Origin of the sequence: Klebsiella sp. K5-45, from assembly GCF_030128605.1 — a bacterium.
GTDB lineage: Bacteria > Pseudomonadota > Gammaproteobacteria > Enterobacterales > Enterobacteriaceae > Klebsiella > Klebsiella quasipneumoniae.
The window spans coordinates 1-57,384 of the sequence record NZ_JAKUZW010000001.1; the positions used below are offsets into that span (position 1 = coordinate 1).

51 protein-coding genes, 1 tRNA gene and 3 rRNA genes (1 of these 55 only partly in view) are annotated in these 57,384 nt (G+C 56.4%); 32 read left to right on the forward strand and 23 right to left on the reverse strand.

The features are described from left to right. From MKS11_RS00005 to rrf (MKS11_RS00020), 4 genes are all read left to right on the forward strand, one after another. A 23S ribosomal RNA gene (locus tag MKS11_RS00005) occupies positions 1-693 on the forward strand; the annotation flags it as partial. Between the two features lie 95 nt (positions 694-788). Next, positions 789-904 (forward strand): 5S ribosomal RNA (rrf, locus tag MKS11_RS00010). Between the two features lie 14 nt (positions 905-918). Continuing rightward, positions 919-994 (forward strand) — tRNA-Thr (locus MKS11_RS00015). 38 nt (positions 995-1,032) lie between these two features. Next, positions 1,033-1,148 (forward strand): 5S ribosomal RNA (gene rrf, locus MKS11_RS00020). Between the two features lie 227 nt (positions 1,149-1,375). Here rrf (MKS11_RS00020) and MKS11_RS00025 read toward each other — a convergent pair. The 3 genes from MKS11_RS00025 to MKS11_RS00035 form a co-directional block, all read right to left on the reverse strand. Further along, positions 1,376-1,597: a membrane protein gene (locus MKS11_RS00025; protein WP_004206262.1), complete on the reverse strand. Its 222-nt coding sequence runs from the start codon at positions 1,595-1,597 to the stop codon at positions 1,376-1,378. Positions 1,598-1,890: 293 nt separating this feature from the next. After that, complete coding sequence (locus MKS11_RS00030; protein ID WP_004206260.1) at positions 1,891-5,001, reverse strand: efflux RND transporter permease subunit; 3,111 nt, start codon at positions 4,999-5,001, stop codon at positions 1,891-1,893. A 12-nt stretch (positions 5,002-5,013) separates the two neighbouring features. Then, a complete protein-coding gene (locus MKS11_RS00035) occupies positions 5,014-6,153 on the reverse strand; it encodes an efflux RND transporter periplasmic adaptor subunit (protein ID WP_049093701.1) in 1,140 nt (379 codons plus the stop codon). A 375-nt stretch (positions 6,154-6,528) separates the two neighbouring features. Here MKS11_RS00035 and envR point away from each other — a divergent pair, with 375 nt between their 5' ends. Continuing rightward, positions 6,529-7,182, forward strand: coding sequence for an acrEF/envCD operon transcriptional regulator (gene envR, locus MKS11_RS00040; RefSeq protein ID WP_064188075.1), 654 nt, complete (start codon positions 6,529-6,531; stop codon positions 7,180-7,182). Positions 7,183-7,266: 84 nt separating this feature from the next. On the opposite strand, the gene fis is transcribed toward envR, so the two are convergent. The 10 genes from fis to msrP form a co-directional block, all read right to left on the reverse strand. Then, on the reverse strand, positions 7,267-7,563 hold the full coding sequence (gene fis / locus MKS11_RS00045; protein WP_000462905.1) for a DNA-binding transcriptional regulator Fis: 297 nt from the start codon (positions 7,561-7,563) through the stop codon (positions 7,267-7,269). 24 nt (positions 7,564-7,587) lie between these two features. Next, a complete protein-coding gene (gene dusB / locus MKS11_RS00050) occupies positions 7,588-8,553 on the reverse strand; it encodes a tRNA dihydrouridine synthase DusB (RefSeq protein WP_004144972.1) in 966 nt (321 codons plus the stop codon). Positions 8,554-8,910: 357 nt separating this feature from the next. Then, entirely contained in the window at positions 8,911-9,792 is an 882-nt protein-coding gene (gene prmA / locus MKS11_RS00055) for a 50S ribosomal protein L11 methyltransferase (RefSeq protein WP_023319226.1), read from the reverse strand. Positions 9,793-9,803: 11 nt separating this feature from the next. Further along, on the reverse strand, positions 9,804-11,255 hold the full coding sequence (panF, locus tag MKS11_RS00060) for a sodium/pantothenate symporter (protein WP_004206255.1): 1,452 nt from the start codon (positions 11,253-11,255) through the stop codon (positions 9,804-9,806). Further along, on the reverse strand, positions 11,245-11,487 hold the full coding sequence (locus MKS11_RS00065; protein WP_004206253.1) for a DUF997 family protein: 243 nt from the start codon (positions 11,485-11,487) through the stop codon (positions 11,245-11,247). Before MKS11_RS00065 ends, panF begins: the two co-directional genes overlap by 11 nt. Positions 11,488-11,597: 110 nt before the next feature. Beyond that, positions 11,598-12,947 carry an acetyl-CoA carboxylase biotin carboxylase subunit gene (accC, locus tag MKS11_RS00070; protein WP_004174096.1) on the reverse strand — a complete coding sequence of 450 codons (1,350 nt, stop codon included), beginning with the start codon at positions 12,945-12,947 and terminating at the stop codon, positions 11,598-11,600. Positions 12,948-12,957: 10 nt separating this feature from the next. Beyond that, entirely contained in the window at positions 12,958-13,425 is a 468-nt protein-coding gene (gene accB / locus MKS11_RS00075; RefSeq protein ID WP_004206250.1) for an acetyl-CoA carboxylase biotin carboxyl carrier protein, read from the reverse strand. Between the two features lie 22 nt (positions 13,426-13,447). Then, positions 13,448-13,900 (reverse strand): type II 3-dehydroquinate dehydratase, encoded by a 453-nt coding sequence (gene aroQ / locus MKS11_RS00080; protein WP_004206246.1) that lies wholly within the window; start codon positions 13,898-13,900, stop codon positions 13,448-13,450. A gap of 233 nt (positions 13,901-14,133) precedes the next feature. Continuing rightward, the gene (gene msrQ / locus MKS11_RS00085) at positions 14,134-14,733 is read right to left on the reverse strand and encodes a protein-methionine-sulfoxide reductase heme-binding subunit MsrQ (protein ID WP_004206245.1); all 600 of its coding nucleotides are present in this window, start codon (positions 14,731-14,733) and stop codon (positions 14,134-14,136) included. Then, on the reverse strand, positions 14,733-15,734 hold the full coding sequence (gene msrP, locus MKS11_RS00090; protein ID WP_017899937.1) for a protein-methionine-sulfoxide reductase catalytic subunit MsrP: 1,002 nt from the start codon (positions 15,732-15,734) through the stop codon (positions 14,733-14,735). Before msrP ends, msrQ begins: the two co-directional genes overlap by 1 nt. Positions 15,735-15,965: 231 nt before the next feature. Between msrP and MKS11_RS00095 the strand changes: the two genes are divergently transcribed. The 9 genes from MKS11_RS00095 (at position 15,966) to tldD (ending at position 28,507) form a co-directional block, all read left to right on the forward strand. Further along, on the forward strand, positions 15,966-16,157 hold the full coding sequence (locus MKS11_RS00095; RefSeq protein WP_017899936.1) for a hypothetical protein: 192 nt from the start codon (positions 15,966-15,968) through the stop codon (positions 16,155-16,157). A 79-nt stretch (positions 16,158-16,236) separates the two neighbouring features. Then, positions 16,237-18,177: an RNase E specificity factor CsrD gene (gene csrD, locus MKS11_RS00100; RefSeq protein ID WP_004206243.1), complete on the forward strand. Its 1,941-nt coding sequence runs from the start codon at positions 16,237-16,239 to the stop codon at positions 18,175-18,177. 305 nt (positions 18,178-18,482) lie between these two features. Beyond that, a complete protein-coding gene (gene mreB, locus MKS11_RS00105; protein ID WP_002918653.1) occupies positions 18,483-19,526 on the forward strand; it encodes a rod shape-determining protein MreB in 1,044 nt (347 codons plus the stop codon). Between the two features lie 70 nt (positions 19,527-19,596). After that, positions 19,597-20,589, forward strand: coding sequence for a rod shape-determining protein MreC (mreC, locus tag MKS11_RS00110; protein ID WP_004206242.1), 993 nt, complete (start codon positions 19,597-19,599; stop codon positions 20,587-20,589). Next, positions 20,589-21,077: a rod shape-determining protein MreD gene (mreD, locus tag MKS11_RS00115; protein WP_002918648.1), complete on the forward strand. Its 489-nt coding sequence runs from the start codon at positions 20,589-20,591 to the stop codon at positions 21,075-21,077. Before mreC ends, mreD begins: the two co-directional genes overlap by 1 nt. A 7-nt stretch (positions 21,078-21,084) precedes the next feature. After that, complete coding sequence (locus MKS11_RS00120; protein WP_049003413.1) at positions 21,085-21,666, forward strand: nucleoside triphosphate pyrophosphatase; 582 nt, start codon at positions 21,085-21,087, stop codon at positions 21,664-21,666. 2 nt (positions 21,667-21,668) lie between these two features. Next, positions 21,669-23,138: a ribonuclease G gene (gene rng, locus MKS11_RS00125; protein ID WP_004206239.1), complete on the forward strand. Its 1,470-nt coding sequence runs from the start codon at positions 21,669-21,671 to the stop codon at positions 23,136-23,138. A gap of 37 nt (positions 23,139-23,175) precedes the next feature. Then, positions 23,176-26,973 (forward strand): AsmA2 domain-containing protein YhdP, encoded by a 3,798-nt coding sequence (gene yhdP, locus MKS11_RS00130; protein ID WP_284109341.1) that lies wholly within the window; start codon positions 23,176-23,178, stop codon positions 26,971-26,973. A gap of 88 nt (positions 26,974-27,061) precedes the next feature. Continuing rightward, positions 27,062-28,507 (forward strand): metalloprotease TldD, encoded by a 1,446-nt coding sequence (tldD, locus tag MKS11_RS00135; protein WP_004206236.1) that lies wholly within the window; start codon positions 27,062-27,064, stop codon positions 28,505-28,507. Between the two features lie 35 nt (positions 28,508-28,542). On the opposite strand, the gene aaeR is transcribed toward tldD, so the two are convergent. Then, on the reverse strand, positions 28,543-29,472 hold the full coding sequence (aaeR, locus tag MKS11_RS00140; RefSeq protein WP_004206235.1) for an HTH-type transcriptional activator AaeR: 930 nt from the start codon (positions 29,470-29,472) through the stop codon (positions 28,543-28,545). A gap of 131 nt (positions 29,473-29,603) precedes the next feature. On the opposite strand from aaeR, the gene aaeX reads away from it, so the two are divergent. From aaeX to MKS11_RS00160, 4 genes are all read left to right on the forward strand, one after another. Continuing rightward, a complete protein-coding gene (aaeX, locus tag MKS11_RS00145; protein ID WP_002918640.1) occupies positions 29,604-29,807 on the forward strand; it encodes a p-hydroxybenzoic acid efflux pump operon protein AaeX in 204 nt (67 codons plus the stop codon). A 7-nt stretch (positions 29,808-29,814) separates the two neighbouring features. Beyond that, entirely contained in the window at positions 29,815-30,747 is a 933-nt protein-coding gene (gene aaeA / locus MKS11_RS00150) for a p-hydroxybenzoic acid efflux pump subunit AaeA (protein WP_004206234.1), read from the forward strand. A gap of 5 nt (positions 30,748-30,752) precedes the next feature. Continuing rightward, complete coding sequence (aaeB, locus tag MKS11_RS00155; RefSeq protein ID WP_004206233.1) at positions 30,753-32,720, forward strand: p-hydroxybenzoic acid efflux pump subunit AaeB; 1,968 nt, start codon at positions 30,753-30,755, stop codon at positions 32,718-32,720. 79 nt (positions 32,721-32,799) lie between these two features. Continuing rightward, a complete protein-coding gene (locus tag MKS11_RS00160) occupies positions 32,800-33,075 on the forward strand; it encodes a barstar family protein (RefSeq protein ID WP_004206232.1) in 276 nt (91 codons plus the stop codon). 50 nt (positions 33,076-33,125) lie between these two features. Here the strand turns inward: MKS11_RS00160 and yhcN-B are convergent, their stop codons facing one another. From yhcN-B to argR, 3 genes are all read right to left on the reverse strand, one after another. Then, a complete protein-coding gene (gene yhcN-B / locus MKS11_RS00165; RefSeq protein WP_002918627.1) occupies positions 33,126-33,392 on the reverse strand; it encodes a DUF1471 family stress response protein YhcN-B in 267 nt (88 codons plus the stop codon). A gap of 97 nt (positions 33,393-33,489) precedes the next feature. Then, positions 33,490-33,753, reverse strand: coding sequence for a peroxide/acid stress response protein YhcN (gene yhcN, locus MKS11_RS00170; protein ID WP_017899932.1), 264 nt, complete (start codon positions 33,751-33,753; stop codon positions 33,490-33,492). 374 nt (positions 33,754-34,127) lie between these two features. Then, on the reverse strand, positions 34,128-34,598 hold the full coding sequence (gene argR / locus MKS11_RS00175) for a transcriptional regulator ArgR (protein WP_002918625.1): 471 nt from the start codon (positions 34,596-34,598) through the stop codon (positions 34,128-34,130). Positions 34,599-35,012: 414 nt separating this feature from the next. On the opposite strand from argR, the gene mdh reads away from it, so the two are divergent. Continuing rightward, positions 35,013-35,951 carry a malate dehydrogenase gene (gene mdh, locus MKS11_RS00180; RefSeq protein ID WP_004206230.1) on the forward strand — a complete coding sequence of 313 codons (939 nt, stop codon included), beginning with the start codon at positions 35,013-35,015 and terminating at the stop codon, positions 35,949-35,951. A gap of 134 nt (positions 35,952-36,085) precedes the next feature. Here mdh and degS read toward each other — a convergent pair whose 3' ends face one another. The 3 genes from degS to zapG form a co-directional block, all read right to left on the reverse strand. Then, positions 36,086-37,144: an outer membrane-stress sensor serine endopeptidase DegS gene (degS, locus tag MKS11_RS00185; RefSeq protein WP_002918568.1), complete on the reverse strand. Its 1,059-nt coding sequence runs from the start codon at positions 37,142-37,144 to the stop codon at positions 36,086-36,088. Positions 37,145-37,231: 87 nt separating this feature from the next. Then, complete coding sequence (gene degQ / locus MKS11_RS00190) at positions 37,232-38,599, reverse strand: serine endoprotease DegQ (protein ID WP_017899931.1); 1,368 nt, start codon at positions 38,597-38,599, stop codon at positions 37,232-37,234. Positions 38,600-38,773: 174 nt separating this feature from the next. Beyond that, complete coding sequence (zapG, locus tag MKS11_RS00195) at positions 38,774-39,172, reverse strand: Z-ring associated protein ZapG (RefSeq protein WP_004206227.1); 399 nt, start codon at positions 39,170-39,172, stop codon at positions 38,774-38,776. 190 nt (positions 39,173-39,362) lie between these two features. Here zapG and zapE point away from each other — a divergent pair, with 190 nt between their 5' ends. From zapE to nanQ, 12 genes are all read left to right on the forward strand, one after another. Further along, positions 39,363-40,490, forward strand: a complete 1,128-nt coding sequence (zapE, locus tag MKS11_RS00200; RefSeq protein WP_004206226.1) for a cell division protein ZapE — start codon at positions 39,363-39,365, stop codon at positions 40,488-40,490. 265 nt (positions 40,491-40,755) lie between these two features. Next, entirely contained in the window at positions 40,756-41,184 is a 429-nt protein-coding gene (gene rplM / locus MKS11_RS00205; RefSeq protein ID WP_002918559.1) for a 50S ribosomal protein L13, read from the forward strand. A 15-nt stretch (positions 41,185-41,199) separates the two neighbouring features. Then, positions 41,200-41,592: a 30S ribosomal protein S9 gene (gene rpsI / locus MKS11_RS00210; RefSeq protein ID WP_000829818.1), complete on the forward strand. Its 393-nt coding sequence runs from the start codon at positions 41,200-41,202 to the stop codon at positions 41,590-41,592. Positions 41,593-41,649: 57 nt separating this feature from the next. After that, positions 41,650-41,934, forward strand: a complete 285-nt coding sequence (locus MKS11_RS00215) for a hypothetical protein (RefSeq protein ID WP_136023330.1) — start codon at positions 41,650-41,652, stop codon at positions 41,932-41,934. Further along, positions 41,904-42,542: a stringent starvation protein SspA gene (gene sspA, locus MKS11_RS00220; RefSeq protein WP_002918467.1), complete on the forward strand. Its 639-nt coding sequence runs from the start codon at positions 41,904-41,906 to the stop codon at positions 42,540-42,542. The genes MKS11_RS00215 and sspA overlap by 31 nt, the downstream gene beginning before the upstream one ends. Positions 42,543-42,545: 3 nt before the next feature. After that, positions 42,546-43,040 (forward strand): ClpXP protease specificity-enhancing factor, encoded by a 495-nt coding sequence (gene sspB, locus MKS11_RS00225; protein ID WP_255091522.1) that lies wholly within the window; start codon positions 42,546-42,548, stop codon positions 43,038-43,040. 93 nt (positions 43,041-43,133) lie between these two features. Then, positions 43,134-43,913, forward strand: coding sequence for a transcriptional regulator NanR (gene nanR / locus MKS11_RS00230; RefSeq protein ID WP_004206225.1), 780 nt, complete (start codon positions 43,134-43,136; stop codon positions 43,911-43,913). A gap of 148 nt (positions 43,914-44,061) precedes the next feature. After that, on the forward strand, positions 44,062-44,955 hold the full coding sequence (nanA, locus tag MKS11_RS00235; protein ID WP_004206223.1) for an N-acetylneuraminate lyase: 894 nt from the start codon (positions 44,062-44,064) through the stop codon (positions 44,953-44,955). Between the two features lie 104 nt (positions 44,956-45,059). After that, positions 45,060-46,547, forward strand: a complete 1,488-nt coding sequence (locus MKS11_RS00240) for an MFS transporter (RefSeq protein WP_087770966.1) — start codon at positions 45,060-45,062, stop codon at positions 46,545-46,547. Between the two features lie 49 nt (positions 46,548-46,596). After that, the gene (locus MKS11_RS00245) at positions 46,597-47,286 is read left to right on the forward strand and encodes an N-acetylmannosamine-6-phosphate 2-epimerase (RefSeq protein WP_004206221.1); all 690 of its coding nucleotides are present in this window, start codon (positions 46,597-46,599) and stop codon (positions 47,284-47,286) included. Beyond that, a complete protein-coding gene (gene nanK, locus MKS11_RS00250; protein WP_004206220.1) occupies positions 47,283-48,167 on the forward strand; it encodes an N-acetylmannosamine kinase in 885 nt (294 codons plus the stop codon). Before MKS11_RS00245 ends, nanK begins: the two co-directional genes overlap by 4 nt. Continuing rightward, positions 48,154-48,621 (forward strand): N-acetylneuraminate anomerase, encoded by a 468-nt coding sequence (gene nanQ / locus MKS11_RS00255; protein WP_049093510.1) that lies wholly within the window; start codon positions 48,154-48,156, stop codon positions 48,619-48,621. The genes nanK and nanQ overlap by 14 nt, the downstream gene beginning before the upstream one ends. A gap of 71 nt (positions 48,622-48,692) precedes the next feature. Here nanQ and gltD read toward each other — a convergent pair whose 3' ends face one another. Then, positions 48,693-50,111 (reverse strand): glutamate synthase subunit GltD, encoded by a 1,419-nt coding sequence (gene gltD / locus MKS11_RS00260; RefSeq protein WP_004206218.1) that lies wholly within the window; start codon positions 50,109-50,111, stop codon positions 48,693-48,695. A 9-nt stretch (positions 50,112-50,120) separates the two neighbouring features. Then, positions 50,121-54,581, reverse strand: a complete 4,461-nt coding sequence (gltB, locus tag MKS11_RS00265) for a glutamate synthase large subunit (protein ID WP_017899925.1) — start codon at positions 54,579-54,581, stop codon at positions 50,121-50,123. Between the two features lie 673 nt (positions 54,582-55,254). Between gltB and MKS11_RS00270 the strand changes: the two genes are divergently transcribed. Continuing rightward, positions 55,255-56,190 carry a TIGR01212 family radical SAM protein gene (locus MKS11_RS00270; RefSeq protein WP_004206216.1) on the forward strand — a complete coding sequence of 312 codons (936 nt, stop codon included), beginning with the start codon at positions 55,255-55,257 and terminating at the stop codon, positions 56,188-56,190. Between the two features lie 52 nt (positions 56,191-56,242). Here MKS11_RS00270 and MKS11_RS00275 read toward each other — a convergent pair whose 3' ends face one another. Next, positions 56,243-57,384, reverse strand: partial view of an MFS transporter gene (locus tag MKS11_RS00275; RefSeq protein WP_004206215.1) — the 3' portion only. The gene runs 142 nt beyond the window's last position; 1,142 of the gene's 1,284 nt are visible here — the last part of the coding sequence; its start codon lies beyond the right edge, outside the window; the stop codon is at positions 56,243-56,245.

Here is a 57,384-nt window from a genome sequence, read left to right on the forward strand (position 1 = left end):
ATCGGGGTTGCGGACAGTGTCTGGTGGGTAGTTTGACTGGGGCGGTCTCCTCCCAAAGCGTAACGGAGGAGCACGAAGGTTAGCTAATCCTGGTCGGACATCAGGAGGTTAGTGCAATGGCATAAGCTAGCTTGACTGCGAGCGTGACGGCGCGAGCAGGTGCGAAAGCAGGTCATAGTGATCCGGTGGTTCTGAATGGAAGGGCCATCGCTCAACGGATAAAAGGTACTCCGGGGATAACAGGCTGATACCGCCCAAGAGTTCATATCGACGGCGGTGTTTGGCACCTCGATGTCGGCTCATCACATCCTGGGGCTGAAGTAGGTCCCAAGGGTATGGCTGTTCGCCATTTAAAGTGGTACGCGAGCTGGGTTTAGAACGTCGTGAGACAGTTCGGTCCCTATCTGCCGTGGGCGCTGGAGAATTGAGGGGGGCTGCTCCTAGTACGAGAGGACCGGAGTGGACGCATCACTGGTGTTCGGGTTGTCATGCCAATGGCACTGCCCGGTAGCTAAATGCGGAAGAGATAAGTGCTGAAAGCATCTAAGCACGAAACTTGCCCCGAGATGAGTTCTCCCTGAGACTTTAAGTCTCCTGAAGGAACGTTAAAGACGATGACGTTGATAGGCCGGGTGTGTAAGCGCAGCGATGCGTTGAGCTAACCGGTACTAATGAACCGTGAGGCTTAACCTTACAACGCCGAAGATGTTTTGGCGGATTTGAGAAGATTTTCAGCTGATACAGATTAGTCGATGCGTCCGCAGGACGTGTTGATAAAACAGAATTTGCCTGGCGGCACTAGCGCGGTGGTCCCACCTGACCCCATGCCGAACTCAGAAGTGAAACGCCGTAGCGCCGATGGTAGTGTGGGGTCTCCCCATGTGAGAGTAGGGAACTGCCAGGCATCAAATTTAGCGTGCTGATATGGCTCAGTTGGTAGAGCGCACCCTTGGTAAGGGTGAGGTCCCCAGTTCGACTCTGGGTATCAGCACCACTTTTTAGGTTAAAGTTCGGCACGTTGTAAAGAATTTGCCTGGCGACAATAGCGCGGCGGTCCCACCTGACCCCATGCCGAACTCAGAAGTGAAACGTCGTAGCGCCGATGGTAGTGTGGGGTCTCCCCATGTGAGAGTAGGGAATCGCCAGGCATCAAATAAAGCAGAAGGCCCAGTCGAAAGACTGGGCCTTCTGCTTTTGTGTTATCTGTTATCTGTTGATAAACAGTCCTGCCACCAGGGGGAAACCCGTCAAAGTCGATTTGCTCGTAATGCAGCAAGGGACAGAGAGTTTATTTGCCCGGTTGTCATGTGGATGATGCGCAGAAGAGCAGATACAGGTTCGACGCTAGCCCCAGTATCTGCTGGTCGGGGGTGAATTAGCGGGTCAGCGCGACGATCCCTAACGTGAGGCCGGCTACCGCGGCGGCTCCCCCGGCGATCGCGCCTGCCGTGTCCCAGTTGTCTTCTGTTGTGCCCTTCATACAGGTATTGGTGTGGACTAAGCGGCCTTGCGAGTCATAAACCGGCACGCAGGGAGAGTCATGGGCACAGCCTGCCAGCAGAGAGGCCAGCAGCGCCACGATTAAATACTTTTTCATGATATTACCTCTGGATAATCCGCAGGGTTGTACTGAGAGCCAGTGCAGAACGGAATGGCTTATTTTATCACCGCGGATTGTCCGGCCCGGATGCCGAAATCATCTCAATATATGAGCCACGTAAATATCGTGAAGATAAGCAGGGGAATATGCAGAAAAGATGGAGAGAAAGATCGTCTCCCCGCGCTGCCGCACGCGATAGAGGTTGTCAGATAGCGGGAAGCTGAGCGGGTTGCTAATATGCCTGGCGAAAAATAAGCGCCCGCAGGGGGCGCCTTTAAAACCAGGCCGGGTTATTCAGCGTGCCGGGTAAAACGTCGTCTGACGACCACAAAGAAGACCGGAACAAAGAAGATCGCCAGCAGTGTCGCGGTTAGCATCCCGCCCATGACGCCGGTACCTACCGCATTCTGCGCCCCGCTGCCGGCACCATGGCTAATCACCAGCGGCATGACTCCGAGAATAAAAGCCAGAGAGGTCATCAGAATGGGTCGCAGGCGCATCCGCGATGCCTCCAGGGTTGCTTCAATGATCCCTTTCCCCTCTTTCTCCATCAGATCCTTGGCGAATTCGACGATCAGGATCGCGTTCTTCGCCGACAAACCGATCGTGGTCAGAAGGCCTACCTGAAAGTACACGTCATTATTCAGCCCACGCAGCGTGGCGGCTAACAGCGCGCCGATCACCCCCAGCGGAACCACTAACATGACTGAGAATGGAATCGACCAGCTCTCATACAGCGCCGCCAGGCACAGGAAGACGACAATCAGCGAGATGGCATAAAGCGCGGGAGCCTGGTTGCCGGAAAGGCGTTCCTGGTAAGACATCCCGGTCCAGTCGTAACCAATGCCGCTCGGCAGCTTACTGGCCAGCGCTTCCATCAGCGCCATGGCTTCCCCGGTACTTTTACCCGGCGAGGCTTCACCGAGGATTTCCATGGAGGGTAAACCGTTGTAGCGTTCCAGACGCGGCGAGCCATAAATCCAGCGCGAAGTGACGAAGGCGGAGAACGGGACCATTTCGCCATTGGCGCTACGAACATACATATTGTTAATGTCGCTCGGCAGCATACGGAAATGGGCATCAGCCTGGACGTACACTTTCTTGACGCGACCACGGTCAATAAAGTCATTGACGTAGTACCCGCCCAGCGCGGCTGATATCGTTTCATTGATATCGGAGAGCGATACGCCCAGCGCCTGCGCTTTTTCCTGGTCGACATCCAGTTTGAACTGCGGCGTATCTTCCAGCCCATTAGGCCGTACCCGCACCAGCTGATCCGGATGCTGTTTCACCATGCCCAGCAGTTGATTGCGCGCCTGCGTCAGGGCGGTATGACCTAGCCCGCCCTGGTCGATCAGCTCAAAGTCGAAGCCGGTGGCGGTACCCAGCTCAATAATGGCAGGCATGTTGAACGGGAAAACCATGGCGTCCTTGATCTGGCTGAAGGCCACGGTGGCTCGCTTGATGATGGACTCCACGCTGTTTTCATCACCGCTGCGCGCTTCCCAGGGTTTCAGGCTGACAAACGCCATGCCGGAGTTTTGCCCCTGGCCGCTGAAGCTGAAGCCGTTCACGGTAAAGACGCTGTCGACGTTAGCCTTCTCGTTATGCAGATAGTAGTCGGTCACGGTATCCAGCACTTTCTGTGTCCGCTCCTGGGTGGCGCCGGAGGGCAGCTGGATCATGGTCAGGAAGACCCCCTGGTCTTCATCGGGTAGAAAGGATGTCGGGAGACGCATAAACAGCACGGCCATTCCCACGACGATCAGCAGATAGATCACCAGGTAACGGCCGGTTCCACGCAAAATACCGCTGACGCTGTTGGTGTAGTGGTTAACGCTCTGGTCAAAGCGGGCGTTAAACCAGCCGAAGAAGCCTTTTTTCTCATGGTGTTCGACCGAGGACGGCTTTAACAACGTGGCGCAGAGCGCTGGCGTCAGGACCAGGGCAACCAGCACGGAGAGCGCCATGGCGGAAACGATGGTGATCGAAAACTGGCGATAAATCGCGCCGGTGGAACCGCCGAAGAAGGCCATCGGCACGAATACCGCAGAGAGCACCATGGCGATACCCACCAGCGCCCCCTGGATCTGCGACATCGACTTTTCCGTCGCTTCTTTTGGCGAGAGTTTTTCCTCAACCATCACGCGCTCAACGTTTTCCACTACGACGATAGCGTCATCGACCAGCAGACCTATCGCCAGCACCATGCCAAACATCGTCAGGGTGTTGATGGAGTAGCCAAACATCGACAGTACGGCGAAGGTGCCCAACAGCACGACGGGCACGGCAATGGTCGGAATGAGCGTTGCGCGCATGTTCTGCAGGAACAGATACATGACAAGGAAGACGAGAATAATCGCTTCAAATAGCGTTTTGACCACTTCGTGAATAGAGATTTTAACGAAAGGGGTCGTATCGTACGGATAGACCACCTTCATTCCCTGGGGGAAGTAAGGCTGCAGTTCGGCTAGCTTCGCTTTAATCGCCGTGGCGGTATCCAGCGCGTTGGCGCCGGTCGCAAGCTTAATACCCAGACCAGAGGCGGGCTTACCGTTAATTCTGGCGACGACGTTGTAGTTCTCTCCGCCCAGCTCAATGCGGGCGACATCTTTCAGATGGACGACAGAGCCATCGGCATTGACCCGCAGCGTGACCTTGCCAAACTCCTGCGGATCTTTAAGCCGCGTCTGGGCAATGATCGACGCATTGAGCTGCTGGCCTTTTAGCGCTGGCGTACCGCCCAGCTGGCCGGCGGCGATCTGATCGTTCTGAACCTGCAGCGCATTAATGACATCCACTGGCGTCAGGTTGTATTTGTTCAACAGGTTGCCATCCAGCCAGATGCGCATGGCGTACTGTGCGCCAAACAGCTGGACATCGCCCACACCGTTGAGGCGGCTGATGGGATCTTTAACATTAGAGGCGACATAGTCGGAAATATCGTCCTGGGTAGTGACCGGGTTATCAGAGATAAAGCCGGCCACCAGCAGGAAGCTGCTGCTGGACTTTTCTACGCTAATTCCCTGCTGCTGGACTTCCTGAGGCAGCAGCGGGGTGGCCAGCTGCAGTTTGTTTTGCACCTGCACCTGGGCGATATCCGGATCGGTGCCGGACTTAAAGGTAAGCGTGATGGTTACTGAGCCGGCGGAATCGCTGGTCGACGACATATACATCAGGTTGTCGATACCGTTCATGTTCTGCTCAATAACCTGAGTGACCGTGTCCTGCACGGTCTGGGCATCCGCACCGGGATAGGTAGCGGAGATCGCCACCGCAGGGGGCGCTATCGTCGGATACTGCGCTATCGGCAACTGCAGAATGGCCAGACCTCCGGCAATCATCATGATGATGGCCAGCACCCAGGCAAAGACTGGTCGATGGATAAAAAACTTAGACATGGCTGGGTATCCTTATTGTGCGACCGGTGCCGCATGCTCCGCTTCTGCTTTCACGGTGACGCCTGGACGGACTTTCTGTAAGCCGCTGATAATCACCTTATCGCCCGGCTTCAGCCCGCTGGTGATAAGCCACTTATCGCCCACGGCCTGGGAAGCTACCACCTGACGGGTTTCAACCTGGTTTTTGTCATTCACCAGCATGACGGAGGCATCGCCCCGCGGCGTACGGGTCACCCCCTGCTGCGGCACCAGGATGGCCTGCGGATCGGTGCCTTCATCGATGCGGGCGCGAACGAACATTCCCGGCAGCAGGACATGCTGTGGGTTAGGGAAGATAGCGCGCAGGGTAATTGAACCTGTACTTTCATCGACAGTCACGTCGGAGAACTGCAGCGAACCCTTAAGCGGATAGGCCTGACCGTTCTCCATCACCAGCTCAACGCTTTTGGTGTCGCCGCCGCGTTGCAGGCTTTCCTGCTTAAGGCGCATGAAGTCATTGCTGGATTCCGTCACGTCGACGTAGATCGGATCGAGCTGCTGGACGGTAGCCAGGGCATCCGACTGACCGTTGGTGACCAACGCTCCCTCGGTGACGCTCGATTTACCGATGCGTCCGCTAATGGGAGAGGTCACTTTGGTGTAGGCCAGGTTGATGCGGGCGCTTTCCACGGAGGCTTTGGTGGCGATGACGTCAGCGTCGGCCTGGCGGGCGGTGGCCACCGCCTGATCGTATTCCTGCTGACTGATATACTTGGTGCCCAGCAGCGGAACGTAGCGTTTCACCGTTAAGTGGGCGATGGCGGCTGCGGCTTCGGCTTTAGCCTCATCGCCCTTGGCGCTGTTCCACGCCGCCTGGTAGGTTGCCGGATCGATCTGATAGAGCGACTGGCCTGCTTCGACATCGCTTCCTTCAACAAAGTTACGCTTCAGGATGATTCCGCTTACCTGAGGGCGGACTTCCGCCACGCGAAAAGCTGAAGTTCGGCCTGGCAGTTCGGTGGTGACCGACAGCGGCGCGCTGTTCACGACATGGACCGTCACCTGCGGCGCCTGGGCATGGGGTTGCGGGTTGTCCGAATTATCGCAGCCGGTAAGCAATAAGGCCGAGATAATTAAACCGGATAAAAGTGTCACTCTGGCGTGAGTTGTCATGGCGGTTCCTTATAGATTGCGTGCCAAATTCGGCGGCGAATCTGTGAAAGAAAGAGGGAATTAAAAAGCAGTTTGCCATCCTACAAATAAACGCCGCTGGATGTAAGGGATACTTATTTTTGAGCAATCAGCAAGGCACGCAAAAACAAAAAAGCGCGCAGGATTTTTTTGCTATTTACCTCAATTGTAAAACTTAATAAATAGACATCAATTCAGTGAATGGGTTATTTATTAATATTATTTTGGGTAATTTATTTGGCGACAGCTTCAGAATTAACTTGTCTGCATTTTTGCTAAAAAATATTCCATGACAAATGTTAGGTTAAGCGATCTTCAGAAAATCCTGAATAACCTGTCTGACGGGAAGGGGCTTGTATGGCTAGAAAAACGAAAGAAGAGGCGCTACGCACGCGGCAGCTCCTGATTGAGTCCGCGATCCAGCAGTTCGCCCTGCGGGGGGTGACCAACACAACCCTGACGGATATTGCTGATGCGGCGGGAGTGACCCGCGGCGCCGTATACTGGCATTTTGCCAGTAAGACTGAGCTGTTTAATGAAATGTGGCAGCAGCAGCCACCGCTCAGGGATTTGATTCAGCATAGCCTCGTAACAGAGAATGAACAGGAGCCGTTAAATGCATTGCGCGAGCGGTTTATTACCGGGCTCCGCTATATTGCTGCGAATCCTCGCCAGCGCGCGCTGATGCAAATTCTTTATCAGCGCTGCGAGTTTGCCAATGATATGCTTTCGGAAAACGAAATTCGCCAGCGCATTGGTTTTAATTATTCGCTCATTGGCGGCATGCTTCAGCGCTGTGTGCGTAACAATATATTGCCAGCCGAAACAAATATTGAAGTGATATTAATTGTTTTACACAGCGCCTTTTCCGGGCTGATTAAAAACTGGCTGCTCGATCCGCAACGTTTCGATCTTTATCAGCAGGCGCCTGCGCTGGTGGATAATATTATGGCGGTAATCCGCGCTGCCCGTGTATCAGAGGCGCCGGTACTGCGGGCGGTAAATCAGTAATGTGTCCCGCTGTCGCAGGTAATAAAAAAGGCGCTTCCCCATGCCGAAGAGCGCCTTTTATATCAAGCAAGCAACTGACTAGTATCAGTTCATGCCGTATTTTTTCAGTTTTTTACGCAGCGTACCGCGGTTGATGCCCATCATCAGGGCAGCGCGGGTCTGGTTACCACGGGTGTATTGCATCACCATGTCCAACAGGGGCTGTTCAACTTCAGCCAGTACCAGCTCATACAGGTCATTCACATCCTGACCGTTCAGTTGAGCAAAATAGTTCTTCAGTGCCTGTTTAACCGAGTCACGCAGGGGCTTTTGAGTTACCTGATCCTGAGAGTTAACGGTAGAAACGGTCAGTACGTCAGAATTTACGCGTTGTTCGAACATAGTTCTGTCAGCTCTTTATTTCTATTACGCAAAATTTTCGAAGTATGCCTCCAACGCCTCCAGCTGTTCGCTGGCATCCTCAATGGCGTTGAATGTGCGCCGAAACTGGTCATCTGGAGCATGTTCCTGAAGATACCAGGAGACGTGTTTACGCGCGATTCGGTACCCTTTTGCCTGACCATAAAAGTCATGCAATTCCCGAACGTGCGCACAAAGCAAGCGCTTGACCTCTGCCAGCGGCAGCGGGGGCAGCAGCTCTCCAGTGTCCAGATAATGCTGGATTTCCCGAAAGATCCAGGGTCTTCCCTGAGCTGCACGGCCTATCATCAGGGCATCAGCCCCTGTATAGTCGAGCACAGCTCTGGCTTTAAGCGGGTCAGTAATGTCGCCATTCGCGATAATCGGAATGGAAACTTTCTGCTTAACTGCCCGAATACTGTCGTACTCAGCGTCTCCGTTAAACAAGCAGGCGCGGGTGCGTCCGTGAATAGTCAGAGCCTGAATGCCACACTCTTCGGCCAGTTGGGCAATCTCTACGCAGTTACGGTGTTCCGGTTCCCAACCGGTGCGAATCTTGAGAGTCACAGGAACGTCCACCGCATTCACGACCGCCGTCAGGATCGACTTCACCTGGTCGGGGTACTGCAAGAGGGCTGAACCTGCAAGCTTGCGATTCACCTTTTTCGCCGGGCATCCCATATTGATATCAATAATCTGGGCGCCGCTTTCCACGTTAATCCGCGCGGCGGCAGCCATCTCTTCCGGCACGCTACCGGCGATTTGCACGGTACGAATACCGGGCTCATCAATATGCACCATCCGTAAACGGGACTTGTCGCTCTCCCACACCTGTGGGTTAGAGGACATCATCTCGGAAACGGTTAAACCCGCTCCCATCTCGTAGCACAGCGTCCGGAATGGTCTGTCAGTAATGCCAGCCATGGGCGCTGCGATCAGGCGATTTCTGAGCTGGTGGTGTCCGATGCGCATGAGTTAAGAAATGACCATACTGTGACTGCAAGGCGGCGTATATTACGCATTTTTTGCACGAGATGAAAGGCCAAACTTTGAGCAATCCTCTGTTGCAGATCAATGAATCCGGGACTAACGTAAAAGGGATGAATAAATACTTATATTAATCATTGATTTAATGGCTGATGGATAATTTGTGTCCATTTATAAAATCATAAAACTTCTTGATTTTTCTTAGACAAACTCGCTACCAGGCGATATAAAACGCTGTTTTTATAGTCAAAAAAGTGCTCTGTAGTGCGATCTGCCTCTCATTTCCTGGCATTATTTGGTGGCTACTGGAAACAAAAATGCGGCCCACAGGCCGCATTGCACTTAGTTTTTCTGGCCGGTGATCCGGCACCACTCCTCTTTCTCGACCACCGGGTCAAGGGTGAAGAGATCGGCGTAGGCTTCACAGACGCTCTCCGCCTGGCTGGCAAGGATGCCGGAAAGCCCCAGCAAACCGCCTGAAACAGGCAGGACGCTGATTAACGGCGCCAGCTCACGTAACGGGCCAGCCAGGATATTGGCGACCACGACGTCGGCTTTCATCGACTCGGGCTGGTCCTGAGGAAGATAGAGCTCCAGACGCTCAGAGACGCCGTTACGCTGTGCGTTATCGCGGCTGGCCTGAATAGCCTGCGGGTCGATATCAATGCCGATCGCTTTTGCGGCTCCCAGCTTCAGCGCGGCAATCGCCAGGATGCCGGAACCGCAGCCGAAATCAATGACCGTTTTTCCGTTGAGGTCGAGTCCATCGAGCCACTGCAGGCACAGGGATGTCGTCGGGTGCGTGCCGGTACCGAAGGCCAGACCCGGATCGAGCATCACGTTGACGGCATTTTCATCCGGAACGTCGCGCCAGCTCGGGCAGATCCACAGCCGCTCACCGAAGCGCATCGGATGGAAGTTATCCATCCATTCCCGCTCCCAGTCTTTATCTTCCAGCTGCTCGATCTTATGCGCGAATCCGGCGCCCAGCAGCGGGTGCTGCTCCAGTTGGGCAACGACCGCTTTCATATCGGTTTCGGCATCGAACAGGCCGATCACGTCGGTGTCGCCCCACAGCCGGGTTTCCCCGGGTAACGGCTCAAATACCGGCGTATCGTGCGTATCCTGGAAGGTGATCGAGACCGATCCGGCCTCCATCAGCGCATCGCTAAGATCTTCAGCGTTCGCGCCGGTGGTATTTAGTTTCAGTTGGATCCATGGCATAGCAAAACTCTTTATTTATCAGTAGTCAAAATAGGTGGCTGTGGTGCGGGACGGCCGAAACGATTCCCTGCCACAAACGCCAGTAAACTCAGCAGCAGCGCGGGAACGATCGGATGGAAGCCGAGAAACTGCACTTTCAGCGTGGCAAGTACGGCATACAGTACACCACCCACGATCATCGCGCTCAGCGCGCCAGCCGCGTTGGCACGTTCCCAATACAGGCCCAGCACCAGCGGCCACAGAAAGACGGCTTCCAGGCCGCCGAAGGCCAGCAGGTTCAGCCAGATAATCATCTCTGGCGGTCGCCAGGCCGCGAGCAGCAGCAGGACACCCAACAGGAGCGTAATGCCGGCGGACATGCGTTTTAGCCGCTTTTCGTTAGTCGCCTGATCCGGACGCCAATTCAGATACAGATCCTTGATGATCGTAGCGGAACTTTGCAGAAGTTGGGCATTGATCGTCGACATAATCGCCGCCATCGGCGCGGCCAGAAAGATCCCTGCCGCAAAGGGCGGGAGCACTTTGACCATCAGCGTCGGGATCACCAGATCCGGTACGGTGAGGTCAGGGATCACCGCCCGACCTAACGCGCCGGCCAGGTGCATGCCAAACATCAGGATCGCCACCACGATGGTGCCGATAATGATGCCGCGATGCACGGCTTTGCTGTCTTTGTAGGAGATACAGCGCACGGCGGTATGCGGGAGGCCTATCACGCCGAAGCAGACCAGCACCCAAAACGAGGCCATAAAGGTTGGCGAGAGGATATCTTCCGCCCCCTGAGGGGACACCAGCTTGACATCGATCGACTGCAGGGTCTCTACCGCATGGCCAATCCCGCCGGCGGCGTGGATCACCCCCACCAGCAGCACGATCGTGCCGATCAGCATCACCATGCCCTGCATGGTGTCGTTGAGCACGCTGGCGCGAAAGCCGCCATAAGCGGTATACAGCGCGATGCTGATGCCGAAGATCAGCAGACCGGTATCGTAGGGAATACCCGCAGCCGTCTCCAGCAGGCGGGCACCGCCGATAAACTGGACGGTCATGGCGCCAACGAAGGCTACCAGCAGACTCAGGCTGGCCAGCCAGACCAGCAGACGACTCTGGTAGCGCGCAAACAGCATGTCATTGAGGGTGACGGCGTTGTAACGGCGCGCAAGAATGGCGAATTTTTTTCCCAGTACGCCCAGCGACAGCCAGATGGCGGGAAGCTGGATCATTGCCAGCAGCACCCAGCCCAGGCCGTATTTATAGGCGGCGCCGGGTCCGCCGATAAATGAGCTGGCGCTGATATAGGTGGCGGTTAGCGTCATGGCCAGCACGAAGCCGCCCATCGAGCGGCTGCCGAGAAAGTACTCATTCAGAAAGCTTCCTGAGGCTCGTTTTCGCATGGCGTAAAGGGATAAGCCGAACACCACCACCAGATAGGCGATCAGGGGAATAATGACCTCAAACTGCATCATCGTCCTCCAGAGGAATGTCGCGAAAAACCAGTTTGACCATCGCCCAGCACAGCAGAATAAACAGCAGCGGAACCAGCAGGCAGGCCATTTCAAACCAGTGGGGCAGGCCGGTAAAACCGATAGCCACCCCCGGCAGATAGGCGGCGGCCAGCCAGGCTGCAAGATAGAGAAGGGTCAGCCACAGCGCCCAGCGCGCTTCTTTGTGGGCCTGAACAAAGCGTTTGTCCATTTTTTGTCCCTTGAGGATGAAGAAAGCGGGGATTGTACCGCATGGTATAGATGAGGAGAGAGAAAAAGAAAAAAGGCCGGAAAATCCGGCCTTTTGCTGAGAATGCAGAATTATTTTTCCTGCAAGCCGAGTTTTTTCTCCAGATAGTGGATGTTGGTGCCACCATGCTGGAAGTTCTCGTCGCTCATAATGCGCATCTGCAGATCGACGTTGGTCTTGATGCCATCGATGATCAGCTCCTGCAGCGCATTCTTCATGCGGGCAATCGCCACGTCACGGCTTTCGCCGTAGCAGATCAGTTTGCCGATCATGGAGTCATAGTACGGCGGTACGGTGTAACCGGCGTAAATATGGGACTCCCAGCGCACGCCAAAGCCGCCCGGCGCGTGGAAACGGGTAATTTTACCCGGGCTCGGCAGGAAGGTGTTCGGGTCTTCGGCGTTGATACGGCATTCCACCGCATGGCCGCGAACCACCACTTCATCCTGCTTGATGGACAGCGGCTGACCGGCTGCGATACGCAGCTGCTCTTTGATCAGGTCAACGCCGGTGATCATTTCAGTTACCGGATGCTCTACCTGGATACGGGTGTTCATTTCAATGAAGTAGAACTCGCCGTTTTCGAACAGGAACTCAAAGGTACCCGCCCCGCGGTAGCCGATATCGACACAGGCTTTCGCGCAACGCTCGCCGATGTAGCGACGCAGTTCCGGGGTGATGCCCGGCGCCGGCGCTTCTTCGACCACTTTCTGGTGACGGCGCTGCATGGAGCAGTCACGTTCAGCCAGATAGATAGCGTTACCCTGACCGTCCGCCAGCACCTGAATTTCGATGTGACGCGGGTTTTCCAGGTATTTCTCCATGTAGACCATGTCGTTGTTGAAAGCCGCTTTGGCTTCCGCTTTGGTCATGGAGATGGACTGGGCCAGTTCAGCATCGCTGCGCACAACGCGCATACCGCGACCGCCGCCGCCGCCGGAGGCCTTGATGATCACCGGATAGCCGATGCGTTTGGCATGGGCGCGGTTAGCGTCCATGTCGTCGGTCAGCGGGCCGTCAGAACCGGGTACGGTCGGGACGCCGGCTTTTTTCATGGCGGTGATCGCGGACACTTTGTCGCCCATCAGGCGGATAGTGTCGGCTTTCGGGCCGATGAAGATAAAGCCGGAGCGCTCAACCTGCTCAGCAAAGTTGGCGTTCTCAGAGAGGAAGCCATACCCCGGGTGAATTGCTACCGCGCCGGTGATCTCAGCGGCGCTGATGATAGCCGGGATGTTCAGATAGCTTTTTACGGACGGAGCCGGACCGATGCAGACCGTCTCATCCGCTAACAATACGTGTTTTAGATCGCGATCCGCGGTGGAATGCACAGCAACGGTCTTGATGCCCAGTTCTTTACAGGCACGCAGGATGCGCAGTGCGATCTCGCCACGGTTAGCGATGACAATTTTATCCAGCATGTTCGCCTCGTTACTCGATAACTACCAGCGGCTCGTCGAATTCTACCGGTTGGCCGCTTTCGATCAGAATGGCTTTCACCACGCCGGCTTTGTCGGCTTCGATCTGGTTCATCATTTTCATCGCTTCGACGATGCACAGGGTGTCGCCCACGTTAACTTTCTGGCCAACTTCCACAAACGCTTTCGCGTCCGGGCTTGGCGTACGATAGAAAGTACCAACCATCGGGGAACGTACGATGTGACCACTGATTTCCGCTTTTGCCGGCGCTTCTGCTGCTGCAGCTGGCGCGGCAGCCGCGGCGGCAGGTGCCTGAGGCTGCATCATCGGCGCAGCATAAGCCTGCTGCATAACCGGATAGCTTGCGGCCGGTGCAGAGCGGCTGATGCGAACAGACTCTTCGCCTTCAGAAATTTCCAGTTCGGAGATACCTGATTCTTCAACCAGCTCGATCAGTTTTTTAATCTTACGAATATCCATGAGTGGGTTCCGTACTCTTTGTTTAGTGTGATTGTGACAGGCGTTTTACCGCCGTCTGTAAAGCGTATGAATAGCCGTCCGCCCCCAGTCCGCAGATAACGCCAGCGGCGATATCTGACAGATACGAATGCTGGCGGAAGGGTTCGCGTGCATGCACATTGCTCAGGTGAATCTCGATAAACGGGATGTTCACGGCAAGCAACGCGTCACGGATTGCTACGCTGGTATGCGTGAACGCGGCCGGATTAATCAGGATATAGTCCACGTTGTCTTTAGCCTGATGAATTCGGTCGATTAACGCATGCTCCGCGTTGGACTGCAGGTGATCCAGGCTCACATTCAGCGCCGCTGCTTCAGATGTTAAATGGTTAACAATCTCAGCCAGCGTGAGAGATCCATACTTCTCTGGCTCGCGGGTACCGAGCATGTTAATGTTTGGACCATTCAAAAGCAAAATGTGAAACTTGTCTGCCATCGTGTGGCCATCTCCTGCCATTTTCGGGTAAAAAAACAACATATACCTTCAATGCGCCCTTGTCACCTTTTCAGGGTCAGAAAACCCTGTCAGGAAAGCCAAAGTCGCACATTATAACGATTTCGTAGCAATTGGCAGCTAAATACTGGTCTTATCAGGGAAGATTATCAACCGCTATCTTAAAAAGAGTCGCGGTTGATAAAGGATCTGCGGGAAACTGCACATTACCGGATTCAGCGCCACCACTGGCGAAACTTCTTGTAACGCCATGCCAGGAGCGCGACTGCCAGCAGGGCATAAATGATGGGCTGCGGTGAGAGGATCTTCACTGACCACAGGTAGTGAATCGGCGCGAGGATCGCCACCAGATAGACGAAGTTGTGTAAAAGTTGCCAACGGCGGCCCAGTTTTCGCTGCATCGCCTGCGTCGACGTCGCCGCCAGCGCCAGCAGGATCGCCCAACTGACCATGCCTAACGTCAGATAGGGGCGGTTGATAATCTCCGAGCCCAGTAGCGCCAGATTGTTAATGCCCAGCTCCAGCAGGGTATAGCTGGTCAGGTGCAGGGTCGCCCAGGCGAAACACCATAAACCTAACAGGCGGCGAACGCGAATCAATAATGGCTGTTTCGCGTAGCGCGCCAGCGGGGAGACCAGCAGCGTCGCCAGCAGAAACTTCAGCGCCATCCTGCCGGTAAAATGCTGGATATCCTTGGCCGGATCGGCGCTAAAGTAGCCCTGGTGCCCGGCCCAGAATAACCAGACCAGCGGCAAAAACCCCGCCAGATGAAGTAAAACCTTCAACCAGGCGATCTGTTTGACGGTGAAACGCACTAGAAGTTCTCCCGCAGATTCATGCCGCGATACAGCGACGCCACCTCGTCGGCATAGCCGTTAAACAGCAGCGTCGGTTGACGTTTCACATCGAGCACGCCGCCGGCACCGATAAACCGCTCGCTAGCCTGTGACCAGCGGGGGTGATCGACGTGCGGATTGACGTTGGCGAAGAAGCCGTATTCGTCCGGCGCCGCGAGGTTCCAGGTGGTCGGTGGCCGCTCGCGGGTCAGTTCAATGCTGACGATGGATTTAATGCCTTTGAAACCGTACTTCCACGGCACGGTAAGGCGGACCGGCGCGCCGTTTTGCGGCGGCAGCGCTTTGCCATACACCCCGACGGTGAGCAGCGTCAGCGGGTGCAGCGCTTCATCCAGCCGCAACCCCTCCACGTAAGGGTAAGCGAGCCCGCCGCCGATAAACCGATCTTTCTGCCCGGGCATTTGATCCGGGGCATAGAGGGTTTTGAAGGCCACATAGCGCGCGTTGCTGGTGGGCTCCACCAGCGCCAACAGCTTATGCAGCGGGAAGCCGACCCAGGGGACCACCATCGACCAGGCTTCCACGCAGCGCATACGGTAAATACGCTCTTCCAGCGGGAAGCGTTTGGTCAGATCGTCATGGTCAAGGGTCAGCGGCTTCGCCACCTCACCGCCGATGGTCAACGTCCAGGGATCGGTGCGCAGGCTACCCGCGTTCGCCGCCGGATCGGCTTTATCGAGGCCGAATTCATAAAAGTTATTGTAGCCGGAGACTTTATCTTCCGGAGTAAGCGTCAGGTTAGCCTGCCATTCAGCGGGTTTAGCAAAGTCCAGGGCCTTGCCCGCCGGGGCTGGCGGACGGTCGTGGCCTTTAAACCAGTCCAGCAGGTCGGCCTGTGCGGCGGCGGGAAGCGAAAGGGCGGTCGCGCTGATGCCCAGCATTTTCAGCACCTGGCGCCGCTGGAGCATAAAAACGGATTCGGCCGTGACGTCGGCTTCCGTCAGTTTTTTTCTTTTCATGGTGTCCTCCGTCATGCGTTTCCCTAAGCATGACGGAGGCGGCGATGAATCGCGAATATGTCACGAAAAATTGCACATTAGGCGCATTCGCCACCGCCGAAGCTGGGGCGCGGTCGTCCAGGAATCATCGGAAAGTGGCGCAAGACGTTTCCTTTAACGCGCCTGACCCGGCATCTTTAGCAGGGGAAAAAAGCGGGCGGGAGGCTGGCAGGATGGAAAATTAGCAATAATGTGCGCCGCTGGCGCGGGTTTGCCATCCAGCGTCTAAAATTAAAGCGCTTCTGGCGCAGGCCGCAGGCGGGCGGCGTTTGGCAAATTTTTTCTGCCGACTATACTCGCTATCGGCATACTTTCGCCGATAATACGCATTCCATTGCCAGACTCGCCATCTTTGATAGTATGCGTCGCGCTTTAAAAGGTTAATGCTAGCGTCAAGGCGCGCGCCGGCACGGGAGCCTGATGGTTCATCGGGCAGTCATTCACTCGCGGAGTTAACACAGGGATGCGATTAACGACGAAGTTCTCAGCCTTTATCACGCTGCTAACTAGCCTGACCATCTTTGTCACGCTGATTGGCGCTTCGCTGAGTTTTTACAACGGCATTGAGAACAAGGTCGAAAACCGGGTTCAGGCGGTGGCGACCATGCTGGATAACCGGCTCATCACCACCTCTTTTGATAAGCTTGAGCCGCAGCTGGATGAGCTGATGACGCCGATAGAGATCGTGCATATCGATTTCATGCTTAACGGTAAACCGCTCTACAGCCACTCCCGAACCGACAGCTACCGCCCGCTGGGCAGTCATGAGCAATTCCGTGAGATCACGGTCCCGTCGTTGAAACATCCCGGTATCACCCTGCATCTGGTCTACGTTGACCCGATGGTGAACTATTTCCGTTCGCTGTCAATCACCGCCCCGCTGTCGATCTCCATCGGCTTCATGGTGGTGATTATTTTCTTCGCCGTCCGCTGGATACGCCGCCAGCTGGCAGGTCAGGAACTGCTTGAGCTTCGTTCCACGCGCATCCTGAGCGGCGAGCGCGGGCCGCAGGTGCGCGGGTCAGTCTATGAATGGCCTGCCAGCACCAGTAGCGCGCTGGATATGCTGCTGTCGGAGCTGCAATTCGCCAGCGATCAGCGCAGCCGGATGGATACGCTGATTCGCTCCTATGCGGCACAGGATTCCAAAACCGGGCTGAACAATCGCCTGTTTTTTGACAATCAGTTGGCCACGCTGCTGGAAGATCAGGAGAAGGTGGGGGCGTACGGCATCGTGATGATGATCCGTCTGCCGGAGTTTGATCTGCTGCGGGACAACTGGGGACGAGCGGCGGCCGAAGAACATTACTTCACGCTAATCAACCTGCTCTCTACCTTTATTATGCGTTACCCTGGCGCGCTGCTGGCCCGCTATCACCGTAGCGACTTCGCCGTGCTGCTGCCGCACCGCACGTTAAAAGAGGCGGATAGCATCGCCGGACTGTTGCTGAAGGCCATGGACGCGCTGCCTCCGACGCGCATTCTCGATCGTGACGATATGATGCATATCGGCATCTGTTCTTTCCGCAGTGGACAATCGGCGGCGCAAGTGATGGAACATGCTGAAGCAGCAACGCGCAACGCGGTGCTGCAGGGCAGCAACAGCTGGTCGGTCTATGACGATACCCTTCCGGAGAAAGGCCGCGGCAACGTTCGCTGGCGGACGCTGATCGAACAGATGCTGAGCCGCGGCGGGCCGCGGTTGTATCAGAAACCCGCCGTCACTCGCGATGGCCGGGTGCATCACCGTGAACTGATGTCGCGGATGTACGACGGTAAGGAAGAGGTGATCGCCGCCGAGTATATGCCGATGGTGCTGCAGTTTGGCCTGGCGGAGGAGTATGACCGCCTGCAGGTGACGCGCCTGCTGCCATTTTTAGGCTTCTGGCCCGAGGAGAATCTGGCGCTCCAGCTGTCGGTGGAGTCGCTGATCCGTCCGCGATTCCAGCGCTGGCTGCGTGATGCTCTGATGCAGTGTGAAAAATCGCAGCGTCAGCGGATTATTTTTGAACTTGCTGAGGCAGATGTTTGTCAATATATCGGCCGTCTGCAGCCGGTTATGCGGTTGGTTAACGCGCTTGGCGTTCGGGTGGCGGTGGTTCAGGCAGGGTTAACCCTGGTGGGAACTAGCTGGATCAAGCAGCTGGATGCGGAGCTGATCAAACTGCATCCGGGGCTGGCGCGCAATATCGAAAAGCGCAGCGAGAACCAGCTGCTGGTGCAAAGCCTGGTGGAAGCCTGTAAAGGCATGCCTATGCAAGTTTTTGCGACGGGCGTACGCAGCCGCAGCGAGTGGCTGGTACTGTCCCAATGCGGTGTCACGGGCGGGCAGGGGGAATTTTTTGCCGCCTCACAGCCACTTGACACAAATGTGAAAAAATATTCGCAAAGATACTCGGTTTGATCTGCCGTTTAGCGTGATTTCACGTAGAATAACGCGCGCCATCGTGAAGGGGGTGTGCTTGTCTACCTGCCGGATCATCGCAATGTAAATGCCAGTGACCCTCCTTTGACAGGTTACAAATTCAGGCGTGGAGCGCTGCTGAAGATTTCAGCAATGAACGGAGTCGGAAAAATTTGTAACAAAGGAAATGAACTGCACTAATTTTCACCGCAGCAGGTGATTTTTGCGCCTTGTCGCTGCTGCGTGTGGTTGGTAAAGTAAGCGGATTTTGTTTTCCGCCCCAGCTTTCAGGATTATCCCTTAGTATGTTAAAAAAATTTCGTGGCATGTTTTCCAATGACCTGTCCATTGACCTGGGTACCGCGAATACCCTTATTTACGTAAAAGGACAAGGCATCGTATTGAATGAGCCTTCCGTGGTGGCCATTCGTCAGGATCGTGCCGGATCGCCGAAAAGCGTCGCCGCCGTGGGTCATGAAGCGAAGCAGATGCTCGGCCGTACCCCGGGTAATATCGCGGCGATTCGCCCGATGAAGGACGGCGTTATCGCTGACTTCTTCGTGACGGAAAAGATGCTGCAGCACTTTATCAAACAAGTGCACAGCAACAGCTTTATGCGCCCGAGCCCGCGCGTACTGGTCTGCGTGCCGGTTGGCGCCACCCAGGTTGAGCGTCGTGCTATCCGTGAATCCGCGCAGGGCGCAGGCGCTCGCGAAGTGTTCCTGATTGAAGAACCGATGGCGGCCGCGATCGGCGCTGGCCTGCCGGTTTCTGAAGCGACCGGTTCCATGGTGGTGGATATCGGCGGCGGTACCACCGAGGTGGCGGTTATCTCCCTGAACGGCGTGGTTTACTCTTCTTCCGTGCGTATCGGCGGCGACCGTTTCGACGAAGCCGTCATCAATTACGTGCGTCGTAACTACGGCTCCCTGATCGGTGAAGCGACCGCTGAGCGTATCAAACATGAAATCGGTTCGGCTTACCCGGGCGATGAAGTGCGTGAAATTGAAGTGCGCGGCCGTAACCTGGCGGAAGGCGTGCCACGTGGTTTCACCCTGAACTCAAACGAAATTCTTGAAGCGCTGCAGGAGCCGCTGACCGGCATCGTGAGCGCGGTCATGGTTGCCCTTGAGCAGTGCCCGCCGGAACTGGCGTCTGATATCTCCGAGCGCGGGATGGTTCTCACCGGCGGTGGTGCGCTGCTGCGCAACCTGGACCGTCTGTTAATGGAAGAAACCGGTATTCCAGTCGTGGTTGCTGAAGATCCGCTGACCTGCGTAGCGCGTGGCGGCGGCAAGGCGCTGGAAATGATCGACATGCACGGCGGCGACCTGTTTAGCGAAGAGTAGTCAGCCTGAAGGTCCGGGGTGGCTTACCCGCTGCCCCAGGTCTTTACTGACACGAGAATACGCATAGCCTATGAAGCCAATTTTTAGCCGTGGCCCCTCGCTACAGATTCGCCTTATTCTGGCGGTGCTGGTGGCGCTTGGCGTGATTATCGCCGACAGCCGCCTGGGTACGTTCAGTCAAATCAGAACGTACATGGATACAGCCGTCAGCCCTTTCTACTTTGTCTCTAATGGTCCCCGGGAACTGCTCGACAGCGTATCGCAGACGCTGGCTACCCGTGACCAGCTCGAACTGGAAAACCGCGCGCTGCGTCAGGAGCTGTTGTTGAAAAACAGCGATCTGCTGATGCTGGGCCAGTACAAGCAGGAGAACGCGCGCCTGCGTGAACTGCTTGGCTCGCCGCTGCGCCAGGACGAGCAAAAAATGGTGACCCAGGTCATCTCAACGGTCAACGACCCCTACAGCGATCAGGTGGTTATCGATAAGGGCAGCGTCAACGGCGTCTACGAAGGCCAGCCGGTTATCAGCGATAAAGGCGTGGTGGGGCAGGTCGTGGCGGTAGCGAAAATGACCAGCCGGGTACTGCTGATCTGTGATGCCACCCATGCGTTGCCGATCCAGGTCCTGCGTAACGACATTCGCGTCATTGCCGCCGGTAACGGCTGCACCGACGACCTCCAGCTTGAGCATCTGCCGGCCAATACCGATATTCGCGTCGGCGATGTGCTGGTGACCTCCGGTCTTGGCGGCCGTTTCCCGGAAGGGTACCCGGTTGGGGTTGTCTCTTCAGTGAAACTGGACACCCAGCGCGCCTACACGGTGATCCAGGCGCGTCCGACGGCCGGTCTGCAGCGTTTGCGCTATCTGCTGCTGCTGTGGGGCGCCGATCGCAATGGCGCTAACCCGATGACTCCGGAAGAGGTTCATCGCGTGGCTAACGAACGCCTGATGCAGATGATGCCGCAGGTGTTGCCTGCGCCGGATGCGATGGGGCCGCAGATGCCGGCGCCCGCCACCGGGCTGACGCCGTCTCAGCCGTCGCAGCCTGCAGGGGGGCAATAGTGGCAAGTTACCGTAGCCAGGGACGCTGGGTTATCTGGCTCTCGTTTCTTATCGCGCTATTGCTGCAAATTATGCCCTGGCCGGCGGACATCAGCGTTTTCCGGCCCAACTGGGTATTATTGATCCTGCTGTACTGGATCCTCGCGCTGCCGCACCGGGTGAACGTGGGGACGGGCTTCGTGATGGGGGCTATTCTTGATCTCATCAGCGGCTCGACGCTGGGCGTTCGCGCGCTGTCCTTAAGCATCGTCGCCTATCTGGTGGCGCTGAAGTATCAGCTGTTCCGTAACCTGGCGCTGTGGCAACAGGCGCTGGTGGTCATGCTGTTATCCCTCGCCGTGGATATCATTGTTTTCTGGGCAGAGTTTTTAGTGATCAACGTCTCTTTCCGTCCGGAAGTATTCTGGAGTAGTGTAGTAAACGGTATCCTCTGGCCATGGCTCTTCCTGCTGATGCGTAAAGTGCGTCAGCAATTTGCAGTGCAATAAGGTTGATATGACAACTCTGTATCTTGCTTCTGGTTCCCCGCGTCGGCAGGAACTGCTGACTCAGCTTGGTCTCGCGTTCGAGCGTCTGGTTCCTGGTATCGAGGAGCAGCGCCAGCCGCAGGAGAGCGCACAGCACTATGTCGTCCGTCTGGCGCGTGAAAAGGCGCAGGCCGGAGTGGCGCTGGCATCGCGGGATTTGCCGGTGTTGGGAGCGGATACGATTGTTATTTTGAACGGCGAAGTGCTGGAAAAACCGCGCGACGCCGAACACGCTGCAGCGATGCTGCGCCTGCTTTCCGGCCAAACCCATCAGGTCATGACCGCGGTGGCGCTGGCGGATAAGCAGCAGACGTTGGATTGTATGGTGGTCACGGAAGTGACCTTCCGAACGCTCAGCGAGCAGGATATCGCCGATTATGTGGCCAGCGGCGAGCCTTTAGATAAAGCAGGTGCATACGGTATTCAAGGGTTGGGTGGCTGCTTCGTCAGGAAGATTAATGGCAGCTATCACGCCGTAGTCGGCTTACCGCTGGTGGAAACGTATGAGTTGCTCAGTAACTTTAACTCACTGCGTAAAGAAAAGGGATAAAGATGACGGCTGAATTATTAGTGAACGTAACGCCATCCGAAACGCGCGTTGCGTATATTGATGGCGGTATTCTGCAGGAAATCCATATTGAGCGTGAAGCGCGACGCGGAATAGTAGGCAATATCTACAAAGGTCGTGTTAGCCGAGTGCTGCCGGGAATGCAGGCGGCTTTTGTAGATATTGGTCTGGATAAGGCGGCGTTCCTCCACGCCTCCGATATCATGCCGCATACCGAATGCGTTGCCGGTGAGGAGCAAAAGCAGTTTACCGTGCGCGATATTTCGGAGCTGGTGCGTCAGGGCCAGGACCTGATGGTTCAGGTGGTTAAAGATCCGCTCGGTACCAAAGGCGCGCGTCTGACCACCGATATTACCCTGCCTTCCCGCTATCTGGTTTTTATGCCAGGCGCCTCCCATGTGGGGGTCTCTCAGCGGATTGAAAGCGAAGCCGAGCGCGAGCGGCTGAAAAAGGTCGTGGCAGAGTACTGCGACGAGCAGGGCGGGTTTATCATTCGCACCGCCGCGGAAGGGGTCCACGAGCAGGAGATGGCCGCCGATGCCGCCTATCTTAAGCGCGTATGGACCAAAGTGATGGAGCGCAAAAAGCGCAACCAGACCCGCTATCAGCTGTACGGCGAGCTGGCCCTGGCTCAGCGCGTGCTGCGGGATTTTGCCGATGCGCATCTCGATCGTATTCGCGTCGACTCGCGGCTGACCTATGAGGCGCTGCTGGAATTTACCGCCGAATATATCCCGGAAATGACCAGCAAGCTGGAACACTACAGCGGCCGTCAGCCGATATTCGATCTCTTTGACGTTGAGAACGAAATTCAGCGCGCGCTGGAGCGTAAAGTCGAGCTCAAGTCCGGGGGCTATCTGATCATCGACCAGACCGAGGCGATGACCACCATCGATATCAACACCGGGGCGTTTGTTGGGCACCGCAATCTTGACGATACTATCTTCAATACCAATATCGAAGCCACCCAGGCGATAGCCCGCCAGCTGCGTTTGCGTAACCTCGGCGGCATTATCATCATTGATTTCATCGACATGAACAATGAAGACCATCGCCGGCGGGTGTTGCACTCCCTGGAGCAGGCCCTCAGCAAAGACCGGGTGAAGACCAGCATCAACGGTTTCTCCCAGCTGGGTCTGGTGGAGATGACGCGGAAACGCACCCGCGAAAGCGTGGAGCATGTGCTGTGCAACGAATGCCCGACCTGCCACGGACGCGGAACGGTAAAGTCCGTGGAAACGGTATGCTATGAGATTATGCGTGAGATCGTTCGCGTGCATCATGCTTATGATTCCGATCGCTTCCTGGTCTATGCTTCCCCTGCGGTGGCGGAAACCCTGAAAGGGGAAGAGTCGCATGCGCTGGCTGAAGTGGAGATCTTTGTCGGCAAGCAGGTGAAGGTACAAATTGAGCCGCTCTATAATCAAGAGCAGTTCGATGTGGTTATGATGTAATACACCGCGTCATTGTGCGGCTGACAAGGAGAGAGGCGTGAGGCGACTGCCCGGGATTTTATTGCTCACCGTGGCAACATTGATTGTTATCGTCGCGCTGCTGGTGAGTGGCTTGCGTCTCGTGTTGCCGCAGCTCGACGCCTGGCGTCCGCAGCTGCTGGAGAAAATCTCCGCCCTCACCGGCACGCCGGTGGATGCCTCGCAGATCGCCGCCAGCTGGCAAACTTTTGGCCCAACATTAGATGTCCGCGATATTCATGTTGGGCTGAAGGATGGCGGGACAATGGCGGTCAAGCGCGTGACTCTGGCGCTGGACGTCTGGCAAAGTCTGCTGCATATGCGCTGGCAGTTTCGCGATCTCACCTTCTGGCAGCTGCAGGTCCATACCAATACCCCGATTCAGACCAATGACGGCGGCGAAAGTCTGAAAACCGACCGCATCAGCGATCTCTTTTTACGTCAGTTCGACCACTTTACTCTGCGCGACAGCCATCTGAGCTTCCTGACCATTTCTGGTCAGCGGGCGGAGCTGGCGGTCCCGCAGCTGACCTGGCTTAACGGCAGGAACCGTCACCGCGCCGAGGGGCAGCTCAGCCTTTCCAGTCTCACCGGCCAGCATGGCGTCATGCAGGTGCGGATGGATCTCCGCGATGAGGATGGCCTGCTGAATAAAGGTCGGGTCTGGCTGCAGGCTGACGATATTGACGTCAAACCCTGGCTGGGCCGCTGGATGCAGGACAATATCGCGCTGAAAAGCGCCCGCTTCAGCCTCGAAGGCTGGATGACTATTGAAAAAGGCGATGTAGCCAGCGGCGACGTATGGCTGAAAAAAGGGGGCGCCAGCTGGCAAGGGGATAGCGAGGTTCATCATCTGTCAGTGGATAACCTGACGGCGCATCTCTCTCACGACAAGCAGAGCTGGGGCTTCTATATTCCCGATACGCGGATCGCGATCGACGATAAACCGTGGCCAAGCGGCGCGCTGGCGATGGCGTGGATCCCGGGGCAGGATGTCGGTGGCGACGGTCATCAGCGTAGCGATGAATTACGTATTCGCGCCAGCAATTTAGCGCTCAGTGGCCTGAGCGGATTGCAGCCGTTTGCCGATAAGCTGGCGCCTTCTTTGGGCGAACTCTGGCGCACCACGCAGCCCAGCGGCAAAATCAATCTGCTGGCTCTCGATATTCCCCTGCAGGCGACGGAGAAAACGCGCTTTCAGGCGCAGTGGAGCGATCTGGCGTGGAAGCAGTGGAAACTCCTGCCGGGAGCGGAACACTTTTCCGGCAGCCTGAATGGCAGCGTGGAGCACGGGGAACTGCGCGCCCGCATGACGAAGGCGCAGATGCCGTATGCCGGAGTTTTCCGGGCCCCGCTGGAGATCGCCGCTGGCGAAGCCACCCTCAGCTGGGTGAAAAATGACAAAGGCTTTATGCTTGATGGCCGCGATATTGACGTGCAGGCGACGGGGGTACGCGCCCGCGGCGGCTTCCGCTATCTGCAAGCGCAGGGGGACGAGCCGTGGCTGGGCATTCTGGCGGGGATCAGCACCAACGATGGCGGCCAGGCGTGGCGTTACTTCCCGGAAAACCTGATGGGCAAAGCGCTGGTGGACTATCTCAGCGGCGCGATTAAAGCCGGGCAGGCCCGCGATGCGACGCTGGTGTATGGCGGTAACCCACATCTGTTCCCGTATCCGCACAATGAAGGCCAGTTCCAGGTTTACGTCCCGCTGAAGAATGCCACTTTCGCTTTTCAACCGGACTGGCCGGCGCTGACCGGGCTGAATATCGACCTCAATTTTATCAACAGCGGCCTGTGGATGCGGGCGGATAAAGCGATGCTCGGCAATGTGACCGCCAGCAATCTCGATGCCGTGATCCCGGATTATGCGCAGGAAAAACTGCTGATTGATGCTGACATCAAAGGCCCGGGCAAAGAGGTGGGCCCTTATTTCAACACCACGCCATTGAAAGCGTCGCTCGGGGCAGCGCTGGATTCCCTGCAGCTGGATGGGGATGTGAGCGCTCGCTTACATCTGAATATCCCCCTCGATGGCGAGATGACCACCGCGAAAGGCGATGTACGGCTGCAGAATAATACCTTGTTTATCAAACCATTAGATACTACGTTGCAGAACCTAAGCGGTAATTTCAGCTTTGTGAATGGCGATCTTAATAGCCAAACGTTGAGCGCGACCTGGTTTAATCAGCCGCTGAACCTCAATTTTTCCACCCGCGAAGGCGAAAAAGCGTTTCTGGTGGATGTCGGGATGAACGCCAGCTGGCAGCCGTCGCGCACCGGACTGCTGCCGAAAGCGGTTAATGAGACGCTGAGCGGTAGCGTTCCGTGGGATGGCAAGGTCGCTATCGAACTGCCGTACCATGGCAATGCCAGCTATAAGGTTGATATCAATGGCGATCTGAAGAATGTGAGCAGTCACTTACATTCACCGGTCAACAAGTCCGCTGGCGAACCCCTGCCGGTCAAAATTAACGTCGCCGGCGGTCTGAGCAGCTTCGACCTGACCGGATCCGTTGGCGCGAAGAATCATATCAACAGCCGCTGGTTGCTGAACCGTAAGCTGACGCTGGACAGAGCGATCCTCACGACGGATAGCAAAGGCCTCTCTCCGCTGCCCGACCAGCCCGGCGTTGAACTCAATCTTCCGCCGATGGATGGCGCGCAATGGCTGGCGCTGTTCCAGAAGGGCGCGGCGAATGAAGTCAGCAGCAGTGTCCTCTTTCCACCGCGCATTGTGCTGCGTACGCCGTCGCTGGCGCTGGCCGGCCAGCAATGGAACAACGTCAGTCTGATGTCGCAGCCGGTCGCCGGCGGCTCGCAGGTTGAGGCGCAGGGGCGTGAGATCAACGCCACCCTGACGATGCGCGACAATGCCCCGTGGCTGGCAAATGTGCGTTATCTCTATTTCAACCCGGCCAGCGCCAGCGGCAAGGGCGGAACGGAGAACGTGACTTCTCAGGCGGAGACGCGGCTGGATTTCCACGGCTGGCCCGATCTGCAACTGCGCTGCGCGGAATGCTGGCTGTGGGGGCAAAAATATGGCCGCATCGACGGCGATGTGACGATCAAGGGCGATACCTTAACGCTCTCCAACGGCCTGGTGGATACCGGGTTTGGCCGGCTGACGACCGACGGCGTGTGGGTTAACGCCCCTTCCGGGGTGCGCACCTCGCTGAAAGGCAGACTGCATGGCAATAAAACGGATGAATTTGCGGATTTCTTTGGCGTTTCCACACCGGTGAAGGATTCGCCGTTTGATATCGACTACGATCTCCACTGGCGCGCGCCGCCCTGGTCACCCGATGTCGCCTCGCTCAATGGGATCATTAAAAGCCACCTCGGCAAGGGGCAGTTTACCGACCTGAGTACCGGACATGCAGGCCAGCTGCTGCGTTTGCTGAGCGTCGATGCCCTACTGCGCAAACTGCGCTTCGACTTCAGCGATACCTTCAGCGAAGGTTTTTACTTTGACTCGATTAACAGTACGGCATGGATTAAGGATGGCGTACTGCATACCGATGATACGCTGGTGGATGGTCTGGAGGCGGACATTGCCATGAAAGGGTCGGTCGATCTGGTGCGTCGCCAGCTGGATCTGCAGGCGGTGGTCGCGCCGGAGATCTCCGCGACCGTCGGCGTGGCGGCGGCTTTTGCTGTCAACCCGATTGTCGGCGCGGCGGTGTTTGCCGCCAGCAAGGTGCTGGGGCCGCTGTGGAACAAAGTCTCGATACTGCGCTATCGCATCACCGGCCCGATTGACCAGCCGCAGATCAATGAAGTGCTGCGCCAGGCGCGCAGCAACAAAAAGCAATGATTTGACGATTGCCGGGAATTGCCGCAATCTCAATAGATAGCCTTCTGTATTTCCGCCTGTCAGGCGGCAACAAACGAGTAGCATAACGATGAGTCTGAACCTGGTAAGTGAACAATTACTGTCGGCAAATGGCCTGAATCATCAGGACCTGTTTGCCATTCTTGGTCAACTGACCGAGCGCCGCCTCGATTACGGCGATCTTTATTTTCAGTCGAGCTATCACGAATCCTGGGTTCTGGAAGACAGCATCATTAAAGATGGGTCGTACAATATCGACCAGGGCGTAGGCGTGCGCGCCGTCAGCGGCGAAAAAACGGGCTTTGCCTACGCTGACCAGATCAGCAAGCTGGCGCTGGAGCAGAGCGCCCAGGCGGCGCGGACCATTGTGCGCGAGACCGGCAATGGCAAAGTACAGACCCTCGGCGCCGTAGAGCACAGCGCCCTCTATACCAGCATCGACCCGCTGCAGAGTATGAGCCGGGAAGAGAAGCTGGATATTCTTCGCCGGGTCGACAAAGTCGCTCGCGCGGCGGATCAGCGTGTGCAGGAGGTTTCGGCCAGCCTGAGCGGCGTCTATGAACTGATTCTGGTGGCCGCCACCGACGGCACTCTGGCCGCGGACGTTCGTCCGCTGGTGCGCCTCTCGGTCAGCGTACTGGTGGAAGAGGACGGCAAACGCGAGCGCGGCAGCAGCGGCGGCGGCGGGCGTTTTGGCTATGACTATTTCCTTGCCTCTCAGGAGGGCGAAGTGCGGGCCGATGCCTGGGCGAAAGAAGCGGTGCGCATGGCGCTGGTTAACCTCTCAGCGGTCGCCGCCCCGGCGGGAATGCTGCCAGTGGTGCTCGGCGCCGGCTGGCCTGGCGTCCTGCTGCACGAAGCGGTCGGTCACGGCCTGGAAGGCGATTTCAACCGTCGCGGCACCTCGGTCTTTAGCGGTCATATGGGGGAATTAGTCGCCTCTGAACTGTGCACCGTCGTGGACGACGGCACCATCGTCGATCGTCGTGGCTCAGTGGCTATCGATGATGAAGGCACGCCGGGTCAATACAATGTGCTGATCGAAAACGGCATCCTGAAAGGCTACATGCAGGATAAACTCAATGCGCGTCTGATGGGCGTCGCGCCGACCGGCAACGGCCGCCGTGAATCCTATGCCCATCTGCCGATGCCGCGTATGACCAACACCTATATGCTGGCGGGCCAGTCCACGCCGCAGGAGATTATCGAGTCGGTGGACTATGGTATCTTCGCGCCTAACTTCGGCGGCGGGCAGGTGGATATCACCTCCGGTAAGTTTGTCTTCTCCACCTCCGAGGCCTATCTGATCGAAAAAGGCAAGGTCACGAAGGCGGTGAAAGGGGCTACCCTGATCGGCTCCGGGATTGAGACCATGCAGCAGATTTCGATGGTGGGTAACGATCTGCGTCTGGATAACGGCGTCGGCGTCTGTGGCAAAGAGGGCCAGAGCGTGCCGGTGGGCGTTGGCCAGCCGACCCTGAAGGTCGATAATCTTACCGTCGGCGGCACCGCCTGATCCTGACCGGGTTCCTGGCGTCGCCGGGAACCGCTTCAGCGGGCGATCCCTCTCCCGTGCATCCCCTGATAGATCTTCGCCACGTCGACAAAATATTCCGTCAGATAGTTGATACAGACCTGCACTTTCAGCGGCAGTTTATCCTTTTCGGTGTACAGGGCGTAAACCGGCCGCGGATCGGACTGGTAGCTCGGCAGCAGGATCTCAAGCTCACCACGATTGATCTCTTCGATCGCCCACATCAACGGCACATAGGCGATACCCACCCCGGCGGTCAGCCAGCGCACCAGCGTCATGGGGTCGTTGGTCACAAAGCGCCCCTGTGGGGTCAGGCGGGTTGAGATCCCTTCCGGCGCGATAATGACAAACTCATTGTCCGGCCGCACGCTATATTCCAGCCAGGCATGCCCGGTAAGATCGGCCGGTTTCTCCGGATTGCCAGCCTGCGCCAGATAGCTTTTCGCGGCGCATAATACCATCGGCATTGATCCCAGGCGGCGGGAAAAAAGGCTGGAATCCTGCAGGGCACCCACGCGGATCACCACGTCAAGACCGTCGGCGATCAGGTCCGGCGCAGGTATGCCGGTGACCAGATTGACGGAGAGCCCGGGGTATTCTTTCAGCATTTTCGCCGTTATGCGCGCCAGAACATTCTGTGCCATAGTTGAAGAGCAGCCGATACGCAGCGTCCCGATGGGGGTGTTGTTAAATGCGTATAATTGCTCATGGACATCCTGCGCTTCAAACAGCATCCTACGGCAGCCCTGATAGTAAATTTTACCCGCTTCCGTTAAGCCAAGGCTGCGGGTGCTGCGGTTGAGCAGCTTCACCTGCAGTTCATCTTCCAGTTTGGCGACGGTCTGACTGATTGAGGAAACGCTCATCTGAAGCTGGCGGGCCGCTGCGGTGAAGGAACCTAATTCGACCACTTTGGCGAAAACGGACATGCGCTTTAATCGTTCCATTATTCACTCTGGCTTAAAAGTGATTTAGATCACACATTGTAGATAATGCTGCAATCGTTACGTTAATATATTGTTAGCTACATAATAAACGCATCTGCTCACTACCTGTACGCTTCTTATTCAAGGTCATCATGAGTCTGTTTCCTGTCATCGTGATTTTCGGCTTATCGTTTCCGCCGATCTTCTTCGAGTTGCTGTTGTCGCTGGCCATCTTCTGGCTGGTGCACCGATTGCTGGTTCCGACCGGCATTTACGATTTTGTCTGGCACCCTGCACTGTTTAATACGGCGCTATATTGCTGCCTTTTTTATTTGATATCGCGCTTGTTCGTTTGAGGTTGATGTGAAAACACTAACAAGAAATATCCTCCGTACTGCTATTACCGTGATACTGGTCATTTTGGCCTTCGTAGCGATTTTCCGCGCCTGGGTTTACTACACCGCCTCGCCGTGGACGCGGGATGCGCGCTTTAGCGCCGACATTGTGGCCATTGCCCCCGACGTCTCCGGGCTGATCTCCCAGGTAAACGTCAAGGATAACCAACTGGTTAAGAAAGACCAGGTATTGTTCGTTATTGACCAGCCTCGTTACCAAAAAGCGCTGGCGCAGGCGGAAGCCGATGTTGCCTACTACCAGACGTTAGCCCAGGAAAAACGTGTCGAAGCCGGTCGGCGTAATAAGCTTGGCGTCCAGGCGATGTCGCGGGAAGAGATTGACCAGGCGAACAATGTGCTGCAGACGGTTGAGCATCAGCTGGCGAAAGCGGTGGCCAGCCGCGACCTGGCCAGACTGGACCTGGAGCGCACGGAGATTCGTGCCCCTGCGGATGGTTGGGTAACCAACCTTAACGTCTATACCGGGGAATTTATCACCCGCGGCTCCACGGCGGTGGCGCTGGTGAAAGAGAATACATTTTACGTCATGGCCTATCTGGAAGAGACCAAACTGGAAGGCGTCCGTCCTGGCTATCGGGCGGAAATTACCCCGCTTGGCAGCAGCAAAACCATTAAAGGCACGGTGGACAGTATCGCTGCGGGGGTAACCAACGCCAGCAGCAGCAGCGACTCGAAAGGGATGGCCTCGGTGGATTCCAACCTTGAATGGGTGCGTCTGGCGCAGCGTGTGCCGGTACGTATTCGTCTTGACCACCAGCAGGGGAATCTGTGGCCATCGGGCACCACGGCGACGGTGGTGATCACCGGTAAAGAAGACCGTGATACCAGCCAGGCCAACTTCTTCCAGAAACTGGCTATGCGCCTGCGCGAATTCGGTTAATCGCTATGGGGACATATACTATTGCTCCCCAGCATCTCCGCTTTGCCATTAAGCTTGCATGCGCGGTGGTGCTGGCGCTGTTCGTCGGCTTCCATTTTCAGCTCGAAACGCCGCGCTGGGCGGTGCTGACCGCGGCAATCGTCGCCGCTGGCCCGGCCTTTGCCGCCGGAGGAGAGCCGTACTCCGGAGCGATCCGCTATCGCGGCATGTTGCGTATTGCCGGGACCTTTATCGGCTGTATTGCGGCGCTGGTTATCATCATCCTGATGATCCGCGCCCCTCTGCTGATGATGCTGGTCTGCTGCCTGTGGGCCGGGTTTTGTACCTGGGTTTCGTCGCTGGTCAAGGTCGAAAACTCCTATGCCTGGGGACTGGCCGGCTACACCGCGCTGATTATCATTATTACCATCCACACCGATCCGATGCTGGCGCCGCAGTTTGCCGTTGAGCGCTGCAGCGAAATTGTCATCGGGATTGTCAGCGCCATCGTCGCCGATCTGCTTTTCTCCCCGCGTTCGATTAAAAAAGAGATCGACCTTGAGCTGGATAACCTGCTGATTGCCCAGTATAAGCTGATGCAGTTATGCGTTGCGCACGGCGAAAAAGAGGAAGTGGATCAGGCCTGGGGAGCGCTGGTGCGTCGCACCACCGCGCTGGAAGGCATGCGCAGTAACCTGATTATGGAATCCTCTCGCTGGGCTAAGGCGAATCAACGCCTGAAGGCGATCAATACCCTCTCGCTAACGCTTATCACCCAGGCTTGCGAAACCTACCTGATTCAGAACTCGCGACCGGAAATGGTGACGGACGACTACCGCGAGCTGTTTGCTGAGCCGGTTGAGACAGTGCAGGATGTTCACCAGCAGCTGAAGCGTATGCGTCGCTTCCTGACCTGGAAAGGCGAGCATAATACGCCGGTCACCATCTACAGCTGGGTAGGCGCAGCCACCCGTTACCTGCTGCTTAAGCGTGGCGTCGTGGGCAATACCAAAATCAGCCGCATCGAAGACGGTGTATTGCGCGGCGAAACGGTGGTTAAAGTGGAGTCCGCCGAGCGTCACCACGCGATGGTGAACTTCTGGCGCACCTCCGTCTCCTGTATCCTCGGGACGCTGTTCTGGCTGTGGACGGGCTGGACCTCAGGCAGCGGGGCGATGGTAATGATTGCCGTGGTTACCGCGCTGGCGATGCGTCTACCTAACCCGAGAATGGTGGCGATAGACTTCCTCTACGGTACTCTGGCGGCGTTACCGCTGGGTACCCTGTACTTTCTGGTGATCATGCCGGCGACGCAGCAGAGTATGCTGCTGCTCTGTATCAGCCTGGCGGCGATGGCGTTTTTTATCGGTATCGAAGTGCAGAAAAGGCGCCTCGGATCGCTGGGGGCGCTGGCGAGCACCATCAACATTCTGGTGCTGGATAACCCGATGCAATTCCAGTTCAGTCAGTTCCTCGACAGCGCGCTGGGGCAGATCGTCGGCTGTTTCCTCGCCTTGATGGTGATTCTGATTGTCAGGGATAACTCCCGGGCCAGAACCGGTCGGGTGCTGCTGAACCAGTTTGTCTCCGCGGCGGTCTCTTCGCTGACCACCAACTCGGCGCGTCGCAAAGAGAATCATCTGCCCGCGCTCTATCAGCAGCTGTTTTTGTTGCTCAACAAATTTCCCGGCGATGTCGCCCGTTTCCGTCTGGCGTTGACGTTAATCATTGCCCACCAGCGCCTGCGCGATGCGCCCGTGCCGGTGAACGAGGATTTGTCGGCGTTCCATCGCCAGCTGCGACGTACTGCGGATCATGTCATCTCCGCCGGGAGCGATGATAAGCGTCGGCGCTACTTTACCCGGCTGCTGGCGGAGCTTGATGTTTATCAGGAGAAGCTGCGGGTCTGGGAGGCTTCGCCGCAGGTGACCGAGCCGGTACGGCGACTGGTTGAGATGTTGCACAAGTACCAGCATGTGCTGACCAGCAGTTAACCCATAAACCGACGCCCAGGCGTCGGTTTTTTTATCGCTATACTTAACGGCGACAGGAAGAGAAGCGGGAGGGGCTGTCATGACCACCTATACGTTTGATTTTGACGAAATCGCCGAGCAACAGGATTTCTACCGGGAGTTCTCCCGGACCTTCGACCTGGCTCAGGATAAGGTCAACAACCTTGATTCGCTATGGGACGCGGTGACCGGTGGGCTGCTGCCGCTGCCGCTGGACATTGAGTTCATCCATTTAAATGACAAGCAGCGTCGGCGCTTTGGGGCATTAATTTTATTATTTGATGAAGCAGAGGAAGAGCTGGAGGGGGAGTTACGTTTTAACGCCCGTCAGGCATAAAAAAGCCCCCGGCAGGCGGGGGCAAGTCGTCGAAATAAGACGACGAGGGTTTATTTGTACAGCTCAGCGGTGGCGTGCCAGCTATCGCCGGTACGTGCTTCAATAATACGGTAGCTGCTGGCGCCTTCTTTCTCGGCTTTAGCGGCTAGTTCCTGACGCATGTCCATTGGCGCACTACCTACCTGGGAAACCGAGATGGTGCCCATGGACTGCAGGTTTTGTGCTTGTTCCGCGTTCACTTGTTGAACGGCCGCACTTGCGCCGAAAGAGAGAAGGGAAGCCAGGCCAAGGGATGCGATGATCATTGCGCGTTTCATAATCTTTACTCCAGTCTTTGTTTCGCCGCGGCGGGCGATGAATGGGGCCGGGCCGCGGTAGAGAATTTTTGTCGGTTAATCGTTGACGATCTAAAACTTATTTATACAGCTCAGCAGTGGCATGCCAGTGGTCGCCAGTGCGGGCTTCGATAATGCGGTAAGAAGAAGCTCCTTCTTCCTGCGCTTTTTTGTTCAGCATTTCATGCATATCCATCGGGGATGATGCTACCGCGCCGACGGATACTGTGCCGATGGCCTCGCGGCCCTGGGCCTGCTCGCTGTTGATAACGTCAGCGGCGAAAGCGCCAAACGACATGACGGACAGGATGCTGAGAGCTGCTACAGTGGTTTTGATTTTCATGATGTTCACCTCGTCGAATCTTTTTGTTGAGGGTCTTTGTTTCGTGACCCTCATCACAAAAACAAGTATACACTAATCACCAAAAATATTAATACCATGCTAATTGTTTTGTGCGTTAATAGTTACAATGGATTGCGCTTTTTATAACCGATAAGAATTAAAAATGACAAGTCGTAGACGGAGATAAGTTTTATTTCTAATAAAATCATAAAGGTATACGATTTTGATCTTTTGTGCGTTTTAGGCGTTTGCCTTACGTAAAAGAACGTATAGACAGGCTAAATCACACAAAATGTTAAATTTTTGTTGAGTTGAAAGGGGGGGAGAGAGAAGAGGGAGTAATCCACCCTCTGACGGTTGCCAGAGGGGAATGCTCAGAGTTCCTGTTCGAACAGTACCAGGATAGCGTCGTGCAGATCTTTCACTGTGAAACCACGCGCTGGCGTGGTGAAGATGGTGTCATCCCCGGCGATGCTGCCAAGAATACCTTCCGCCTTGCCCAGCGAGTCGAGAAGACGGGCGATCAGTTGCGCTGCCCCGGGGCTGGTATGGATCACCACGACGGCATCGTTATAGTCGATATCCAGCACCAGATTTTTCAGCGGGCTGGAGGTGGTCGGCACGCCAAGCTCGGCAGGCAGGCAATAGACCATTTCCATTTTGGCGTTACGGGTACGAACCGCGCCAAATTTGGTGAGCATGCGGGAAACCTTCGATTGGTTGATATTCTCGAAGCCCTCTTCCTGCAGCGCCTGAACGATCTCTCCCTGCGAGCTGAATTTCTCTTCTTTAAGCAGCGCTTTAAACGCTTTAACCAGTTCTTCTTGTTTTGCCGAACTTCGCATAAGTCACCCAGATTATGGTGGTAAAATCAACATCATTATGCATAACCGTGAATTTTTATGCAAATAATCCGCGAAGGGATAGGTCAATAATGTTATGAAGGGGGCATATTTTAGCAAAAAAACCGTATAAGGAACATGTTCTCATCACAACGCTTAAAGCCATGTAAAAGTAAATGAAATGTTATTGAGTTGGTGTTGTTTTGCGCAACTGGCTGGGTGTATTGTAACCAATAGTCGATCCGGTACTTCGCTTTGCTGGATGGTCAGTCAGGAAGCATAACGTGCGCCGCTGTTCTATTGCTACGCACAATCATGCATTCTTCAGCCATAATCATTGTAATTGTTCATCTTGTGAATTAAGGTCCAGGCGACGGAATAACGAAAGACTAAATTAACCATAATAAGGAGTTTAGGATGAAAGTTGCAGTCCTTGGCGCTGCCGGTGGTATCGGCCAGGCGCTTGCCCTACTACTTAAGACCCAACTGCCTTCAGGTTCAGAGCTCTCGTTGTACGACATCGCTCCGGTTACGCCGGGCGTGGCGGTAGATCTAAGTCATATCCCCACAGATGTAAAAATTAAAGGATTTTCCGGTGAAGATGCTACCCCGGCGCTGGAAGGCGCTGATGTGGTGCTGATCTCCGCGGGCGTAGCGCGTAAGCCCGGCATGGATCGTTCAGACCTGTTTAATGTGAATGCGGGTATCGTTAAGAACCTCGTGCAGCAGATTGCCAAAACCTGCCCGCAGGCCTGCATCGGCATTATCACCAACCCGGTGAATACCACCGTGGCTATCGCCGCCGAAGTGCTGAAAAAAGCTGGCGTGTACGATAAAAACAAACTGTTCGGCGTGACTACGCTGGACATCATCCGCTCCAATACCTTTGTGGCGGAGCTGAAAGGTAAATCGGCAACCGAGGTGGAAGTCCCGGTCATTGGCGGTCACTCCGGGGTCACCATTCTGCCTTTACTGTCGCAGATCCCGGGCGTCAGCTTTAGCGATCAGGAAGTGGCCGATCTGACTAAACGCATTCAAAACGCCGGTACCGAGGTCGTGGAAGCGAAAGCGGGCGGCGGGTCGGCGACTTTGTCGATGGGTCAGGCGGCTGCGCGCTTTGGTCTCTCTCTGGTTCGCGCCATGCAGGGAGAAAAAGGTGTAGTGGAGTGTGCCTACGTGGAAGGCGACGGCGAGTATGCGCGTTTCTTCTCCCAGCCGCTGCTGCTGGGGAAAAACGGCGTGGAAGAGCGTCAGTCTATCGGCAAACTCAGCGCCTTTGAGCAACAGGCGCTGGAAGGCATGCTGGACACCCTGAAGAAAGATATCGCGCTCGGCGAAGACTTCGTTAACAAGTAACCTCGCACGTGCAAAAAAGCCGGAACCGTTGTTCCGGCTTTTTATTGCCTTGCATTCATGGTGACCGGGTTTCTGGTCAGATTCCCGGCCGATCCGGTATCTAGCGAATAACGTAGCCCCAGCCGGAGAGCCGCTTAGTTGGTGGCCGGGTATTCCTGGACGGCGATATGGAGCGTGATTTTCTTATCATCACGCATGATGACCACCGGAATTTCCGATCCCGGACGGATCTCGGCCACCTGATCCATCGTTTCCAGTGCAGAGACCGCAGGTTTGTCATTCACGGAGATGATCACGTCGTTGGCGCGGATCCCCGCCTGTGCGGCCGGTCCGTCCGGCGCGACATCGTTAACCACGATCCCCTGGATCTGATCGATCCCGCCGCCCTGCGCGTGTAGCGGGGCGATCTCCCGGCCGCTAATGCCGATATAGCCGCGGATCACCCGGCCATCGCGGATCAGCTTATCCATAATTTTGGTCGCTAACTGGAACGGGATCGCAAAACCAATGCCTTCTGGCGTTTCGCCGTCGTTGCTCTTATCAAAGGAGAGGGTGTTAATGCCCATCAGCTCGCCGAGGGAGTTCACCAGCGCCCCGCCGGAGTTACCGTGGTTGATCGACGCGTCAGTCTGCAGGAAATTCTGGCGCCCGGTGGGGTTGAGGCCAATGCGCCCTGTGGCGCTGATGATCCCCTGGGTGATGGTCTGTCCCAGGTTATAGGGGTTGCCAATCGCCAGCACCACATCGCCAATATGCGGGGTGCGTTTCGGGTTGATCGGGATCACCGGCAGCCCGCCGGTGGCGTTGATCTTCAGCACCGCGAGGTCGGTCAGGGAATCGGAGCCTACCAGCAGCGCTTCGAAGACCCGGCCGTCCTGCAGCGCGACGATAATCTGGTCGGCATCGTTAATCACATGCTTGTTGGTCAGGATATAGCCGCGCTGGTCCATGATCACCCCGGAGCCAAGCGTCAGCTGATTATGGCTGGTGCTGTTCAGGGCGCGGTTATAGACGTTCACTACGGCGGGCGCCGCGCGGCGTACGGCGGCGTTATAGCTCGCAGGGGAGTCGTCTGCCGTATCGTTCTGAGTGGTCGGCGCCAGCTGCCACTGGCGCAGCGAAGGCATCAAGGCCAACAGCAGGCCCCCGACAAGCAAACCGATGAGTACTGAACGTAATAACTTTCCAGGCATGATGCAGATATCGTTAATGAATGGTCAGGCGCAGCATAGCATGAGTTGTCCGGACATCGCACATGGCGGCGATGTCCGGGAAGACAATTAGCGTAGCAGCAGATAGATGCTTTCGTTGCCGCGGATCACATTCAGGGCGATGACCGGCGGTTTGCCTTCAAGCACTTTGCGCAGTTCGGCAATCGAATGAATACGTTCCCGGTTAAGGCCAATGATAATGTCATCCTTATGCAGGCCGACCTGGGCGGCGGCGCTGCCTTTATCGACATTATCGATCACCACCCCTTTGGTACCATCTTTCATCTGACCGTCGCTGAACGAGGCACCCTGCAGAGCCGGGATAATCAGCTCAGCGCTGGCGGTGGAGGAGGTGCTCTTATCCAGCGTCACTTCGACATCGACCGGTTTTCCGTCGCGCAGCAGGCCCAGTTTGACTTTGGTCCCCGGCTCGGTAGTGGCAATGCGCGAGCGCAGCTCGGCAAAACTGTTCAGCGGTTTGCCGTTCAGGCTAACGATGACGTCGCCGGATTTGATCCCCGCTTTGGCGGAGCCGGAGTTTGGCAGCACTTCACTGACGAAGGCGCCGCGCTGAACGTTGAGGTTCATCGCCTTGGCGATATCGGCGCTCATTTCCATGCCTTTAATGCCCAGCAGGCCGCGCTTGATTTCGCCAAACTGAATGAGCTGGTCGGCGAGGGTTTTCGCCATGTTGCTCGGGATGGCGAAGCCGATGCCGATGCTGCCGCCGCCCGGCGCCAGGATCGCGGTGTTGATCCCGATAAGCTCGCCGTTGAGGTTCAACAGCGCGCCGCCGGAGTTGCCGCGGTTGATGGAGGCATCGGTCTGGATGAAATTCTCCAGCCCTTCAAGGTTCAGGCCGCTACGGCCAAGGGCAGAGATAATGCCGGAGGTGGCGGTCTGGCCAAGGCCGAACGGGTTGCCGACGGCGACGGCGAAGTCGCCGACGCGCAGTTTATCGGAGTCAGCAATGGCGATTTGCGTCAGGTTTGACGGCTTAATCAGCTGCAACAGAGCAATGTCGCTCTGTTCATCGCTGCCGACCAGTTTGGCATCAAATTCACGGCCATCGTTCAGCTGGACGCTGATCTTCTGCGCCTGATTGATGACGTGATTATTGGTCAGCACATAGCCTTTCGCTGCGTCGATGATGACGCCGGACCCGAGCCCTTCGAACGGCTGCGCTTGTTCTTGCGGGGCGTTATCGCCAAAATATTTCTTCAGCTCTTCCGGCATATTGAGCGTCGGCGAGGCAGTGCCTTCCACCTGCACGCTGACTACCGCCGGCAGGACCTTTTCCAGCATCGGCGCCAGGCTTGGTAACGCGCCCTGGCCGGGCACCTGCGTCGGTAAGGATGCTGCTGCCGGAGGCAGAACCGACAACGATAACCCAATGCTTAACGCTAACGCACTCAACAGCAAAGTCTGTTTCTTCATTAGATGCTGGCTCTCGTAACCTGAGGTGTATGGAAAAATGTCCTGAATAACCTGATGTTATTGAATTTTTGCGCAGGTAACAATGTGGGGACTGGTTTAAATTGTAGCCGGGAAGTGGGGGAAGGAGCGGGCGCGATGGGCGCGCCCGGAGAATATTTTAGCAGAGGCGATCGATTAATCGCGTTTTGCGCCACCGCGCAGTAAACCGGATGCGCCTTCGGAGTAGTCGCGCGGCATCTGGACCGGCGCCTGATCGTTGCTGGCTTCAGACTCTGCCAGGCGGTTGCGGAACGGGTTGGCGTCTGCCATGGAATCCGGCAGCAGGTTGTTAGAGCTTTTCGCCATATGCTGATACAGCTGACGGTAGTCGTGCGCCATGTTATCCAGCAGCTCGGCGCTGCGCGCAAAATGGCTGACCAGCTCTTCACGGTACTCTTCAAGCTCGGCTTTATTCTTTTCCAGTTCGAACTGCAGCGCCTGCTGCTGGCGCAGTTTGCGGTTGCCGAAACGCATGGCGACGGCACCAATGATGATACCGACGACTAACCCAATTAGCGCGTATTCCCAGGTCATGAACATCTCCCGTTGTATTGTGGTTCCGTAGGGTGGCTCTTAGGCTCTCCGCCTGCGCCCGATAGTGCCACTATAACCGCTAATTCCACAGAAGTGGAATCCTGGCGTATCATCGCGTAGTGTAGAACGGCCTTTTTTTCGTCAATCGTGAGCTTCGACATCACGGTTTTCAAGGAATAACAATTAGATCATGCAAAGCCTGTCTCCAACATCGCGTTACCTTTCAGCCCTGAAAGAGGGCAGCCATCAACCCGACGACGTCCAACAAGAAGCGGTGAGCCGCCTTGATACCATTTACCAGGAGCTGCAGACTCAGCCCGCGCCCGTCGCGTCAGGCGGCGGTTTGCGCGCGAAATTCGGCAAACTGCTGGGTAAGCGCGAACCAGCAGCCGAGGCGACGCCTGTCCGCGGCCTGTATATGTGGGGCGGCGTGGGGCGAGGGAAAACCTGGCTGATGGACCTGTTTTACCAGAGCCTGCCGGGCGAGCGTAAGCAGCGCCTGCATTTCCATCGCTTTATGCTGCGGGTGCATGAAGAGCTGACCACCCTGCAGGGCCATAGCGACCCGCTGGAGATTGTCGCCGACCGCTTTAAAGCGGAAACCGACGTGCTCTGTTTCGACGAGTTTTTTGTCTCCGATATTACTGACGCCATGCTGTTGGGCGGTCTGATGAAAGCCCTGTTCGCCCGCGGCATCACGCTGGTGGCGACCTCCAATATTCCGCCGGATGAGCTCTATCGCAATGGTCTACAGCGCGCCCGTTTTCTGCCCGCTATCGACGCCATCAAGCAGCATTGCGATATTATGAACGTTGATGCCGGCATCGATTATCGCTTGCGTACCCTGACCCAAGCGCACCTGTGGTTGTCGCCGCTGAATAACGACACCCGCGAACAGATGGATAAACTGTGGCTGGCGCTGGCCGGCGCGCCGCGCGCTGCCGGGCCGACGCTGGAGATCAACCATCGCGAGCTGCCGACCCTCGGCGTGGAAAACCAGACGCTGGCGGCGTCGTTCGCCACGCTGTGCGTGGATGCCCGCAGCCAGCATGACTATATTGCGCTCTCCCGCCTGTTCCACACCGTGATGCTGTTCGACGTGCCGGTGATGACCGCGCAGCTGGAGAGCGAAGCCCGGCGCTTTATCGCCCTGGTGGATGAGTTCTATGAGCGCCACGTGAAGCTGGTGGTCAGCGCGGCGGTGCCGCTGTACGACATTTATCAGGGAGAGCGGCTGAAGTTTGAGTTCCAGCGCTGTCTGTCGCGCCTGCAGGAGATGCAGAGCGAAGAGTACCTCAAGCGCCCGCATATGCCCTGACAGGACACTTTTCCTGGCGAATTAAGGGCCGCAGGGCCGCTCCGGGAGCTGCCTGAAAAATCTCATAAAGGGGTCGATCTTTGACCCCGACTTCTCTATAATCTTGCGACCCCACGTTACGAGAAGGTTTTTTTCCCGAAACTTTCTATGTGCCGGCATAGGCTATTCGAAGGGGTAGGTTTGCTGGACAATGTCGTGTGAACCTCAACTGACTAAACGTTTGGGTGTTCACCAACGTGTAACTTATTATTTGGGTAAGCTTTTAATGAAAACTTTTACAGCTAAACCAGAAACCGTAAAACGCGACTGGTATGTTGTTGACGCGACCGGTAAAACTCTGGGCCGTCTGGCTACTGAACTGGCTCGTCGCCTGCGCGGTAAGCACAAAGCGGAATACACTCCGCACGTTGATACCGGTGACTACATCATCGTTCTGAACGCAGAAAAAGTTGCTGTTACCGGCAACAAGCGCGAAGACAAAATGTACTACCACCACACCGGCCACATCGGTGGTATCAAAGAAGCGACCTTTGAAGAGATGATTGCCCGCCGTCCTGAGCGTGTGATTGAAATCGCGGTTAAAGGCATGCTGCCAAAAGGCCCGCTGGGTCGTGCTATGTACCGTAAACTGAAAGTTTACGCGGGTAACGAGCACAACCACGCGGCACAGCAACCGCAAGTTCTTGACATCTAATCGGGATTATAGGCAATGGCTGAAAATCAATACTACGGCACTGGTCGCCGCAAAAGTTCCGCAGCTCGCGTTTTCATCAAACCGGGCAACGGCAAAATCGTTATCAACCAGCGTTCTCTGGAACAGTACTTCGGTCGTGAAACTGCCCGCATGGTAGTTCGTCAGCCGCTGGAACTGGTCGACATGGTTGAGAAACTGGATCTGTACATCACTGTTAAAGGTGGTGGTATCTCTGGTCAGGCTGGTGCGATCCGTCACGGTATCACCCGCGCTCTGATGGAGTACGACGAGTCCCTGCGTTCTGAACTGCGTAAAGCTGGCTTCGTCACTCGTGACGCTCGTCAGGTTGAACGTAAGAAAGTCGGTCTGCGTAAAGCACGTCGTCGTCCGCAGTTCTCCAAACGTTAATTGTTTTCTGCTCACGCAGAACAATTTGCGAAAAAACCCGCTTCGGCGGGTTTTTTTATGGATAAAACGACTGTTATCCACAAGCTTACCGCCGGTTCTCGCCACTTTTTCAGCATTTCCAGAATCCCCTCACCACAACGTCTTCAAAATCTGGTAAACTATCATCCAATTTTCTGCCCAAATGCTGGTGATTGTTCATTTTTTGTTTTATTCGTGAACGAAGGTGACATCGCGCTAATGGGGTTTTTACATCTGGCTGGCCATGAGTGGCTGGCAGCAGTACAAAATTCTGAATATACCTGGAGGTTTTCATGGCTGTCGCTGCCAACAAACGTTCGGTAATGACGCTGTTTTCTGGTCCTACTGACATCTATAGCCATCAGGTCCGCATTGTGCTGGCCGAGAAGGGTGTCAGTTTTGAGATAGAGCACGTGGAGAAGGACAACCCGCCTCAGGATCTGATTGACCTCAACCCGAATCAAAGCGTACCGACGCTGGTGGATCGTGAGCTCACTCTGTGGGAATCCCGCATCATTATGGAATACCTGGATGAGCGTTTCCCGCACCCGCCGTTAATGCCGGTTTATCCGGTGGCGCGTGGCGAAAGCCGTCTGTATATGCAACGTATCGAGAAGGACTGGTATTCGCTGATGAACACCATCCAGAGCGGTACCGCAGCGCAAGCTGATGCTGCGCGTAAGCAGCTGCGTGAAGAACTGCTGGCCATCGCGCCGGTCTTCACCCAGAAACCTTACTTCCTGAGCGATGAGTTCAGCCTGGTGGATTGCTACCTGGCGCCGCTGCTGTGGCGTTTGCCGGTTCTCGGTGTGGAGCTGGTTGGCGCAGGCGCGAAAGAGCTCAAAGGCTATATGACTCGCGTATTTGAGCGTGATTCCTTCCTCGCTTCTTTAACTGAAGCCGAGCGTGAAATGCGCCTCGGTCGGGGCTAAATAATGGATGTATCACAGCTGACGCCGCGTCGCCCGTATCTGCTGCGGGCGTTTTATGACTGGCTGCTGGATAACCAGCTGACGCCGCACCTGGTGGTGGATGTCACGCTGCCGGGCGTGCTCGTGCCGATGGAGTACGCGCGCGACGGGCAAATCGTTCTCAATATTGCTCCGCGTGCGGTAGGTAATCTTGAGCTGGCGAACGACGAAGTGCGCTTCAACGCGCGCTTTGGCGGCGTGCCGCGCAACGTGTCTGTCCCGCTGGCTGCGGTACTCGCCATCTATGCCCGTGAGAACGGCGCTGGCACGATGTTTGAACCGGAAGCGGCCTATGACGAAGACGTCAGCAGCCTCAACGATGATGACGTCGCGCCTGAGAGTGAAAGCGAAACGGTGATTTCGGTGATTGATGGCGATAAGCCGGACAATCACGACGACGATCCTGACGACACGCCGCCGCCGCGCGGTGGCCGCCCGGCGCTGCGCGTCGTGAAATAATCCTTACCAGGCCCTTCGGGGCCTGTTTTATGCTCTCTGCAAAATTCTTGTGTTAAGATGGAACAGCCGTCACATGCTGTCACAAATCACGCAATGGTCCCTATGAGCGCATTTGATCCACAAGCCGAAGATACCCCGTCCTCCATTGGCAACAGCCTTGGCCGCCGTCCTCTGGCGCGCAAAAAACTGTCTGAAATGGTGGAAGAAGAGCTGGAGCAGATGATCCGGCGCCGGGAGTTTGCGGAGGGTGAACAGCTGCCGTCCGAACGTGAGCTGATGACCTTTTTTAACGTCGGACGTCCTTCGGTTCGTGAAGCGCTGGCGGCGCTGAAGCGTAAGGGACTGGTGCAGATCAGCAACGGCGAACGCGCTCGCGTTTCCCGGCCTTCAGCGGACACCATCATTGGCGAGCTTTCCGGCATGGCGAAAGACTTTTTGTCTCACCCTGGCGGTATCGCGCATTTTGAACAGCTGCGTCTGTTTTTTGAGTCCAGTCTGGTTCGCTATGCCGCAGAACACGCCAGCAATGAGCAGCTGGAAAAGCTGACGCAAGCGCTAAAGATCAACAGTCAATCGCTGGATGACAATGCGCTGTTTATCCGCTCTGACGTTGAATTTCACCGCGTGCTTGCGGAAATCCCCGGTAATCCAATCTTTATGGCTATCCATGTGGCCCTGCTGGACTGGCTAATCGCCGCCCGGCCAACGGTGCCCGAGCGCGAACTGCACGAACATAACAGCGTCAGCTATCAACAGCATATCGCTATTGTTGATGCTATTCGTCGTCGCGATCCTGACGAAGCCGATCGCGCCCTCCAGACCCACCTCAATAGCGTATCCGCCACCTGGCACGCCTTAGGTCAGAAAGCCTGATCTCGTAGTTTATCCTCACGATCCTGAGGATCGTTTAGTGAAGTAGATCGCATTATAAGCGTTCTCTATTACTCTGCTGCTTATTTGATCTGGTATAACAGGTATAAAGGTACGTAGTTAATCATTAAAAATTCACAAAGAGGTAGATATGGCGGTCAATTTACGTGGGGTTATGGCGGCGTTGCTTACGCCGTTCGATGGGCAGCAAAAACTGGATAAAGAGAGCCTGCGTCGACTGGTGCGATTTAATCTGCGCCAGGGTGTTGATGGACTATATGTTGGAGGATCTACCGGTGAAGCCTTTGTCCAGAGCGGCACAGAGCGTCAGGAAGTGCTGGAGATCGTAGCGGAAGAGGCGAAAGGCAAAATGACTCTTATCGCCCATGTCGGCTGCGTGAGTACCCTCGAAAGCCAGCAACTGGCAAGGGCTGCGGTAGGTTATGGCTACGATGCTGTCTCCGCCGTCACGCCGTTCTATTATCCGTTTAGTTTCGAAGAACACTGCGCGCATTATCAGGCCATTATTGAGTCGGCTGATGGCTTGCCGATGGTGGTGTACAACATCCCGGCGCTAAGCGGCGTGAAGCTGACCCTCGATCAAATCAATACCCTGGTGACGCTGCCTGGCGTCGGTGCGCTAAAGCAGACTTCAGGCGATCTATTCCAGATGGAACAGATCCGACGGGCTCATCCGGATCTGGTGTTGTACAACGGTTACGATGAGATATTTGCCTCAGGCCTGTTGGCAGGAGCTGATGGCGGTATTGGGAGTACTTACAACATCATGGGCTGGCGTTACCAGGGAATGGTCGCGGCGCTGAAAGTGGGTGATGTTGCCAAAGCACAGCAGCTGCAATGTGAGTGCAACAAGGTAATCGACCTGTTGATTAAAACCGGCGTATTCCGTGGTTTGAAAACCGTATTGCACTATATGGATGTGGTCTCTGTGCCGCTGTGCCGTAAGCCGTTTGCACCGGTAGACGAAAAATTCTTGCCGGAGCTGAAAGCGCTGGCGCAGCAGCTAATGCAGGAACACGGCTGATCGGTAGCCGGGTGGCGACAGTGCTTTCCGGCCTGCGGTTGCTCTTTCCTGGCCGGGCAAGCGAAGCCCCCTGGCGCGACAACAAACATCGTCGGGAGAGTAAAATGAGTACACTGCCCCAGAACATCCCGTGGTACCGCCATCTTAGCCGTCCCCAGTGGCGGGCTTTTTCCGCCGCCTGGCTCGGGTATCTGCTTGATGGTTTTGATTTTGTATTAATCGCCCTGGTGCTCACCGAAGTGCAGGGGGATTTTGGCCTGACGACCGTTCAGGCTGCAAGTCTCATCTCAGCGGCTTTCATTTCTCGCTGGTTTGGCGGTCTGATGCTTGGTGCGATGGGCGATCGCTATGGTCGACGCCTGGCGATGGTGACCAGCATTATTCTGTTCTCTCTCGGTACTCTGGCCTGCGGTTTTGCGCCGGGTTACACAACAATGTTTATCGCGCGTCTGGTTATCGGTATGGGAATGGCTGGAGAGTACGGCTCCAGCGCCACTTACGTTATCGAAAGCTGGCCGAGGCATCTACGCAATAAGGCCAGCGGTTTTCTGATTTCCGGGTTTTCCGTTGGCGCAGTTATCGCCGCACAGGTTTATAGCCTGGTGGTACCCGTCTGGGGCTGGCGCGCGCTTTTTTTCATCGGCATTGTTCCCATCGTATTTGCCCTCTGGCTGCGGAAAAATATTCCGGAAGCCGAAGACTGGAAAGAGAATCATGAAGGCAAAGAACCGGTACAGACTATGGTCGATCTGCTTTATCGCGGCAAGCATCGGGTTATTAACATCCTGATGACCATCGTGGCGGCGACTGCCCTATGGTTCTGTTTTGCCGGTGGCTTGCAAAATGCAGGTATCGTTCTGCTGCTGGGCGTAATGTGCGCGGTGATATTTATCAGCTTTATGGTGCAGGGCAGCGGTAAACGCTGGCCTACGGGCGTGATGCTGATGGTGGTGGTACTTTTCGCCTTCCTTTATTCATGGCCAATTCAGGCGCTGCTGCCGACTTATCTGAAAACCGAGCTGGCCTATGACCCGACGACGGTGGCAAAGATTTTGTTTTTCAGCGGGTTTGGCGCGGCGGTTGGCTGCTGTGTGGGCGGATTTCTCGGGGACTGGCTGGGCACCCGCAAGGCCTATGTTTACAGCCTGCTGGCTTCACAGTTGTTAATTATTCCGGTCTTTGCAATTGGCGGCACACACATCTGGGTTCTTGGCCAGCTTCTGTTTTTCCAGCAGATGTTAGGGCAGGGGATCTCCGGGATCTTGCCAAAACTGATTGGCGGTTATTTCGATACCGATCAGCGAGCGGCTGGACTTGGTTTTACCTACAACGTGGGGGCGCTGGGAGGCGCGATTGCGCCGGTGCTGGGTGCCTTAATTGCCCAGCGTTTGGATTTGGGTACCGCGTTGGGATCGCTCTCTTTTGGTCTGACCTTCGTTGTAATCCTGCTGATTGGGCTGGATATGCCGTCCCGCGTACAGCGCTGGATTCGGCCGGAAGCGATACGAACTCATGATGCGATCGATGGTAAACCTCTAATCGGAGCGGTGCCTTTTGGTGGTAACAAAAGCGGTTTAGTTAAGACCAGATAACAACAGCCCGGCTGCGGTGCCGGGTGTGCATATTTATCAGGGAGCGAGTATGTCTTTGCTTAAAGAATTGGATTTACGCATTAGCGCTAACGGCGGTCTTATTGTTTCCTGTCAACCGGTACCCGGCAGCCCATTGGATAAGCCGGAGATCGTTGCCGCGATGGCGCTGGCGGCGGAGCAGGCCGGGGCGGTCGCGTTGCGCATTGAAGGCGTAGAGAATCTGCGCGCGGTACGCGCGCAGGTAAAGGTGCCGATTATCGGCATTATTAAACGCGATCTGGATGATTCGCCGGTAAGGATCACGCCCTATCTGGAAGATATCGATGCATTGATGCAGGCTGGCGCCGATATTATCGCCGTTGATGGCACAGAGCGAGCGCGCCCTGTTCCAGTGGCAACGCTACTGGCGCGTATCCACCAGCATAAGCTAGTGGCGATGGCCGACTGCTCCTCTCTTGAGGATGGCCTGGCCTGTCAGGCTCTTGGCGCGGAAATCATCGGCACTACGCTGTCGGGCTATACCATGGCGTATACCCCGGATGAACCAGATCTGGAGCTGGTGAAAGCGCTGGCGGAGGCCGGCTGCAGGGTGAATGCGGAAGGGCGCTACAACACACCGGCTCAGGCAGCGGAAGCCATACGCCACGGTGCGTGGGCGGTGACCGTTGGTTCTGCGATTACCCGCCTGGAACATATTTGCCAGTGGTATAACACGGCGTTAAAAGAGACGAAGTCATGACGACGCTGGCGATAGATATTGGCGGTACGAAGCTTGCTGCGGCGCTGGTAACGGATGACCTGCTGCTCTGCGATCGTCGCGAGCTACCCACTCCTGCCAGCAAAACAGCGGATGCTCTGAACACGGCGCTGGAGGCGCTTGTCAGGCCTCTGTGCATGCGGGCAAAGCGCGTCGCGATAGCCTCGACCGGGATTATTCGTGAAGGAAACCTGATTGCAATTAATCCACAGAATCTTGGCGGACTCATGCACTTCCCGCTGGTAAAAACGTTACGAGAAATAACCGGTCTGCCAACGCTGGCGATAAATGATGCTCAGGCGGCAGCCTGGGCGGAATACCAGGCGATGGCTGATAAGGTCAGCGATATGGCGTTTATTACCGTTTCTACCGGGGTTGGCGGCGGCGTGGTGAGCAACGGTACTTTACTTACCGGGGCCGGAGGCCTGGCCGGACACCTGGGGCACTCGTTAGCCGATCCTGACGGACCGCTTTGCGGCTGCGGTCGCGTCGGCTGCGTAGAGGCTATTGCTTCCGGACGGGGAATCGCCGCGGCGGCAACTGACGATCTCTGCGGACTGGATGCGAAATCTATTTTTACTTTTGCGGCGCAAGGCCACCCGCAGGCGCGTTTACTCATTCAGCACTCGGCACAAACTTTGGCGCGGATGATTGCCGATCTTAAAGCGTTGACCGATTGCCAGTGCGTGGTCGTTGGCGGCAGTATTGGCCTGGCGGATGGGTACTTACCGTTGGTGAGGGACTATCTGGCGCAAGAACCGGCTATTTACCAGGTTCCATTATGCGCAGCACACTATCGCCATGATGCTGGCCTGCTGGGAGCGGCGCTATGGGGCAAGGAGAGAAGCCATGATAATCGGTGATGTAAACAATCCATTGTTGGCTGGCGTGTCGTCGGGGCTACAAAAGGCGATATCCCTCGCCCTGGATCATGATTTATCGAGTCTTTCTCCCGGAAGCGTTGAACTTCAAGGGGATAATGTCTTTATGAATGTGATGCAGTTTATGACGGAGTTACCGGCAGATAAAAAGGCTGAACTACATACGAAGTTTATCGATATCCAGATATTACTGGCGGGCGAAGAGCAGATTTTTTTCGGCGTAGCCGGCTCCGCAATGCAGTGCGAGGAGATGCACGTTGAGGAGGATTATCAGCTGTGCAACGCGATTGATGGCGAACAGTCGGTCATTCTGACGCCAGGTATGTTCGCGATCTTTATGCCGGGTGAACCGCATAAGCCAGGATGCGTAATAACCGAGCCCGCAGAGATAAAAAAAGTGGTGATTAAAGTCAGCGCAAATTTGTTAAGCGCATAAATAAGCCCGATGGGATTAACCATCGGGCCTGAGTCCCATACCCGGATAAAACCGCTATCCGGGTATTCGCATTACACTTCCAGGTAGTTCAGGATCCCGTCCGCCGCTTTACGTCCTTCGGCAATCGCGGTGACCACCAGGTCGGAACCGCGCACGATATCGCCACCGGCGAAGATTTTCGGGTTGCTGGTCTGGAAGGCGTTCTCGCTGCCTTCCGGGGCAATGATGCGGCCCTGGGAGTCCAGCTCGACGCTGTGCTTCGCCAGCCACTCCATGCTGTGGGGACGGAAGCCAAACGCCATGACGACGGCGTCTGCCGGCACCACGTGCTCAGAGCCGGGAACGATCTCCGCGCGACGGCGGCCTTTTGCATCCGGCTGGCCCATCTCGGTGCGCGCCATCTTCACGCCGCACACTTTGCCGTTGGCATTCACTTCCACACCCAGCGGCTGGACGTTGAACTGGAACTCCACGCCTTCTTCACGCGCGTTTTTCACTTCGCGTTTTGAACCCGGCATGTTCTCTTCGTCACGACGATAGGCGCAGATCACGTGAGCCGCATTCTGACGGACGGAGGTGCGTACGCAGTCCATCGCGGTGTCGCCACCGCCGAGAACCACCACGCGTTTGCCTTCCATGCTGACGTAGGGCTCATCGGCGGTTTCGCCAAAGCCCATGATCTGCTTGGTATTGGCGATCAGGAACGGCAGCGCGTCGTAGACGCCCTGGGCGTCTTCGTTGTCCAGCCCGCCGCGCATTGACTGATAGGTGCCAACGCCGAGGAACACCGCATCGTACTCTTTCAGCAGGTCGTCAAGCTGCACGTCACGGCCCACTTCGGTATTGAGTTTGAACTCAATGCCCATGCCGGTGAAGATCTCCCGGCGGCGGGTCATCACCTCTTTTTCCAGCTTGAACGCCGGGATACCGAAGGTCAGCAGGCCGCCGATTTCCGGATGGCGGTCAAACACCACCGCCTTGACGCCGTTACGGGTCAGGACGTCGGCACAGGCGAGGCCCGCCGGGCCAGCGCCGATGATAGCGACGGTTTTACCGGTCGGTTTCACGCCGGAGAGATCCGGACGCCAGCCCATCTCGAATGCTTTATCGTTGATATAGCGTTCGATGTTGCCGATGGTCACCGCGCCGAACTCATCGTTCAGCGTACAGGAGCCTTCACACAGGCGGTCCTGCGGGCAAACGCGCCCGCAGACTTCCGGCAGGGTGTTGGTCTGGTGCGACAGCTCAGCCGCCTCAAAAATACGTCCCTCGTTGGCCAGCTTCAGCCAGTTCGGGATGTAGTTATGCACCGGGCACTTCCATTCGCAGTACGGGTTGCCGCAGGACAGGCAGCGATCTGCCTGCGCCTTGGCCTGGCCTTCTGAAAACGGCTCGTAAATTTCCACAAATTCAATTTTACGGATCTTCAGCGGTTTCTTTGGCGGATCAACGCGCTGCAGGTCGATAAATTGATAAACGTTCTGACTCATCTTAACCCCTTACTGCGCCTGCACCCGCAGCTCAGCTGCGGAACGACTACGGTGACCCAACAGTGCTTTAACATCGCTGGACTTCGGTTTAACCAGCGCAAACTTCGCGGAGAAGGCCGGCCAGTTGGCGAGGATCTCTTCGCCGCGTTGCGAACCGGTAAGCTGTACGTGCTCGGTGATTAAACCGCGCAGGTGCTCTTCATGGATGGCCAGAGAGTCAACGTCCAGCACTTCCACCAACTCCGGATTCACGCGCTTGCGGAAGTCGCCATCTTCATCCAGGACATAGGCAAAGCCGCCGGTCATCCCTGCGCCAAAGTTGACGCCGGTTTTACCGAGCACGCAGACGATGCCGCCGGTCATATATTCACAGCCGTTGTCGCCGATGCCTTCCACCACGGTAATGGCGCCGGAGTTACGCACCGCGAAACGCTCACCTGCGCGGCCTGCGGCGTACAGACGACCACCGGTCGCGCCGTACAGGCAGGTGTTGCCGATAATGCTGGCTTCGTGACTGCGGAAAGCGGAGCCCACCGGAGGACGAATGGCCAGCAGACCGCCCGCCATGCCTTTGCCGACATAGTCGTTGGCGTCGCCCGTCAGATGCAGTTCCACGCCGCCGGCGTTCCACACGCCGAAGCTCTGGCCCGCGGTGCCGCTAAAGTGAGCGACGATCGGGTCGCCCGCCAGTCCCTGGTCGCCATGGGTCTGGGCGATATACCCGGACAGCGAGGCCCCCACGGAGCGGTCGGTGTTGCGGATATCGAACCAGAACGTTTTGCTCTGCTTTTCATCAACGTACGGTTTCGCCTGCTGCAGCAGCTGGGCGTTGAGCACGCCGTTATCGAACGGCGGGTTATTTTCGGTGCAGTACAGCGCTTTGCCAGGATGCGGCTCTGCGGTCTCCAGCAGTTTACCCAGATCCAGTTTCTGCTGCTTGGCGGTGAACCCATCCAGCTCTTTGAGCAGATCGGTGCGGCCAATCAGATCCACCAGTCGCTTGACGCCCAGCTGGGCCATCAGCTCGCGGGTTTCACGGGCGATAAATTCAAAGTAGTTGGTCACTTTGAACGGCAGACCGTGATAGTGGTTCTTACGCAGTTTGTCATCCTGGGTCGCCACGCCGGTCGCGCAGTTGTTCAGGTGACAAATACGCAGGTATTTACAGCCCAGCGCCACCATCGGGCCGGTGCCGAAGCCGAAGCTTTCCGCGCCAAGGATCGCCGCTTTGATGATATCGAGGCCGGTTTTCAGGCCGCCATCCACCTGCAGACGGATCTTGTGACGCAGACCGTTAGCGACCAGCGCCTGCTGGGTTTCCACCAGACCAAGCTCCCACGGACAGCCGGCATATTTCACTGAAGTGAGCGGGCTTGCCCCGGTGCCGCCGTCGTAGCCGGCGATGGTGATCAGATCGGCATAAGCCTTGGCTACGCCGGTGGCGATGGTGCCCACGCCCGGTTCCGAAACCAGCTTGACCGAGATCATCGCTTTCGGGTTAACCTGCTTGAGGTCGAAAATCAGCTGCGCCAGATCCTCGATAGAGTAGATATCGTGGTGCGGCGGCGGGGAGATCAGCGTCACGCCCGGTACCGAATAGCGTAGTTTGGCGATGTACGGGGTGACTTTATCACCCGGCAGCTGACCGCCTTCACCCGGCTTCGCGCCCTGGGCGACTTTGATCTGGATAACGTCGGCATTGACCAGATAGGCTGGGGTGACGCCGAAGCGGCCGGATGCCACCTGCTTGATGCGCGACACTTTGTTGGTGCCGTAGCGCGCCGGGTCTTCACCGCCTTCACCGGAGTTGGAGAAGCCGCCGATGCTGTTCATCGCTTCCGCCAGCGATTCGTGCGCTTCCGGACTCAGGGCGCCGATCGACATCGCTGCGGTATCGAAGCGTTTAAACAGCTCCTTCGCCGGTTCCACGTCGTCGATGCTGATGGCATCTTCGCCCGGGTTGAGCGCCAGCAGATCGCGCAGCGTGGCCGCCGGGCGTTCGTTAACCAGCTTCGCGTATTGTTGATAATCGCTGTACTCACCGCTCTGCACAGCCTGCTGCAGGGTGCGCACCACGTCCGGGTTGTAGGCGTGATATTCGCCGCCGTGAACGTACTTCAGCAGACCGCCCTGAGCCAGCGGCTTGCGTGCCAGCCAGGCGCGTTTCGACAGATTCAGCAGATCCTGCTGGAAATCGTCGAAGCCGGCGCCGCCGATGCGGCTGACCACGCCCTGGAAGCAGAGATCGGAGACATCGCGATGCAGACCGACCGCTTCGAACAGCTTCGAGCAGCGGTAGGAGGCGATGGTCGAGATCCCCATCTTGGACATGATCTTATACAGACCTTTGTTGATACCGTTGCGATAGTTCAGCATCACCGCACGGTACGGTTTATCGATGGCTTTGCTGTCGACCAGCTTCGCCAGCGTTTCATAGGCGAGGTACGGATAGATAGCTGTCGCGCCGAAGCCCAGCAGCACGGCGAAGTGGTGCGGATCGCGGGCGCTGGCGGTTTCAACGATGATGTTGGCATCGCAGCGCAGACTTTTATCGACCAGACGGGTCTGGATCGCGCCAACGGCCATCGGCGCCGGCACCGGCAGGCGGTCTTTGGCGATGTTACGGTCGGAGAGGACCAGCAGCACGGTACCATCGCGTACCATCTGCTCCGCTTTGTCGCACAGGGCCTTCACCGTCTCGCTGAGGGAAGCCTCTGCCGGGTTGAAGGTGATGTCGAGGACGTCGGCACGATAGTGCTCTTCTTCCATCGTCGTCAGCTGTTTGAAATCGGAGTACAGCAGGATCGGCGATTTGAAGCTCAGACGATGCGCCTGGCCTTCCGCTTCGCAGAAGACGTTCATTTCGCGACCGATGCTGGTGGCCAGCGACATGACGTGCGCTTCACGCAGCGGATCGATAGGTGGGTTCGTCACCTGGGCGAACTGCTGACGGAAGTAATCGTAGATAATGCGCGGCTGGCTGGAAAGGACGGCAAACGGCGTGTCATCGCCCATAGAGCCGACCGCCTCCTGGCCATTTTCGCCGAGCACGCGCAGAACCGAGTCCAGCTCTTCCGCGCTGTAGTTAAACTGTTTCTGGTAGCTGGCCAGCAGATCGTCGTCCAGCTGGCGGCTGCCAACCTCTTCGTCCGGCAGATCTTCAAACGGCACCAGGCGACGAACGTTTTTCTCCATCCACTCTTTATACGGATGGCGGCTCTTCAGATCGTCATCGGTTTCCGCCGAGTGCAGAATGCGTCCGGCACGGGTATCGATAACCATCAGCTCGCCCGGGCCCACGCGGCCTTTTTCAACCACTTCGTCCGGCTGGTAGTCCCAGATGCCGACTTCAGAGGCGCAGGTGATGAGCTTATCTTTGGTAATGACGTAGCGCGCCGGGCGCAGGCCATTACGGTCGAGGTTACAGGCCGCGTAGCGACCGTCGGACATGACGATGCCCGCCGGGCCGTCCCATGGCTCCATATGCATGGAGTTAAAGTCGAAGAACGAACGCAGCTCCGGATCCATATCCGGGTTGTTCTGCCAGGCTGGCGGCACCAGCAGACGCATGGCGCGCACGATGTCCATCCCGCCGGCCAGCAGCAGCTCCAGCATGTTGTCCATTGAACTGGAGTCGGAGCCGGTTTCGTTAACGAACGGCGCAGCGTCGTGCAGGTCCGGGATCAGCGGGGTCTGGAACTTATAGGTACGGGCGCGAGCCCACTGGCGGTTGCCGGTGATGGTGTTGATTTCACCGTTGTGCGCCAGGTAGCGGAACGGCTGTGCCAGCGGCCAGCGTGGTACGGTGTTGGTGGAGAAGCGCTGGTGGAACAGGCAGATAGCCGACTCCAGGCGCAGGTCCGCGAGGTCCAGGTAGAAGCGCGGCAAATCCGCCGGCATACACAGACCTTTATAGATGTTGACCAGGTTGGACAAGCTACAAACGTAGAAATCTTTGTCTTCCTGCAGGCGTTTTTCAATGCGACGACGCGCAATAAACAGACGGCGCTCCATATCGCGCGGGCGCCAGCCGGCCGGGGCGTTAACAAAGATTTGCTCAATACGGGGCAGCGAGGAGAGGGCGATTTCACCGAGCACGCCTTCGTTGGTCGGCACATCGCGCCAGCCGACGATCGACAGGGTCTCAAGCTGAAGTTCTTCTTCAACGATGCGGCGCGCCGCTTTCGCCAGTTCAGGATCTTTATTCAGGAACAGCATCCCAACGGCGTAGTTTTTGGCTAAACGCCAGCCGCGCTCTTCGGCAACGATGCGGAAGAAACGATCGGGTTTTTGCAGCAGCAGACCGCAACCGTCGCCGGTTTTACCATCGGCAAGGATTGCGCCACGGTGCTGCATGCGGGCCAGTGCGTGTATCGCGGTTCGCACTACCTTGTGGCTAGGTTCGCCTTCTATGTGGGCGATCAGGCCGAAACCACAGTTATCCCTCTCAAGGGATTTGTCGTACAACATATCAGTGAACCTCCCCAGGCTCTACGGACCCCCTCCGATACCGATTGCGCACAGGCACAGAAAGAGCATGGCGACGGGGTTTGCACCTCGCATTCGCCCTCTTTAAATCCTTTTCGCATCGGTACACAAGTTTGAGGACTTGCTGTTAAGAGGGAATCTCAATTACTGCATAAATATGATGAGCAGAGTGCTCATCCAGAAAGCTTCCAGCGGATTCCCAACTTATCGGGAATCCACACTTACGTCAAATGGCAATCTTATTAATACAAAAATGTGCTATGCAGGTATTAACTTGTTGTTTTTAAAATAAATAATGCCATTTTTTATGCTTTGGATACGCCTGCAGCGGGTAAGGCTAGTGTGATCTGTCTCACTGTGCGCGCGGCTTTGCATTACCGATCTACGCTGAAATACATTTCATTATTAGCACATTTGACTGCTGTAAATGTGTGTGATGGACATTAATACTGTTTTTTACCATAAAGCAGATTAGGGCCGCGCGACGATGAAATATAAGGAAAACTCATTACCCTGCGTGTGAATGAAATTGCAGTAATCATGATTGTTTATGCAATGAGATGATTCGCCGCGCTGACGATTGATCCAGGTCATCGCCGTCGGTGACGAAAAGTGGCAGGCTTGGCCCCCTTTGTTGAGGCCGGTCTATCAGATTATGCAGTTACAGAAATTAGTCAATATGTTTGGTGGGGATCTTCTGCGCCGCTATGGCGAAAAGGTCCATAAGCTAACGCTGCACGGCGGTTTTAGCTGCCCGAACCGCGACGGCACGCTGGGCCGTGGCGGTTGCACATTCTGTAACGTGGCCTCGTTTGCGGATGAAGCGCAGCAGCATCGATCCATCGCCGAACAGCTCGCCCATCAGGCGCAGCTTGTTAACCGGGCAAAGCGTTATCTGGCCTACTTTCAGGCCTATACCAGCACCTTTGCTGAAGTGCAGGTGCTCCGCTCGATGTATCGTCAGGCCGTCAGCGAGGCGAATATCGTTGGCCTCTGCGTTGGCACCCGCCCGGACTGCGTGCCGGAGGCGGTTCTCGACCTGCTCAGTGAATACCACCAGCAGGGGTATGAGGTTTGGCTGGAGCTGGGGCTGCAGACCGCCCATGATAAGACCCTGCATCGCATTAACCGCGGGCATGATTTCGCCTGTTACCAGCGCACCGCGCGTCTGGCGCGTGAGCGCGGACTGAAGGTATGCGCGCATCTGATCGTCGGCCTGCCCGGGGAGAGCCAGGAGCATGGCCTCGAGACGGTGGAGCGGGTCGTGACCACCGGCGTGGATGGCATAAAGCTGCATCCGCTGCATATTGTGAAAGGCAGCATTATGGCAAAAGCATGGCAGGCCGGTCGTCTCGATGGCATCGAACTGGAGGCGTATACCGTCACCGCCGGGGAGATGATCCGCCATACCCCGCCGGAGGTGATCTACCATCGCATATCGGCCAGCGCCCGTCGGCCGACGCTGCTCGCGCCGCTGTGGTGCGAAAATCGCTGGACCGGAATGGTTGAACTGGATCGCTATCTGAATGAGCAGGGCGCTCAGGGTTCGGCGCTGGGCCGCAGCTGGGTCGCGCCCCAGTCGGCGAAATAGTCTAAGAGGATGCCCGGCGTGATGGCTGCGCCGGGCATGGCTTTCCTGTCAACTAAGCCTGACTGGCTTTCATCGTCACACGCGGCGTTTTGATCACGAACAGCACCAGCAGGGCGCCGAGCGCGGCGATAGTGCCGGCGAGGACAAAGGCGCTGTCGAATTTACCGGTAGACTGCACGATATAGCCGGTGACAATCGGTCCCACGATGCCGGAGACGCTGCCGATAAGGTGGATAAAGCCGCTGGTGCCGCCAACGCGGGATTTATGCACCACGTCCTGGATAATCGCCCAGTAGATCGCTCCGGTGACATAGAGGAAAAAGATGGAGACCGACATCAGCAGAACGGCAGGAACGACGCTGCTGACGGTACCGGCAAGCCCCACACAGATGGCGGCCATCAGCAGACATACCACCAGCACAATTTTGCGTGACAGCAGCAGGCGTCCGGTGAGTTTAAAAATTTTATCGGAAATATAGCCCCCCAGCGCCAGACCGACAAAGCCGACTATCCATGGGATCATGGTGGTGAGGCTCATCTGTTTAATATCGAGATGGTGCTGCTGAACCAGATAGGACGGAAACCAGCTGAGAAAGAAAAACAGAATATAGTTGTAGCAAAAGAAGGCAAAGGCCGTCACCAGTATAATAGGTTGTTTGAGATAATAACCCAGCGAGTGGGCGGTTTGATTTTCAGTTGATTCCAGCGCAGACTCCTCTTGCTTCATATTATTAATGAGCATGAGCTCTTCCCGGCTGACATGTTTATGTTTTTCCGGCGAGTTAGCGGCAATAAAAAACCACACTATCATCCACACAATGCCGATGGCGAAAATAATCATAAACGCCGGGCGCCAGCCGAATGCCAGGGCCAGATAACCGACGATGGGGCCGGCAACCGCGCCGCCCAGCGGAGAGCCGGCGCTGAGCAGCCCCACGGCGGTGGCCGCTTGCTTCTTGGGAAACCAGCCGTTGATCATCTTGTTCGCCGACGCGCAAATCGGGCCCTCAGCCATCCCGAAGAGGACTCGCAGCATCAGCATGGAATAAAAGCCGGTGGCAAAGGCAGTTAAGCCGCAAAACAGCGACCACATCCCCACCGCCAGCCCCAGGACTAGCGTTGCGCCAAACTTATCTACGGCCAGACCGCCAATAAAATTAAATACCGCATAGCCGAAGAAAAAACTGCCGAAAA

Excerpts from the sequence above, each read along its gene's own strand:
- MKS11_RS00025 (WP_004206262.1), bottom strand. The coding sequence starts at position 1,597 with ATGAAAAAGTATTTAATCGTGGCGCTGCTGGCCTCTCTGCTGGCAGGC.
- MKS11_RS00030 (WP_004206260.1), bottom strand. The coding sequence starts at position 5,001 with ATGTCTAAGTTTTTTATCCATCGACCAGTCTTTGCCTGGGTGCTGGCC.
- MKS11_RS00035 (WP_049093701.1), bottom strand. The coding sequence starts at position 6,153 with ATGACAACTCACGCCAGAGTGACACTTTTATCCGGTTTAATTATCTCG.
- envR (WP_064188075.1), top strand. The coding sequence starts at position 6,529 with ATGGCTAGAAAAACGAAAGAAGAGGCGCTACGCACGCGGCAGCTCCTG.
- fis (WP_000462905.1), bottom strand. The coding sequence starts at position 7,563 with ATGTTCGAACAACGCGTAAATTCTGACGTACTGACCGTTTCTACCGTT.
- dusB (WP_004144972.1), bottom strand. The coding sequence starts at position 8,553 with ATGCGCATCGGACACCACCAGCTCAGAAATCGCCTGATCGCAGCGCCC.
- prmA (WP_023319226.1), bottom strand. The coding sequence starts at position 9,792 with ATGCCATGGATCCAACTGAAACTAAATACCACCGGCGCGAACGCTGAA.
- panF (WP_004206255.1), bottom strand. The coding sequence starts at position 11,255 with ATGCAGTTTGAGGTCATTATTCCCCTGATCGCCTATCTGGTGGTGGTG.
- MKS11_RS00065 (WP_004206253.1), bottom strand. The coding sequence starts at position 11,487 with ATGGACAAACGCTTTGTTCAGGCCCACAAAGAAGCGCGCTGGGCGCTG.
- accC (WP_004174096.1), bottom strand. The coding sequence starts at position 12,947 with ATGCTGGATAAAATTGTCATCGCTAACCGTGGCGAGATCGCACTGCGC.
- accB (WP_004206250.1), bottom strand. The coding sequence starts at position 13,425 with ATGGATATTCGTAAGATTAAAAAACTGATCGAGCTGGTTGAAGAATCA.
- aroQ (WP_004206246.1), bottom strand. The coding sequence starts at position 13,900 with ATGGCAGACAAGTTTCACATTTTGCTTTTGAATGGTCCAAACATTAAC.
- msrP (WP_017899937.1), bottom strand. The coding sequence starts at position 15,734 with ATGAAAAGAAAAAAACTGACGGAAGCCGACGTCACGGCCGAATCCGTT.
- csrD (WP_004206243.1), top strand. The coding sequence starts at position 16,237 with ATGCGATTAACGACGAAGTTCTCAGCCTTTATCACGCTGCTAACTAGC.
- mreB (WP_002918653.1), top strand. The coding sequence starts at position 18,483 with ATGTTAAAAAAATTTCGTGGCATGTTTTCCAATGACCTGTCCATTGAC.
- mreC (WP_004206242.1), top strand. The coding sequence starts at position 19,597 with ATGAAGCCAATTTTTAGCCGTGGCCCCTCGCTACAGATTCGCCTTATT.
- MKS11_RS00120 (WP_049003413.1), top strand. The coding sequence starts at position 21,085 with ATGACAACTCTGTATCTTGCTTCTGGTTCCCCGCGTCGGCAGGAACTG.
- rng (WP_004206239.1), top strand. The coding sequence starts at position 21,669 with ATGACGGCTGAATTATTAGTGAACGTAACGCCATCCGAAACGCGCGTT.
- tldD (WP_004206236.1), top strand. The coding sequence starts at position 27,062 with ATGAGTCTGAACCTGGTAAGTGAACAATTACTGTCGGCAAATGGCCTG.
- aaeR (WP_004206235.1), bottom strand. The coding sequence starts at position 29,472 with ATGGAACGATTAAAGCGCATGTCCGTTTTCGCCAAAGTGGTCGAATTA.
- aaeX (WP_002918640.1), top strand. The coding sequence starts at position 29,604 with ATGAGTCTGTTTCCTGTCATCGTGATTTTCGGCTTATCGTTTCCGCCG.
- aaeB (WP_004206233.1), top strand. The coding sequence starts at position 30,753 with ATGGGGACATATACTATTGCTCCCCAGCATCTCCGCTTTGCCATTAAG.
- MKS11_RS00160 (WP_004206232.1), top strand. The coding sequence starts at position 32,800 with ATGACCACCTATACGTTTGATTTTGACGAAATCGCCGAGCAACAGGAT.
- yhcN-B (WP_002918627.1), bottom strand. The coding sequence starts at position 33,392 with ATGAAACGCGCAATGATCATCGCATCCCTTGGCCTGGCTTCCCTTCTC.
- yhcN (WP_017899932.1), bottom strand. The coding sequence starts at position 33,753 with ATGAAAATCAAAACCACTGTAGCAGCTCTCAGCATCCTGTCCGTCATG.
- argR (WP_002918625.1), bottom strand. The coding sequence starts at position 34,598 with ATGCGAAGTTCGGCAAAACAAGAAGAACTGGTTAAAGCGTTTAAAGCG.
- mdh (WP_004206230.1), top strand. The coding sequence starts at position 35,013 with ATGAAAGTTGCAGTCCTTGGCGCTGCCGGTGGTATCGGCCAGGCGCTT.
- degS (WP_002918568.1), bottom strand. The coding sequence starts at position 37,144 with ATGCCTGGAAAGTTATTACGTTCAGTACTCATCGGTTTGCTTGTCGGG.
- degQ (WP_017899931.1), bottom strand. The coding sequence starts at position 38,599 with ATGAAGAAACAGACTTTGCTGTTGAGTGCGTTAGCGTTAAGCATTGGG.
- zapG (WP_004206227.1), bottom strand. The coding sequence starts at position 39,172 with ATGACCTGGGAATACGCGCTAATTGGGTTAGTCGTCGGTATCATCATT.
- zapE (WP_004206226.1), top strand. The coding sequence starts at position 39,363 with ATGCAAAGCCTGTCTCCAACATCGCGTTACCTTTCAGCCCTGAAAGAG.
- rplM (WP_002918559.1), top strand. The coding sequence starts at position 40,756 with ATGAAAACTTTTACAGCTAAACCAGAAACCGTAAAACGCGACTGGTAT.
- rpsI (WP_000829818.1), top strand. The coding sequence starts at position 41,200 with ATGGCTGAAAATCAATACTACGGCACTGGTCGCCGCAAAAGTTCCGCA.
- MKS11_RS00215 (WP_136023330.1), top strand. The coding sequence starts at position 41,650 with ATGGATAAAACGACTGTTATCCACAAGCTTACCGCCGGTTCTCGCCAC.
- sspA (WP_002918467.1), top strand. The coding sequence starts at position 41,904 with ATGGCTGTCGCTGCCAACAAACGTTCGGTAATGACGCTGTTTTCTGGT.
- sspB (WP_255091522.1), top strand. The coding sequence starts at position 42,546 with ATGGATGTATCACAGCTGACGCCGCGTCGCCCGTATCTGCTGCGGGCG.
- nanR (WP_004206225.1), top strand. The coding sequence starts at position 43,134 with ATGGTCCCTATGAGCGCATTTGATCCACAAGCCGAAGATACCCCGTCC.
- nanA (WP_004206223.1), top strand. The coding sequence starts at position 44,062 with ATGGCGGTCAATTTACGTGGGGTTATGGCGGCGTTGCTTACGCCGTTC.
- MKS11_RS00240 (WP_087770966.1), top strand. The coding sequence starts at position 45,060 with ATGAGTACACTGCCCCAGAACATCCCGTGGTACCGCCATCTTAGCCGT.
- MKS11_RS00245 (WP_004206221.1), top strand. The coding sequence starts at position 46,597 with ATGTCTTTGCTTAAAGAATTGGATTTACGCATTAGCGCTAACGGCGGT.
- nanK (WP_004206220.1), top strand. The coding sequence starts at position 47,283 with ATGACGACGCTGGCGATAGATATTGGCGGTACGAAGCTTGCTGCGGCG.
- nanQ (WP_049093510.1), top strand. The coding sequence starts at position 48,154 with ATGATAATCGGTGATGTAAACAATCCATTGTTGGCTGGCGTGTCGTCG.
- gltD (WP_004206218.1), bottom strand. The coding sequence starts at position 50,111 with ATGAGTCAGAACGTTTATCAATTTATCGACCTGCAGCGCGTTGATCCG.
- gltB (WP_017899925.1), bottom strand. The coding sequence starts at position 54,581 with ATGTTGTACGACAAATCCCTTGAGAGGGATAACTGTGGTTTCGGCCTG.
- MKS11_RS00270 (WP_004206216.1), top strand. The coding sequence starts at position 55,255 with ATGCAGTTACAGAAATTAGTCAATATGTTTGGTGGGGATCTTCTGCGC.